Origin of the sequence: Streptomyces sp. NPDC006235, assembly GCF_040613735.1 — a bacterium.
Taxonomy (GTDB): Bacteria; Actinomycetota; Actinomycetes; order Streptomycetales; family Streptomycetaceae; genus Streptomyces.
Genome location: NZ_JBEXSR010000028.1, coordinates 1 through 56,423 on the forward strand (window position 1 = coordinate 1; position 56,423 = coordinate 56,423).

Here is a 56,423-nt window from a genome sequence, read left to right on the forward strand (position 1 = left end):
TAGATCTCGCAATCCACACCGAACCCAGAGGCCCTCGCCCCGTTCAAGGACCACTCAAGGCGTGTCGCCCGTCACCAACGTCCCCGGACAGCACAACTAGGGCCTGTCGTTTGGATCACGCCTCAGACGCGGGGTCTGGCACGCGCATCTGCGGCGTTGTCGTCGGTTGCCGATGCTCCGCATCGACGCCCTCTTCCGCCTTGCAGCTGCCCGCACCAGACCCCGCTCACCGGCGCTGATCAGCGCTGTCGGTTCCCTGCGACCTGATCCAAACGACAGGCCCTAGGTCAGAGGCGTCAGGCGTCCTGCGTGACGGCCTGCTCCATGAGCGCGACCGCGTCCGCCTCCGTGGTCGAGGGCGGCACCACCAGCAGGTCCCACCGGCCCCGGCCGGGCGTGAGCAGGCAGACCGTGTCCGGGGTGGCCGGCGCGTCCCTGCGGCCCACGTGGACCTCCCGGCCGGCGACGTCCAGCCGCTCCGGGCAGGGCAGCCAGGTGTCCCCGTGGACCAGGACGCTGCTGACCCGGCCCCAGGCGCGCGGCAGCACGGCCAGCAGCCCGGGCAGCTCGGCGGCCAGGTCGTACGAGCGGGGCCACCACGCCCCGTCGATACGGCGGGCCGTGCGGCCGAGGCGGGGCTGCGCCGCGAGTCTCAGCCGCACCTCGGAGGGTGTCGGGAGGGGCGGCGGGGGCGAGGAGGCGGACGTCATCAGGGCTCCTGCTGCTACGGGGGCGTGGCCAGGAGACCGTCGGCCACCGGTTCCGGCATACCCGCGGTTCTCTCCACCGTACCCCGGAGGGCGGCACGGGAGCGGGGGCCCGCCCGTACCGCCCGGCATGGGTCACAGGCCGTAGCGGCTCTTCAGATGGCGCCAGAAGTCCCGCAGCATCCACTGGTCGAACTCGGTGATCTGCGTGGCGCTGCCCGCCTTCATCAGGAAGCAGCACTGGCCGGTCGGCGACCAGTCGTAGAAGTCGTCGAGGCCGAAGGTGTGGCCGACCTCGTGCAGGTAGATGTGGATGTTCTCCTGGTTCAGGGCGCCGGTGAAGTACTCCTGGCCCATGCGCTGGCCCCAGTCACCGCCCGCGCCGCCGCCGAAGCCCTTGGTCAGCCACAGCGACTGGTCGTAGTGGCGGGCGGCGCCGCCCGGGCACTTCGAGTAGTCGCCGTCCTGGTGGAAGAAGCGGCCGCAGTCCGGGGCGCACTGCGGGGCGCCGCCGCTGTCGAGGACGCCGGTGTAGATGTCGACGGAGTTGTCGGTCCACTGCAGGGTGGAGCGGTTCTTCACCGCCCAGCCGACGATGTTGACGGAGACGTTCGTGTACGGCCAGGCGTTGTGGCCCTTGCCGTTCTCGGTCATGGCCGTCATCCACTTGGCGAACTGCTTCTTCAGCGCCGCGTGGATCCGGTCGCGCAGGGCGGCGCTGACGGGGGCGTCGGACTCCCAGCGGACGCAGTAGTTGACGCTGCCGCGGTTGGCCATGACCTGGTCCCAGCCGTAGTTGCGGAAGCCGTACAGGTTGCCGTAGGTCGACTCGACGTGGTTCCACACCTCGTTCAGGGGCCGGACGAGGTGGGCGGGCGGGTTCCACTCGTCGGCGGCCTGCGCCTTGCCGCTCGCCATGCCGGGGGTGGCGAGCGCCGCCGCCAGCACGGCGAGCACGGTGAGCAGCCGTGCGAGGTGTCTGCGCATGGTGATCTCCCTCGTGTGGGGGGCGGGGTATCACCGGCAGGTCGTCACAGCGCTCGCGAAGGTTGCCCGCGCCACCGGGGCAGATGGTCAGCCGTGGACATTGCGGGCGCTTTATCGCATTACGTCGGCGATAATCGGAGCATGACTACGGCAACGTATGAAGTGCTGGCGGCTTCGTCAGATCACGCGGTCGCCGTGACCATCGCCTTCGTCGGCGGGGCGATCATCGCCCTGGCGCTGATCTGGGCGGTGCTGGTCGGGATGCGCGTCATGGACAAGGACACGCACCACCCCGCCCCCGACGAGCAGCCGCACCTCCCGGACGGCGGGCCGGTCCGCGAGATGCGGGAGATGCGGGAGCCCGACGAGATGCCGGTCGTGACGCGCGACGGCGAGCGGCTCCTGCCCCATGAGCTGCACCATGCGAGCACCAGGACGGGCAAGGACCAAAAGCCCCGCCGCTGGCTGCCCGGATCCAGCGGCTCCTTCGGCGGCGGCGGCCTCGGCCACACATGAGGCCCATGAGACGCCTGGCGACGGCGACGGGCGGGGCGGTGCTGCCGCTCGCCCTGGCCGCCGTGCTCACGGGCTGCGGCGGCGACAGCCCCGGGGACGCCGCCCGCGAGGCGGAGTCGGCGGTCGAGTCGTTCGCCTCGCAGGCCTCCGAGGCGGTGGAGTCGGCCACGGCGGAGGCCGGACGCCGGCTGGACGACATCCGGGGCGGCATCGACGTCAAAGGCGATGTGAAGGCCGGCCGGGCCGTCGTCGGCTCCGACGGCCGGGCCCGGGCCGAGGTCACCGTCACCAACACTGACGACTCCGAACGGTCCTTCGCCGTCCAGGTCGACTTCACCGACGCCGGGGGCCGGCTGATCGACACGGTCATCGTCACGGTGGAGCACGTGCAGGCGGGCGACTCCGCCACGGCCACCGCCCGCGGCACCCACGACCTGTCCGGCGAGGTCAGGGCCGAGGTGGCCCGGGCCGTGCGCTACTGACCGGCGCCGCGTCCGCCACCGAGATGTCGATCTGCTCGCTCATCGCACTCACGCCGTTCAGCGTGGCGACCGCCTGGAGCCGGTTGGCGCCCGCCGGGAGCGCCCCCGGCGGCAGGCCCAGGTGCCGTCGGGGGCGACGGTGGTCGCGCAGGCCTCCCGGGCGTCCTTGTCGCGGACGGTGACCCGGGCGCCCGGGTGGGCCGTACCGGCGATCTGCGGCCGGACGTCCAGCGCCACGCCGGACAGCGGGCGGGTCAGCGTCGGCCCGGCCAGGCCCATGGTCACGGCACACCGGCCGGCCGCCCGCCGTACACCGGCCGCGTCGGTGATCCGCAGGACGCAGTCGCGCAGCCGCGTGCCGGGCACGGCGTCCGCGGGGACCGCGAGCACGAAGGGGAACGTACGGCCCTGCCACGACTGCGCGGCCGCCTCGCCACTGGCCGTGCAGGTCGCGCTGCGGCCGTCGTCGGCGACCCGTCCCAGGGTGCCGGGCGCGTCGAGCGGCGTGGCCGTCACACGGGTTCCCCGGGGCACGGTCAGCGTGGCGCCCGGCGCCGCTCCCTGGGCACTCGCGACATCGAGGATGCCCTCGCGGCCGGGCGCGATGTCGCGGCACCCCACAGCTCACCGTCCCGGGCCGCCGCCGACGGGCCGGGGCACGTGAGCACCCCGGCGACGACGGCCCCCGCCACGGCTGCTGTCTTCCTGGACCTGTACATGGCGGGCGGGGCTCCCTGGGCGGACGTCGACGGCACTCTGGTGGTACGGCCGCGGGGGCTTCCCAGGGGCCGGGGCGCGGACACCCTCAACGCCCGAGGACGCCCCTCAACACCCGAGGAGGCCCTTCACCGCCCGAGCCACACCGTCGTGTCCGGTCCGAGCCGGCCGTCCTCCAGTGGGGAGCTGCTCAGCAGCACCTCGCCCGCCGGCAGCGGGACCGCCGTGCCGGACAGGTTCGTCACGCAGCGCCAGCCCTCGCTGCGGTCGAACTGCAGGACGCCGTCCGGGGTGTCCTCCGCCCAGGTCAACTCCTCCCCGTCGAGCAGTTTGCGGCGCAGCTTCAGGGCCGTGCGGTACAGCTCCAGGGTCGAGCCCTCGACGCCGTCCTGCGCCTCGACGGCGTACGCGGCGAAGCCGGGCGGCTGCGGCAGCCAGGCGCCGCCCGGCCCGAAGCCGTACGACGGTCCGGTCGTCGTCCACGGCAGCGGCACCCGGCAGCCGTCGCGGCCCTTGCGGACGTGGCCCGTCTGCTCCCAGATCGGGTCCTGGAGCACCTCGGTCGGCAGGTCGGCGACCTCGGGCAGGCCGAGTTCCTCGCCCTGGTAGACGTACGCCGAACCCGGCAGCGCCAGCATCAACAGGGTGGCCGCCCGGGCCCGGCGCAGTCCGGCCGCCTCGTCGACGGCCGGGGCGTGGCCGCCGGAGAGCAGCCAGGCGTTGAGGTCGGTCCCGGGTGGCAGCATCAGGCGGGAGGCGTGGCGGATCACGTCGTGGTTGGACAGCACCCAGGTGGCCGAGGCACCGGCCGCGCGGGCGGTGGCGAGCGAGTCGGTGATGATCTGCCGCAGCTCGTCCGCGTCCCAGCCGGCCTCCAGGTACTCGAAGTTGAAGGCCTGGCCGAGCTCGTCCGGGCGGGCGTACAGCGCGCGCCGGGCGCCGGGCACCCACGCCTCGGCGATGGCCATGCGGGGCGGGCGGTAGGCGTCCAGGATCTTGCGCCAGTCGCGGTAGATCTCGTGCACGTCGTCGCGGTCGTAGAACGGGTGCGTGCCGGGCGGCATCGTGGTGAGGGCGTCCTCGCGGCTCAGCTCGGGCGCGCCGAGGTCGCGCAGCGGCTCGCTCAGGTCCTTGACGAGGGCGTGGGCGACGTCGACGCGGAAGCCGTCGACCCCGCGGTCGGACCAGAAGCGCAGGGTGGTGCGGTAGTCGGCGCGGACCTCCTGGTTCTCCCAGTTGAGGTCGGGCTGCTCGGGGGCGAAGAGGTGCAGGTACCACTGGCCGTCGGGCACCCGTTTCCAGGCGCTGCCGCCGAAGACGGACTGCCAGTCGGTGGGCGGGAGTTCGCCGTGCTCGCCGCGGCCGTCGCGGAAGACGTACCGGTCGCGGGCCGCCGAGCCGGGCCCGGAGCGCAGCGCCTCCTGGAACCAGACGTGCTGGTGCGAGGAGTGGTTGGGCACGATGTCGACGATGACCTTCAGACCGAGCCGGTGGGTCTCGGCGACCAGGGCGTCGAAGTCGTCGAGGGTGCCCAGGCGCGGATCGACGTCCCGGGGGTCGGCGACGTCGTAACCGCCGTCGGCCAGCTCGGACGGGTAGAACGGGCTCAGCCACAGGGCGTCCACACCCAGGGCGGCGAGATGGGTGAGGCGGCGGGTGATGCCGCGCAGGTCGCCGAGGCCGTCGCCGTCGGCGTCGGCGAAGCTGCGGGGATAGACCTGGTAGACGACGGCCTGGCGCCACCAGTCGGGGTCCCGGGACGACAGGTCGAGGGTGGAGCGATCAGTCACGCGGTCTCCTTCGCACGGCATACGGACGACAGCATCGACAGCATTGAATCTGTCCAGAATGCCGGAAAAAGGAACCATCGCGTTGATCGGAGCGATCCATTCCTGCTGTGATGAAAGTGTGATGGCTGCGCAACTTCCTTTGCATACCCGCAGGTTGACAGCCTGCTGCGGCACGGCCACGATGGGGGCGCACTGAGGCGCATGTGACCAATGAGCCCAGTGTTTCTTCGACCACTCACCCCACGGTGCGGCCCCGGCAGCCGTGCGCCGCGCGCTGCCCGCACGCCGCCACCCGGGTTCGGCACATGCCAAGAAACGGGATACCCATGTCCATAGCGAGACGTGTCACCGCACGCCGCCTGCTGGGGACGGGCGCCGCGGCCCTCGCCCTCTGCGCCGCCTCCGCCACCACCGCGTTCGCCACCGGTACGCCCGGTGGTGACGGCTGGTCGTCCGGAGGCACCTACAAGCCCGGGACCGGCGCGGGCACGGAGACCGGCACCGACCGCTGCCAGTTCTCGCTCGACGGCTCGAACTTCTTCGACTCGGTGAAGGTCGACGACCAGAACCTGAAGCCGACCGAGGACGGCAAGGTCCACATCAAGGTCCGCACGGCCGGCGACGCGACGACGTGCACGGCCTCCCTGGCCTCCTACCTCGCGCACGGCGCGACCTTCGAGACCTCCGGCGAGCAGGTGTTCGTCGACTTCGACACGGTGACGGTCAAGCCGGGCGGCACCGACTCGCTCGACATCGCCATCCCCGACAAGGACTGCTTCGGGCAGATCGACCTCTACCGCGGCGCGGTGAAGTTCGACGGCGAGCTCGACGCGAAGGACGGCTTCGAGCACGGCGAGCTGCCCATGGGTCCCGACCGCCCCGTCATCAAGGACAAGCTGATCGCGGCCTGGAACGGCGGCACGAAGGAGTGCACGCTCACGCCTCCGCCGGCGGAGTCGCAGCCCCCGTCCACCCCGCCCGCGAGCCCCTCGGAGCCGGCCGAGGAGACGACGCCCCCGGCGCCGTCGCAGCCGTCCGAGCCCTCGTCGCCCCCGGCCACGGAGACGGACACCCCCACCCCGTCCGCCTCCGAGTCGACGACGCCCCCGGCCCCCAAGCCGAACGGCGGCGGCGGCGACCTCGCGGAGACCGGCGCCAACAGCAGCACGGGCCCCATCGCCATCGGCGCGGGCGTCCTCCTCGCGGGCGGCGCGGCCATGGTGATCGTGACCCGCAGGAAGCGCGCGCGTTCCTGACACCGTGAAGGGCCCGGGACTTCGACAGTCCCGGGCCCTTTTGCTTTGCCGGTGCAAGGACCGGTCGCCAGGACCGGTGCTAGGCCCCTTCCACCGTCGTCAGCCACAGCTTCACGTACCGCTCCACGTCGACGCCCAGCGCCACGTCCACCAGGGGCTGGGCGCGGGATCCCTCGTGGATCTCGGACTCTCCGGGGACCGGCCGCCGGTCGACGATCGTCTGGCCGCGGGTGGGCCCGGGGGCCAGGGCGACCTCGACGGGCAGCCGCTCGGTGGTCAGGCCGCCAGGGTCGACCACGGCGCACACCGCGCCCGCGTCGCCGAGACCGCCCGTCGGGGTGGGGTCCCCGGAGGTGGCCGGGTCGCGGTGGGCGAGGAGGTCACCGGCCAGGCGGAGGCTGGGGTCCGTGCCCGCGCGCAGGCGCTGTACATCGCCCGCCGGGACCAGCACCTTCTTGAACACGTCCAGCCCGTACATCGTGATCGGCACCCCGGCCGTGAGCAGCACCGCCGCCGCCTCCGGGTCGTGCCACACGTTGAACTCCGCGACCGGCGTGGCGTTCCCGGTCGCCACCGCACCGCCCATGAACACGATCCGCTCGATGTTGCGGGTCACCTCGGGGTGCGTCCGCAGCAGCAGCGCGATGTTCGTCAGGGGCGCCATGGGGATCAGCGTGACCGGCCTCGGCGAGGCGAGGATCTCGCGCCGCAGCAGCGTCACCGCGTCCACGTCCACCGGCACACGGGTCGGCGCGGGCAGCCCCAGGTCCCCCATCCCGTCCTGCCCGTGCACGTGCCGTGCCGTCCGCACGGGTTCGATCAGCGGCCGCTCGGCGCCCCGGGCCACGGGAATGTCACCGGCACCGGCCACCTCCAGCACGGTCAGGGTGTTGCGGACCACGCCGTCCACGTCCGTGTTCCCGGCCACGCAGGTGATCGCCCGCACGTCGAGGCCCGGATGCCGTACGGCGAACAGCAGGGCGAGGGCGTCGTCGACGCCGGTGTCGCAGTCGATGATCACCGGAATACGCTGACCGTCGGTCACGGCGATGGCTCCTTCCACTGTTCTGGCACGGGGTTCCGCACGAGCGACCCTACGGGCCCGCGGCAACTGCGCATACCGGGAAAGCCGCTCCTACGCCGCCTCCCACAGCTCGGTGCCGCGCGCCGCCACCCGCTCCGCGACACCCCGCAGGAACGCGGCGGCGGGCAGGGCCCCCAGCCGTCGCCCGTCCCGCAGGCGCGGCGCCACCTGGTCCGCTTCGGCCTCCCGCCCGCCGATCACCGCCTGGTACGGGACCAGCCGGGACGCGCGGATGCGGGCGGCCAGGGTGCCCTGGTCGGGTCCGGAGACCTCGGCGCGCAGGCCGAGTTCCCTGGCGCGGCCCGCGAGTTCACGGGCACGGTCCGCCTGTTCGTCACCCACCGGGAGCACCACCAGTTGCACCGGGGCCAGCCAGGGCGGGAAGGCCCCGCCGTGGGCCTCGACGAGGTGGGCGACCGCGCGCTCCACACTGCCGATGATGCTGCGGTGCACCATGACCGGGCGGTGCTTGGCCCCGTCGGCGCCGATGTAGTGCAGGTCGAAGCGTTCGGGCTGGTGGAAGTCGATCTGGACGGTGGACAGGGTGGACTCCCGCCCGGCCGGGTCGGCGATCTGCACGTCGATCTTCGGGCCGTAGAAGGCCGCCTCGCCCTCGGCGGCCTCGTAGGGGATGCCGGAGCCGTCCAGGACCTCGCGCAGCAGGGCGGTGGCCCGCCGCCACAGGCCCGGGTCCGATACGTACTTGCCGCCCTCGCCGGGCAGGGAGAGACGGTGGCGGACCGCGCGGATGCCGAGGTCCGCGTAGGCCCGGCCGATCAGCTCCAGTGCGGAACGGGCCTCGTCGACGGCCTGCTCCAGGGTGCAGAAGATGTGCGCGTCGTTGAGGGTGATGGCCCGCACTCGGGTCAGACCGCCGAGCACGCCGGACAGCTCCGAGCGGTACATACCGCCCAACTCGGCCATGCGCAGGGGAAGTTCGCGGTAGCTGTGGGACCGGGAGCGGTAGATCAGCGCGTGGTGGGGGCACAGGCTCGGGCGCAGCAGGACCTGTTCCGAGCCGAGGTCCAGCGGCGGGAACATGTCCTCGCCGTAGTGGTCCCAGTGCCCGGAGATCTCGTACAGCTCGCGTTTGCCGAGCACGGGCGAGTACACGTGCCGGTAGCCGGCCCGCTGTTCCGCCTCGCGGACGTACTCCTCCAGGGTGTGCCGCACGATCGCGCCGTCGGGCAGCCAGTACGGCAGCCCCGCGCCCATCAGCGGGTCGGTGTCGAAGAGGTTCAGTTCACGGCCGAGCCGTCGGTGGTCGTGCATGGTGGGCTCCTCGGGTCGGAAGTGAGGCGAGCACCACGCGACAAAGCCCCGGGGCACTCGCCCCGGGGCTTGAAGACATCTGCGTCAGCTGTCAGCGCGCCGGGACACTCTCCGGCGTCGTCGTGAGAGACGGGAACGGCTGGGCGCGCTTCATGGGCGTGACCGTAACAGGGGCGTGGCGCGCGGGGCCACGGCTTTTTCACCTGGCCAGCAGTGCGTACTCCTCCTCACCCGAACAGCCCGTCGCACTGGTGTGCCGCCCGTCGCGGTGGTGCCGTAAGAGCACGTACCCGATCTTGGAGAGCCCGCCCCGCCGGGAGGCACCTCCATGAACTCCCGCAGGAGGCCCTCCGATGCCCCACCCTCCGGCCGGCCGACGTGGCCCAGGTGCCCGCGCCCTGCTCGCCTCCGCGCTGTCCGTGACCGCCCTGCTGGCCACGGCCGCCTGTTCCGTCCAGGACGAGCCGCGGCCACGGTGGTTCTCCGCCTCCCCGACCGACACCGGCGCGTCGCCCGCCGTCGAGCGGCCCGCGAGCTCCGGGGCCGGACTCACCGAGGCCCAGGCCCAGGCGGCGCTGATCACCAACGCCGATCTGGGCGAGCCGTGGGGGCCGACGCGCGGTGCCCGGACGTGGCGGGACGGGCTGCTCAAGGCGACCACGGAGGACGGCGACTGCCAGCGGCTGCTCGACGCCCTCTACACGGAGGAGCTCTTCGGCACTCCGGCCGGGCCGCGGGCGACGGCCGCGTTCGACGACGCCGAAACCGACGCGCAGGTGCGCTACCAGGTCGCCGCGCATCCCCCGGCGGACGTCGACCGCACCCTGGCCTGGCTGAAGTCGCTGCCGGGGAAGTGCGGCGAGTTCACGGCGGCGACCCCGCGCGGCGGCATCCAGACCGTCCAGGTCGGTGACATGCCGCTGCCCCCGGTGGGCGACGCCCGGCAGGCCCTGCGGGTCACCCTGGCCGGGGAGACGGAGGACGGGGAGCTGACGTACCTGACGATGGACCTCGCGGCCGTGCGCGTCGGGGAGGAGGCGATCACGCTCACCAACGCCGGACTCGACGAGGTGTACGAGGAGGTCACGCAGCAGACGGTGGAACTCGGGGCGCAGCGCCTGACCGAGATCACCAAGCAAGGCCGGGCGCGGATCTGAGCCCGGCAGCGGGTCGGCAGTGGGTCTACCGCTCGAAACGCCTGCGGTGGGCGATCACGTCCCGGGCCACGTCGACGGCCGTGCAGCCGCGCGCGAAGGCGTCCCCGCGCAGCCGCGCCAGCGCGTCGTCGGCGCCGACGCCGAGCTGCGCCATGATCATGCCGACGGCCTGGTAGACCTCGTCGTGGTCCGCGGCCAGCCCGCTCAGCCAGGGCTCCTCGTCCCGCGGCTCGGCCTCGGACTCGCGGGGCAGTGCCATCAGGGCCACCGTCATGACACCGGCCACCAGCCGGGCCACGTGCAGCTGGCGGTCGGTGAGCCCGCCGGGGCTGTCGCGGTACAGGTCGAGGGTGCCCACGCACACCGCGTCGCTGCCCAGCGGCACCGCGTACACCGCCCGGACCCCGGCCTCCGTCGCCTGCTGGGCGAAGACCGGCCAGCGGCCCGCGTCCCGGCCGGTCGTCAGATCGCAGGCGAGCACGGGCGCCCCCTCCTCCAGCACGCTCTGGCAGGGACCGTCGCCCAGCGTCGCCTGCAGCTGCGCCAAGCGCGCGGCCTGCTCGCTGCTGGCACTGAGCTGGACGGGCATGCCCTCGCTGCGCAGCGACACGCTCGCGCCGGTCACCGGCAGCAGCTCCACCGCCACCTCGCACAGCCGGCCCGGGACTTCTGAGGGCTCGACGCCGCGCACCCCCCTGGCGATCACATCGGCGGCCCGGATCCCGTCCAGGTCCAGGTCACCGCCCCCGGTGCGGCGCGGCCCGGGGTCACCGCCGGGAACTCCTCGGGGATCGTCCCTGGGCCGCACGACCACCGCCTCCTTCATCACCGGCCTTCACCATCGGCGCTCTTCCGGGGCGCCCTGCCGCGGACGCGGAGTGGGCCGGAGCACAACCACCCGCCCGGGACGACCCGCGGCACGACGGCCGCGCGGCCGGTCGCGTACGGCGACCGCCCGGTCAGCCGACTTCAGCGGCCGACCCGGTGCCGTGCCCGGTGCCTCGCGCGACCCGAGCCCGGCGCCCGCCCGGATCATGCACCGAGCCTTCCCGGAATCGTCGCCCGACTACCCGTCGGGGGTGGGGCGAAACCCGGGCGCCGGGCCGCCGCCCCTGCCTGACCCTCAGCGCTTGTCAGCGCTTCTCGTACGGGTTGTCCGGCTGCCGTACCCGCTGTACGGAGGTGGCGTCGAGGGCCGGCGGCCAGGCGGCGTCCGAGCCGGGCTCGCCCTCCGGGTGCCAGGTGCCGGTGACCGTGACCCAGGTGTCGACGGGCGGGGCGGCGGCGCCGCGCACCTCGGCCCTGGCCGAGCTGGCGTCGGCGGCGCAGCAGGAGACGAGGAGGCGGGTGACGTACCAGGTGCCGTCGGCGTCTCGGGTGACGAAGCCGGTGAGCCGAACCGTGCGCCCCGCCAGGGAACGGTCGCTGTCGTAGACCGCCCGGGAGCCGAACTCCCCGAGGGTGAGGTCGACCGGGTTCCCGGCCGGCAGCGCCGGGAAGGTGCCGACGCCCCGCTCCGCACGCCGGTCGGCCTCACGCTCCGCGCTGTAGGAACCGAGGGCAGGCGGCGGGAACAGCAGCAGGGCCAGGGCGGGGAGGGTGAGGAACCAGGCGACGCGGGGGCCGGCGGGGCCGTGGGTGTGCCCGGCGGTGGCGTGGGTGTCCCCGCCTGGGGCCCCGAGGTCGTCCTCCTGCACCTCCCCGTCCTCGGCAGTCCGCACCAGCACAGCCACCGCCACGCCCAGCAGCACCAGCACCACGCCCGACACCACCAGATACGGCCGCAACGCGGGCTGCACGTACCGCAGGTACAGGTCACTGAAGAGCGACACCCGCAGGATCGCCGCGCCGACGAGCGCGAGCAGGACGGCCGGTCCGTAACGCCTCACAGCAGCCACCACCCCACCAGAGCGCTGCTGGCGACGGCGACCAGCCAGGTCGCGGAGGAGAACCGCAGCGCGAAGGACCGGCCGAACGTGCCGGTCTGGAGCGCGATCAGCTTCAGGTCGACCATCGGCCCGACCACCATGAACGCCAGCCGCGCGGTGGGCGAGAAGCCGCTCAGCGACGCCGCCACGAACGCGTCGGCCTCACTGCACACGCACAACACGACCGCCAGGACGGCCAGCAGCAGCACCGACAGCCAGGCCGACCCGGTGAACACCTCCAGCAGCGAGCTCGGCACGACGATGGCGAAGGTCGCCGCGGCCGCCGCGCCGACCACGAGGAAGCCGCCCGCGTGCAGGAAGTCGTGCTGGAGACCGGAGGCGAAGGCCCGCGGCCCGCCCTCCGGCCCGTGCGCGGTGTCCCGCTTCGCCGGCCGCAGCCACTCCTCCCGTCCGAACCGCGCCCACAGCCAGCCCATCACCACGGCCGTGCCGAGCGAGGCGGCCAGCCGGCCGAGGACCATCTCGGGCTGCCCCGGGAAGGCGATGGAGGTCGCCACCAGGACGACGGGGTTGATCGCGGGCGCGGACAGCAGGAAGGCGAGGGCCGCCGCCGGGGCGACACCCCGCCGCATCAGGCTGCCCGCCACCGGCACGGACGCGCACTCGCACCCGGGCAGGACGACCCCGGCCGCGCCCGCGACCGGCACGGCGAGCGCCGTACGGCGGGGCAGCAGCCGCTGGAAGACCCGCTGGGGCACGAACGCGCCGATCGCCGCCGACACGACCGTGCCCAGCAGCAGGAAGGGCACGGCCTGGACGGTGATCGCGGTGAACACCGTCCACCAGGCCGCGACCGGCGGGGTGTAGAGATCGAGGGCGAGCATCGGCCCGAGCACCGATGCCACCGTCACGATGGCGATCAGCGCGGCGCCGCCGAGGACGGTGGACACGAGGGCCCGCAGGCCCAGCCGTATGCCGTCGGCCACTGTCCGTTGGTTCTCCACGTGCCCCGCCCCGGTCGTTCGCGTCCCGGGAGGAGGCTAACCCGCACGAGCGTGCGAAGCGCCTGCGCCCTCACAGAGGAGGCTGTGCGGGCGCCGGCCCGAGGGTCGTCGTGCCGGGCGCCGTACGGTGCCCGAGGCCCGTCCGGTAGGCGTCCAGCGCGGCCTCCACCCGCCCGGTGCGGCGCAGCAGGTCGCCCAGCAGACGGCACAGGTCGGCCAGGTCACCCGCGGCGCCGGCCCGCTCCAGCAGGCTCAGGGCGCGGACGTAGTGCTCCTCGGCGTCCTCGGTGCGGCGGGCGTCCTCGGCGATGATGCCGAGGAGGCGGTGCGCGGCGGCGGAGTGGACGGCGCCGCGCTCGGGGGACAGGTCGTCGAGGACGCCGTGCAGCAGGGCCGCGGCCTCGCCGGACTTGCCGCGCCGGTGCAGTACGTCGGCCAGCTCGACGGCGACCTGACTGCTGTAGAGGGCGGCGCGCTTGGCCGACAGCATGCCGAGGGCCTCCCGCAACTCGCTCTCCGCCCGCTCGAGTTGGCCGTCCTGCGCGTAGACGTAACCGCGCATCCAGTGGCAGTTGGCGAGTTCGGTGCGGATCTGCAGGCCCCGGTACAGCTCGGCGGCCTTGGCCAGCGAGGCGTCGGCCTCGGCGAGACGACCCTCGGCGACCAGGGTGCGGGCGACCGACCGGTGCATACGGGCGACCAGGGCCGGGTCACCGGACTGTGGGGCGAGCGCCAGGGCGAACTCGGCGGCCTGGGCGGCGCGGGCGTGCGCGCCCATGTCCATGTAGGGCCCGATGGCGCTGGCGTACAGCAGCAGGAGCGCGTCGGGGTCGTGCAGCCCGCCGCGATTCAGCTCGTCGAGGGTGCTCTCCAGCAGGTAGACGGCGTACCGGAGCTCACCGGCGAGGTAGTGCGCGACGGCCCGCCCGCGCAGGGCCGGGACCCGGGCGGGCAGCGGCCCGCCGGCGAGACAGGCCTCGGCCCGCTCGAAGTACTGCCGCCCCGCCACGAGCTCGCCCGTCTCCAGGGCGCACTCGCCGAGCCCGAGCAGCGCGGCGGCCTGTTCCCCGGCCAGTCCCTGCGTCTCGGCCTCGACGAGCAGCTCGGCGTACTGCTCCGCCGCCGCCTCGGCCTCACCGACGGCGAGGACGCGCTGGGCCTCGGTCAGCCGCAGCCGCAGCTCGGTCACACGCCGGGCCGAACCGCCGGTGGCGAGTTCGTCGAAGGCGACGCCGAGCCGTCCGGCGAGATGCCGCAGGGCGTCGTCGGAGGGCCGCACCCGGCCCGACTCCAGGGTGGAGATGTAGGCGGGGGTGTACACGGGTTCCGCCAACTGCCGCTGGGTCAGCCCCTGCTCGACACGCAAGCGCTGCACCCGGCGCCCGATGGTCCCCGGATCGTCACGCTCCCCCACGCCAACTCCCCCTGCCCCTCTTGCCGTTCGGCTCGGACAGCCCCTAGGTTAAACCGAGAGTTAAACGCGCTTAACACGCTGCTGTCATAGCCACCGCCCCAGTTGCGAGGTCGCCGTGCTCGAACGCACACGCACCGCCGAGCGGTACGCCAGAGGTTTCGCCGCGGCCGTCGTCGCTGTCGCGACCCTACTGCTGGCGGCGAACGCGGGGCCGGCGAGAGCCGAGGAGCCCCCGCAGGGCCCGCGGACGGTCGCGGACAGCCGCTGACGCGACGGTGCCGTCACGCCCCAACTGCCCCTTCAGGCCAACGCCTTGAAATCCGGTTCCCGTGTGTCAGTGGGGTGCTCTAGCCTGCACGGGCTGATCACGTCTTCCTGTTGATCACTTTCGTTCCGGGGGGTTCGAAAACCGTGCACAGACGCACTCTCTCGACCGCGACGGCGCTCGCGGTTCTCTTAGGCTCGGTCACGCTCGTCGCGGCGGGCGCCGGGTCGGCGGCGGCCGACTCCAGCGCGCTCCTGCCCGTGAAGTCGACCGGCGACATCGTCGTCGACGGGGTCCACCAGCGCGTCTTCATCAGCGATCCGACGGCCGGCCGGGTCGTCGTCACCGACTACGCGGGCAAGGTCGTCGCCACCGTGGGCTCGCTGCCCGGCGTCCAGGGCCTGGAGCTGTCACCCGACTCGGGCACGCTGTACGCGGCCCTGCACGACGGGGACGCGGTCGTCGCGATCGACACGGCGAAGGCCACCGAGACCCGCCGCTGGTCCACGGGCCAGGGCGGCGGCCCGGCGTACGTGGCCCTGGCGGGCGGCAGACTGTGGTTCAGCTACGGCGACGGCGGCGAGGGCAACATCGGCTCGCTCGACCCGAGCGCGGCCGACTCGGGCGTCACCCTGGGCCAGGACACCGACCGCACCTTCTACGAGGCCCCGATCCTGGACGCCTCCCAGGGCGCCCCGGGCACGCTCGTCGCCGGTTCACCGGGCCAGAGCCCGGTCGAACTCGCCGTGTACGACGTCTCCTCCGGCACGGCGACCCGTACCGCGTACGCACGCGACCCGGGCGACACGGGCGGCGGCAACCTCCAGGACCTGGCGGTCACGCCGGACGGCAAGGACGTCGTCACGGCCAGCGGCGCCCCGTACTACCAGCCGGTCTACAAGCTCACGGACCTGTCCGCGGACGGCAAGTACGTCACCAACACGTACCCGAACGCGGTGGACATCGCCCCGAGCGGCGACGTCGCGGCGGGCACGTTCTCCTGGTACGACCCGGACGTCCACGTCTTCAAGCCGGGCACGTCGCTGCCGCTGAAGCAGTACGACTTCCCCAACACCGGCACCAGCAGCGGCGCCGACACCCTGGCGTCGGCGGGCCTGGCCTGGGCGCCCGACGCGAGCAAGCTGTTCGCGATCTCGCAGAACGACGACAACGTCTACTCGCTGCGGGTCCTCGACGCCCCCACCAAGGCCTCCACCACCCTGACGGCGACCGCCCCCGCCACGGCCACGCGCGCCAAGTCCCTCACGCTCACCGGCACCCTGTCCTCGCCGGCGGCGTTCCCGGCGGGCACGAAGGTCTCCGTCACCCGCACCGACGACGAGTCCCCGTCCGGCAAGCCGCTGGGCACGGCGACGGTCGCCGCCGACGGCTCGTACTCCTTCACGGACAAGCCGCCGGCCGGGGGCAAGGTGGCGTACACGGTCACGTATGCGGGCGACGCGAGCCGCGCGGGCGCCACGGCCTCGGCGTCGACGACCGTGGCGAAGACGGCGACCACGCTGACGCTGGACAACGACGGCAAGGTGTACGACTACGGCCGTGACGTCACCTTCACGGCGCACCTCGGCACGACGTACAAGAACCGCACGGTCGAGATCTGGGCCGACCCGTACGGTTCCGACAAGCCGAGCACGCTCGTGAAGAAGGGCAAGGTGAACTCGGCCGGCGACCTCTCGGCGACACTCGACCTGACCCGTGACACGAAGGTCAGCGCGAAGTTCACGGGCGACACGCGGTACGCGCCAAGGACGGTCACCAACTCCGCCTACACCAAGGTCAAGATCTCGACGTCCCTGAGCGGCCACTACAAGTCGGCGACCGCCTGGAAGCAGAAGTACTTCTACTTCCGGAAGTCGAAGGACCCGGTCCACGACACGACGATGTCGATGTACCCGGGCCGCAAGCACCAGCTCCGGGTCCAGCAGTACTCGGACGGCGCGTGGCGCACCATGACCACGGACTACTTCGACCTGGACCGCTACGGCAAGGACGCGGTGACGCTCGACGGCACGCCGCCCGTCGGCCCTCGTTTCCGCATCCGCTCGTCCTACATCGACACGAAGTCGGGCGACAACGTCAACACGACGACGTACGGCGCGTGGAAGTACTTCGTCTTCACGCGCTGACACAATTCGGTGGGTAAATTCGGTGGGTGAATTCGGTGGGTGAATTCGGTGAGTTGATGCAGCGGGCCGATTCACCCACCGAATTAAGCTACTGCGAATTCTCGCGGGAGCGCATATAACGCCAGCCGAAATAACACACCCCGACGGCTCCACCGGCGGCGCCGACCGCACAGACCGCCGTCGCCCACGCGGCCATGTCCTGCGTGATCCACAACAGGCTCACCCCGACCAGCGCCATGGAGAACAGCAGGCGTTCTCCATAGCCCGGGCCACGACGGCCGGTCAGTCCCCGGTAGCCGTGCACTTGTACGTCACGCCCTTCATCCTGATGTCGCGGTACCCCGCCTTCACGGTCGGGTCGGCGGGGGCGACATCCGTGCCGCCGCCACCGCCGCTGTCCTTCTTGCGGCAGTAGTAGCCGAGCGCATCGAGCTTCTCGATGTCGCTCATGGCCTGGTACTTCTTGTAGGAGGCGATCATGGCGGCCCGCCTCTCCGCGGGCGTGGCCTCCTTCGCCTTCGTGTACGCGTAACAGCCGACGCTGGCGCCGATCCCCACCACCGAAGCGCCCTTGGCCAGCGCCTTGGTGAGGCCCGCCGCGCCACTGCCGATCCCCAGGACCGCGCAGATCTCGTCCGCGCCGGCACGGACTTCCGGCTGCGCCGGTGCCGCCTGTGCCGCCTGCGCTCCGGCACCACACAGCGCGCCGGTCATGGCGAAGGTGATGACAGCAGAAATTCCCTTGCTTCGTATGCTCACGAAGTCCATCCCCGTTTCCCCGATTTGCGAATTGCATGGTCAGTGCGAAAACGACGCTACCCACGGGGGAACACGTAAGCAATGGAGGAAATGTGAACATCACCGGGAGGATATTCGACCGGACAAAATCTCTCTCAACGCCTCGTCAAGGCTTTTCGCGACCTCCGCGTCACCCGGCCGGCTTCCGCCCGGCCCTTTCGGCGGGCCGTACAGGGCGTCGAGTTCGGTGGTGATGGTGTGGGTCACCGCTCCGTAGAGCGGAGTGCGGGGGCGGTGTACCGCCTCGCGCAGGGCCGGGAGCAGGATGTCGCGGGAGTAGCTGGTGCCGTCGGCCATCCCGGTCGGGGACCAGGCGCGCGGTGTTCTCGCCGCCGCCGGGCGACGCCGAGGGGCCCTCGGCAGGGCTCTGACATCGTCCACGGTCCCGCCGGCGCCCAGCCGGACGCGCACGCCCAAGACAGCCACTTCGTCCCCCTCTGCCATCCCGACGTCATGACACCGGGTCAGGCCTCGGCGGCAGACCTGTGACGCGACCTGGGCAAGCGATGACACGCCCCCTTCACGCCAGGCGCACACGGCGCACGCGTGTTCAGGCCGGGGTCTGCAACTGCCGTAGCTGGCGCTGCACATGATCGAGCGCCCCCTCGCGGCGCCCGGGGACCCGGCCGCGCAACTCGGCGAGGGCCGCGCCCAGTTCGCGGGCGCGGACGGCGTCGCGGATCTGGCCCCACTGGTGGTGGGCCCGGTCGACGGCGGCCTCGACGGCGGGCGCGTCCGGCGCCTGACCGGCGTTCAGGCGGACGGTGGCCACCGTCAGCCAGGTGTGGCAGCTGCGGCCCGCGTCCCCGGCGAACATCGCCAGGTCGGCCCGGACCTCGGCCCAGTGCAAGGCCTCTTCGGAGGCGGGCCCGTGCACGGCGACGGCCGCCTGCTCGTGCCGGGCGGCGAGCGCGTCGGCGTCCGCGTGGCGGCCGGACTGGACGGCGGCGGTGATGGCGGCGTGCGGGTCACCGGCCGCAGGCCCCGGGGTGCTCAGCACGAGGTCCGTGCCCGCGCTCTCCGGCGCGATCCGGGCCAGCGCCTGCTGGTGCAACTGCTCCAGCGGCGGCCGGAACCCGCTGCGCAGGATCGTCGCGACGGCCTTCATGTACGCCGGTGCCGCGACCGTGCGTCTGGACGGCGGGGGCGCGATGCGGCCGTGCACGGCGTTGCCGCGGCCCGAGTCCAGCGGGGTGCCGCGCAGCAGCTCCCAGGTCTCGCCGTCCGCGTGCAGGTCGAGCAGGAGGGTCGTCGCGCCGGCCGGCCTGAGGCGCAGTTCGTCCCGGAACCAGTGCCAGGGGAAGGCGGTGTAGCGGGCGGTGGACGCGGTGGTGCGGGCCAGCGCCAGGTGGGGCAGGCGCTGGCGGCGGTCGAGCTGCAGCTGGCCGGTGACGTACACGGTCAGCGGGCCGGGGGCCGCCGCGGCGGCGCGCAGCCGGGTGAGGACGGCCTGCGGCTCCAGCGGGTCGGCGAGTTCGACGACGTTCGCGGTGTCCGTGCCGGCCAGCACGCCGGGCGGTACGGCGGCCAGGACGGGAAGCACGGACGCGGCGTCGACCAGGCGCCCCTTGCCCACCGGCGAGGCCGCCAGCAGCAGCACGGTTCCGGGCATCTCGTCCCTCCCCCTGTCGATCACGTACGTCAGCACCGTAACCGCTGCGGCTGCAAAGGGGGGCCCCAGCACCGCAAACGTCCGCCTTCGGGGGCTTCGCCCCCTCCTCGGCGACGGTGGGGGTCACCGGCGAGCACGGTCACGTCACCTCCTCCGCGAGCCGGCGGAACGCCCCGGCGCCGTCCCGGGCCGGACGTCGCCAGTGGTGTCGTGGCCGCCCACCACGCCGGCGACGAGCACCGGCAGCGGCCCGGGCCACGCCGCGGCCCCACACCCGCTCCTGCCACCGCACGCCGTCCCGGCAGTACCGGCCGAGCCGGACCGCGGTGCCCAGGTGGCGCCTCACGCCCCGGCGAAGCACGGGGCCGCCCGCACCGCGTCCGGTCCGGGCAGCGCATCGCGTCCGCCGACTTGCCACGCGTGCCGTCCCGCACGAGGCGGCGAGGCGGGCCGGACCGGCGGTGCGGGGTCGAGCCGGCCGTGCTCTCCGGGTGGCGCCTCACGGCCCCGGCGAAGCACGGGGCCGCACGCGCCGCGTCCAGTCCGGGCAGCGCGTCGCGTCCGCCGACTTGCCAGCCCGTTCCCGGCGGTGTGCTCTGGGAGGCAGGGGCAGGGAGAGAGGAGTGCTCTCATGGCTCATGCGGCACCCGCCTCACGCAAGGTGGCCAGGCGACGCCGTACACCCGACCTCTTCAGCCCGCGCACCCACGCGATGGCGAAGGTCGCGGTGCCCGTCGTCCTCGGGCTCGTCTACGGCTACTGGGCCGCGGCCAACCGGCGCGACGCCGGGCCCATCACCGGCTGGAACCTGCTGTTCGGCTTCGTCACCGCGCTCGTGTTCGCCGTGCTGTTCGCCGCCGTGTGGGAGATCGCCCCGCGGCTGCGGCGCGAAGCGCACGCGCTGCTCTGGTTCGCCTTCACCGGCTGCGCGATCGGCTTCCTCTACAGCCAGACCGGCGGGTCCGTGCTGAAGTCCACCGGGATGGGGGTGGTGGTCGGAGCGGGCGTCTTCGTGACGATGTTCTACCGCTACTACACACACGAGGACGCCGCCGGGCGGCGTATCGACTGACCCGGTACCTGACCGGGCACCAGCACGACCCGTTCGGATGGCCATGCGGGGCCGATTGCCGTCACGCCGGTCGCGCGCCGGGCCCGTGGGCCCTTGCCTGGAAGCGTGTCCGAGCGAGACCGGGCGCGCGTGCCGGAGCAGGCGCCCCTGAGACCACGGAACGCCCTGTCGGCCGTTCTGCTGGCCCTCGCGTGCCTGCTCGTGCCGTTCGCGACGCTCGCCTCCTGGGCGGCGCACGGGCTGACCGACACCGGCCGCTACGTCCGTACGATGGCGCCGCTCGCCGCCGACCCGGACGTGCGGCGCGCGGTCGCGGACGCCCTCGGGGACGGCATCATGCGGGAGGCCGGGCGCGAGTTCGACACCGGTCTGCCGCGCGGCACGATCAGCTCCTTCGTGCATGACGCGGCCCGCTCCTTCACCCGCACCGAGGCGTTCCACACGGGGTGGGACGCGGCGAACCGGGCCGTCCACGACGCCGTGCTGCGCGCCCTGCGCGACGACGCCACCCGGACCTCCGCCGTCACCGTCGACGTCGCGCCGGTCGTCGCCCGGGTCAAACACCGGCTCACCGCCGACCACGTGCCGTTCGCCCACCGCATCCCGGTCCGGCACACCCGGGTCCCGGTGCTCCCGGCCGACGACGCGGACCGACTCCGCAGGGGATACCACGTGCTGGACACCGCCGCCTTCTGGCTGCCGCTCGCCGCCGCCGTGTGCGCCGTGGCCGGGACTGCCCTCGCCGCGTGCCGCCGCCGCGCGGTCACCGCGCTCGGCCTCGGCACGGCCCTGGGCGGCGGACTGCTCCTCCTGGCCGTCGCGATCGGCCGCCGCCTCACCCTCGCCGACCTGCCCGACACGCGCCACCGCCCGGCCGCCGGCGCGGTCTACGACGCCCTGACGGCCACCCTGTCGACGATGTCCTGGCTGCTGCTCGCCTTCGGCCTGAGCGTGGCGCTCGGCTCGTGGCTCACGGGCCGCTACGGTCCCCGGCTCGCCGCGCGGCGACGTGCGCGAGCGTCCGCAGCGCCCGCCGCAGAACCGGCTCCGGAACCGACCCGAGCCCGAGCCTGACCGCGTCGGGCGTGTGGCCGGGGGCGACGGCGAAGGCGGGGCCGGGCGTGACGGCGATGCCGTGCGCGGCGGCGGCCGCCGTGAAGGTGTCCGCGCGCCACGGGGCGGGCAGCTCCCACCAGGCGAAGTAGGCGCCCGGCTCGGACCGTACGGCGAAGCCCGCGAGTTCCTCGGCGAGGATCCGCTGCCTGCGCGCCGCGTCCGCCCGCTTGGCCGCCACCAACCGCGTCACGATCCCCTCCCCGGCCCACCGCACGGCCGCCTCCAGCGCGAACCGCCCCGCACTCCACCCACCCGACCGCACGGCCTCGGCCACGGCCCCGACCCGGTGCGGCGGCACGACGAGGAAACCGGCGGTGAGCCCCGGCGCGACCCGCTTGGAGAGACCGTCGACGACATGCGTGAGGGCGGGCGCGTGAGCGGCCAGCGGATCCCCCGGCTCGCGCAGGAAGGACCAGATGCGGTCCTCCACCACCGGCAGGTCCAGGTCGTGGACCAGCCGGGCGAGCTGCAGCAGGCGAGGGCGGCTCGTCGTCAGGGACGTCGGGTTGTGCAGCGTCGGCTGCACGTACAGGGCGGACAGCGGCGCCGAACGGTGCGCGGCGGCGACGGCCTCCGGCAGCAGCCCGGCCGCGTCACCGGCCAGCGGGACCAGGGAGATGCCGAGCCGGGCCGCGATCTCCTTGACCAGCGGATACGTCAGCTGCTCCACGCCGACCCGGCCGCCCGGCCGGACCAGGGAGGCCAGCGCGGCGGCGATGGCCTGCCGCGCGTTGCCGGTGAACAGCAGCCGGTCCGGGGCGGGGCGCCAGCCGGGCGTGGCGAGGAGCGTGGCCACGGCCTCCCGGGCGGACTCGGTACCGGTGGCGGCGGCCGGCAGCAGCGCCTCGGCCAGCACGTCGGGGCGCAGCAGCGGCGCGAGGACGGGGGCGAGGAGCTCCGGCTGGCCGGGCGCGGTCGGGTAGTTGAGCTCCAGGTTGACCGGGGCGTCGCCCGGGCCGGGCTCGGCGAGCGCCCGCCCCGCCGGCCCGTCCGGCGCGGCCCGTACGAAGGTGCCGCGCCCCACCTCGCCGACGACCAGCCCGCGCCGTACGAGTTCGCCGTACACCCGCCCGGCCGTCGACGAGGCGATCCCCCGGCGCCGGGCGAAGGCCCGCTGCGGCGGCAGGCGCTGACCGGGCTTCAGCCGCCCGCTGGCGATGTCGTCGGCGATCCTGTCCGCGATACGGCGGTAGTCACCCATCGGTCTCCCCATCGGTCTCCCCCATCGGTCTCCCCCTTGGATTGCACCGAGAGCAAAGATCTTATTGCACCGAGCAGTTGGAGCTGCCTAGGGTCGTCCCATGGCACCCTTCCTCGCATACGAGGACAAAGGCCCCGCATCTCCTCGGCAGCCCCTTGTCCCCCTGGTCCCCCTGGTTCTCGTCCACGGCCACCCCTTCGACCGCACGATGTGGGCCCCGCAGCTGAGCACCTTCTCCACGGCCCGCCGCGTCATCGCCCCCGACCTGCGCGGCTACGGCGCATCCCCGACCGCCCCGGCCCTGACGGACTTCGCGCAGTTCGCCCGGGACCTCGAGGCCCTGCTGGACGAGCTGGGCGTGGAGTCCTTCGTCCTCGCCGGGCTGTCCATGGGCGGGCAGATCGCGATGGACTGCTACCGGCAGTTCCCCGGCCGCATCCGCGGCCTCGTCCTCGCGGACACCTTCCCGGCGGCGGAGACCCCGGAGGGCGTCCGCACCCGCGACGCCATGGCGGACCGCCTCCTGCGGGAAGGCATGCGCGGCTACGCCGACGAGGTCCTGGAGCGGATGGTCGCCCCCCGCGCCCCCGCCGAGGTCAAGGCCCACGTCCACCGCATGATGACGGCCACCTCGCCCGAGGGCGCCGCCGCGGCCCTGCGCGCCCGCGCCCGGCGCCCCGACTACACCGCCCTGCTGACCCAGGTCGGTGTCCCGGCGCTGGTCGTCGTCGGAGCCGACGACACCTACACCCCCGTCTCCGACGCCCGCGCCCTGCACGCGGCCCTCCCGGACGCGTCCCTGCACGTGATCGAGGGCGCGGCCCACATGCCGAACCTCGAACGCCCCGCGGAGTTCGACCAGGCACTCGGGAACTTCCTGGCCCGCGTCGACGCCCGGCAACCTTCCCCCGCCCCACCCCGTCTCTGAGGGAGGATGCGGGCATCCTTGAGGGAGGATGCGGGCATCCCACCCCGCGAACGGAAGGCCGGGCCTTGGACACCGCCGCTGCCGAGTGGACCGCCACCGACGGGCCGGGCCGGCGTCCGCCCCGACGCCGGGCCGGCGCCTGGTGCGCCGCCCTGCTGTTCGCCGGGGTCAGCGTGGCCGTCGGCTTCCGGACCGCCGACAGCGACGGCATCACGCCCGTCCCGCAGCTCCTCGCCTTCCTCCCCTGGCTGCTCGCCCCCACCGGCCTGGCACTGCTGCTCGCCCTGCTGTCCCGGTGGTGGCTCGGGACGGTCTGGGGCGTCCTCCTGCTCGGCCTGCTGGCCTGGTTCATCGAGCCGTACGGCAAGGTCGGCGACCCCGCCGGCCGCCCGGTCGCCGACCTGCGCGTGCTGACCTCGAACGTCGAGTTCGGGCAGGGCACGGGACCTCTGGTCGCCTCTGTCCGCCGCGAGAAACCGGACCTCGTCTTCGTACAGGAATGCGAGTACACGTGCGACGCGCGCCTGAAGGAAGAGCTGGCGCAGGACTATCCGCACCGCCGGGCCGTCGAGGGCGGCGGCTCCGAGGGCTCCGTCATCCTCAGCCGCTTCCCGCTGCGGCCCACCGACGGCGTCCCCGGCACCATGGGCATGCCCGGGGCGGTCGCCGACGTCGACGGCCATCCCGTACGCCTCCAGCTCGCCCACCCGATGCCCCCGCTGCCCGGCCAGCTGGACCTGTGGCGCGCGGAGCTGGACGCCCTGCGCGACGCGGCCGCCGCCGACCCCGGCACGCCCCTCGTCCTGGCCGGCGACTTCAACGCCTCCCAGGACCACGCCGCCTTCCGCCGCATCCTCGACACCGGCCTGAGCGATGCCGCCCGCCTGGACGACGCCGACCGCACGGCCACCTGGCCGGCCCGGACCGCGCCGACGTTCGGCACGCAGATCGACCACGTCCTGGTGTCGAAGGACTTCGCGGCCGACCGCACGCGCGTCCTGGACCTGGCCGACACGGACCACCGGGCGGTGGTGACGGACCTGACGCTGCACAAAGGCAGGTAGAGGGCGCCCGTCGGGCGTCCCCTACCTGCTGCTGTCGTGGCTCGGTCAGACGCCGATGTCGCAGCCGTCCGCACGCCACACGGCCACGACCGCCGGCCGGACGTACGTCCCGGGCCCGTCGGGCCAGGTGCTGGCCGGCTTCTCCACGGACGCGCCGTCGATCTCGCCCGGGTGCTGCACGGCGACCAGGACCCGCCGGTCCTGGATGATCGGACCGCAGGTCTCGGCACCCTTCGGCACGGTCAGGAACTGCTTCAGCTCACCGCGCCGCTCACCCCGGGTCGCCACGCCGAACAGGCCGTCGTGCGAGCCGAGCTGGGCGCCGTCGGTGGAGATCCACAGGTTGCCGTAGGGGTCGAAGGCGACGTTGTCCGGGCAGGAGATCGGGCTGACGCCGTCCTTCGGGAACCCGGCGAAGTAGGTCGCCGGGTCGTCCGGGTCACCCGCGACGAGGAACAGCGACCACGCGAACCTCGTGCTCTCGGGCCGGTTCCACCGCTCGGTGAGCTCCAGGACGTGCCCGTGCTTGTTGGCGTTGCGCGGATTGGCCTCGTCCGCCTTGGCGTTGGAGCCGACACCACGGTTGGAGTTGTTCGTCAGGGCGACGTACACCTTGCCGGTGACGGGGTTGGGCTCGATGTCCTCGGGCCGGTCCATCTTCGTGGCGCCCACCTTGTCACCGGCGAGACGGGTGAAGACGAACACCTCCTCGGCGCTCATCCCCTCCACGTGCGAGACCGCACCGTCGGCCGTGGCGGTGGCCAGCGGAATCCACTCGCCGCTCCCGTCGAACTCGCCGTCACCGGGCAGCTTGCCCGTGCCGTCGATCTCGAGGGCGGGGGAGTCGCCGGTGAGCTTGGCGACGTACAGCGTCCCCTCGTCGAGAAGCGACAGGTTGTGCTCACGCACGGCCCGGCTGCTGCCGTGCCGCATCCGCTTGCTGCCGACGAACTTGTAGAAGTAGTCGAACCGCTCGTCGTCACCCGTGTACACGACGGGCCGCCCGTCCGCCGTCATCCTGATGTTCGCGGCCTCGTGCTTGAACCGCCCGAGAGCGGTGTGCTTGCGCGGCGTTGAACTCGGGTCGTACGGATCGAACTCCACCACGTACCCGAACCGATGCACCTCGTTCGGCTCCCGGGCGACGTCGAACCGCTTGTCGAACCGCTCCCACTTGCGCTCGCTGGCCCCGGTCCCGATGCCGTACCGCTTGTCGGTCGCCCGGCTGCTGTTGGCGAAGTACTGGTTGAAGTTCTCCTCGCCGTGCAGGGTCGTGCCCCACGGCGTCACGCCGCCCGAGCAGTTGTTGAGGGTGCCGAGCACCTTCGTGCCGCTCGGGTCGGCGGAGGTCTTCACGAGGTCGGACCCGGCGACGGGCCCGGTGAGCCGGAACTCGGTGGTGGCGGTGACGCGCCGGTTGAGCTGGTGCCGCGGAACGGCGGTCAGCTTCCCGGTCTTCCGGTCCCCCTCGACGACAACGGCGGACAGCCCGTGCGCGGCCCAGGCGATCTCCACCTGCTCCCGGGTCGGATCGGCGGCGTCGTACCCCCGGAACATGAGCACCTCGTCGGTGTACTCATGATTGGCGACGAGCAGCTGCCGGCCACGCTCACCGGGCAGCGGAAGCAGCGCGAGAAAGTCGCAGTTGTACCCGAACTGCCCGGCCTGGGCCTTGGCGGTCTGCTTCTCCGGATCGAAGGCGGGCGCACCGCGCAGGATGGGCTCGCCCCAGCGGATGACGACGTTCTGCCGGTACCCCTCCGGCACGGTCACGGCGTCGGCGGTGTTGGGCGCGACGGGCGCGAACCGCAGCCCGCGCGCGCCCTTGCTCTTCCGCCGGGCGCCCTCGGCGGCGGCACCGGCCGCGCTCGCGTCGGCCGCAGCGGCGCCGGCCTGCGGAGCCTGCGCGACACCCACGGCCCCCGCGCCCGCCGCGGCCACGGTCACCACGGCCGCGGCCCGCATCATCGACCGCCGGCTGAGCGCACCGGCGATGACATCTCCGACGTACTCGTTGGAGCTGGTGTTGGGCACCTCGTGGAAGCAGGCGTCACCACACCGGAAACGACAGGTCAGGGCGGACCGGCCGCCAGGGTGTGATCCGGACGGCGTTCCGATCAACGGCAGCAGCTTGCGCACTTTGCTCTCTCCTTGGATGCCCTTGGTGTCAGCGTGACCGTAGGGGCACATATGTGCGGCAGCCGGGCGCCCGGGTGAACAGCGGGTGAACCTGCGGCACCCTTACGGCAGTTACGGCGATTCAGCACGGCGACACCTTCGCAGGCCGGATGTCCCTCTTGACAGCGCGTACCGCCCACTCCCGACCCTGCCCAAGATCACCCAGGAGGGCCGCTAACCTTACGTGTCCGTCCTGGCCAGGGATTGACGGGCTTCAACTCACGCGAAGGGTTGCGCGCACATGGGCATTCTCACTCTCTTGCGGAACGCGTTCGGACGGTCACGCAAGTCACGGACCGCCGAGGCGGAGGGTGCGGCGCAGACCACGACGACGCCCGAAACCCCGACGCCCCCCGCGACGGACCCGAAGGTCCCGTCCCCCTCCCCGGAACCCACGCCCGGCCCGACGGCAGGCGTCCCCGAACCCCGAGACGAACACGACCTCGTCTCCTTGGCCTTCGACCGCGTGTCGGTCCCCAGGCCCGCGCGGTCTGGGGACGGGGAAGAGGGGGCTGTTGCGGAGCCGGCGGTTGCGGAAGAGCCGGGGGCTGTTGAGAAGCCGGCGGCGGAGAAGCCGCAGGTTGTAGAGGAGCCGGCGGTCGCGGAGAAGCCTGCGGCGGTGGCCAAGGAGCCGGAGGCAGAGGCGGAGGCTGATGCCGAGTCGGCGGTCGAGGAGCCGACGGCGACGGAAGAGGCCACGGCGGAGAAGCCGGTCACCGAGGAGCCGACGGCATCGGAAGCGCCCGAGGGCGCCTCGGAGACCCAGGCACAGGCGGAGCCGGCGGCAGCGGCCGAGGCCAGCGCACCTTCACAGCCGTCGGCCACCGACCCGAAGCCGGACGCCGAGCCCGAGGCACGGCCCGAGACGCCCGCGGTTCCGAAGCCCGACTCCGAGCCGACTGCCGAGAGCAAGCCCACGGCTGAAGCCGACCCCACGGCCGAGTCAGAGCCAACGGCAGCCCCCCAGGCGACGCCCGCTCCGGAGCCCGCTCCCAAGTCGGCGCCCGACACCAAGCCCGAGGCGACCTCCGACGGCAAGCCGCCGACAAAGGCAGACACGCCGACCGAGCTGACCCCGACGGCGGAGACAGCCCCGACGGCCAAGCCGGACGTCCCGGCGAAGGCACAGCCGGACGTCCCGGCGAAGGCAAAGCCGACGGCCAAGGCGAAGGCGGAGCCAAAGGCCGAAGCGGACGCACCGGCCAAGGCAAAGCCGGAGGCCGAGACAAAGCCGGAGGCGGAGCCGACGGCCGATGCCGACGCGCCGGCCGAGACGGAGGCGCCCGCCGAGACCGAGCCGCCCGCCGAGACGGACGCACCGGCCAAGGCAAAGCGCACGGCCAAGACGAAGCCGCAAGCCGAGGCGAAGCCTGCTACCAAGACGAAGCCTGCGGCCAAGGCACAGCCTGCGGCCGAGGCACAGCCTGCGGCCGAGGCCGTGGAAGCTCCCGCAGCCGCCGACGGCGATTCCGCCCCACAGGGGCCACCCGCACCCGACAACGAAAGCAGCACGGGTGGTGCGGGTGGGAACGACACGGCCGAAGCCGAAGGCGAGGCCGAGCCGGACGTCACCACCCCCGCCGTCCCCCTCACCCACCTCAAGACCCGCGCCCCAGGCCTCACCACCGCCTACAAGGCCGCCACCACCACCCTCAAGCAGCACAACCTCACCGGCACCCGAGCCAAGGTCTACCTCGTCCTCGACCGCTCCGCCTCCATGCGCCCGTACTACAAGGACGGCTCAGCCCAGGCCCTCGCCGAGCAGACCCTCGCCCTCGCCGCCCACCTCGACCCCGAGGCCACCGTCCCGGTCATCTTCTTCTCCACCGAACTCGACGGCACCGGCGAAATCACCCTCACCGACCACGAGAACAAGATCGACGACCTGCACGCGGGCCTCGGCCGCATGGGCCGCACCAGCTACCACGCAGCCGTCGAAGCCGTCCTCGCCCACCACGACAAGCAAGCCACCCCCGGCACTCCCGGCACTCCCGCCCTGGTGATCTTCCAGACGGACGGCGCCCCCGACGCCAAGACCCCCGCCACCCAGTCCCTCACCGAGGCCGCCAAGACGCACCCCACCGTCTTCTTCTCCTTCGTCGCCTTCGGCGACCCGGAGAACAAGGCCTTCGACTACCTCCGCAAGCTCAAGACCCCCAACACGTCCCACTTCCTCGCCGGCGAAACCCCCCGCGAGCTCACGGACAAGGAGCTCTACGAGGGCGTACTGGCGAACTGGCGCCCGTAGCACCCACCCGCACAACCCCCCGGGGGGTGGACAGAGGCACAGAGCCCCCTGTCCACCCCCCGAAACACGTGTGAGTCGATCTTCAGCGGACCAGTAGGATTTCGACCATGGCGGCCACTGGATCCGAGAAGCAGGGGGCGAAGGCGTACTACGTCTCGACCCCCATCTACTACGTCAACGACGCTCCTCACCTGGGCCACGCCTATACGACCGTCGCAGGCGACGTGCTCACCCGCTGGCACCGCCAGCGCGGCGAGAAGGTGTGGTACCTCACCGGCACGGACGAGCACGGTCAGAAGATCATGCGCACGGCCGAGGCCAACGGGGTCACCCCCCAGGCGTGGGCCGACAAACTCGTCACCGAAGCGTGGAAGCCTCTCTGGGAGCACCTGGAGATCGCGAACGACGACTTCATCCGCACCACGCAGCAGCGGCACACGGACCGCGTCCAGGAGTTCGTCCAGGACCTGTACGACAAGGGCGAGATCTACAAGGGCGGCTACGAGGGCCCGTACTGCGTCGGCTGCGAGGAGTACAAGCTCCCGGGTGAGCTCCTCGACGGCGAGGGCGACTTCGCAGGACAGAAGCTCTGCCCCATCCACAAGAAGCCGGTCGAGATCCTCAGCGAGGAGAACTACTTCTTCAAGCTGAGCGAGTACGGGGAGAAGCTCCTCGCCCACTACGAGGCCAACCCCGGCTTCATCCAGCCCGAGTCCGCGCGCAACGAGGTCGTGAACTTCGTACGCCAGGGCCTGCAGGACCTCTCCATCTCCCGCTCGACCTTCGACTGGGGCGTCCCGGTCCCGTGGGACGACAAGCACGTGATCTACGTGTGGGTCGACGCCCTGCTGAACTACGCCACGGCGGTCGGCTACAACGAGAACCAGGCCAAGTTCGAGGAGACCTTCCCGGCCGACGTCCACCTCGTCGGCAAGGACATCCTCCGCTTCCACGCGGTGATCTGGCCCGCGATGCTGATGGCTCAGGGCCTTCCCCTCCCCGGCAAGATCGCGGCCAACGGCTGGCTGATGGTCGGCGGCGAGAAGATGTCGAAGTCGAACCTGACCGGCATCAAGCCGCAGGACCTGACCTCGCACTTCGGCGTGGACGCGTACCGCTGGTACTTCCTGCGCGCGATCGCCTTCGGCCAGGACGGCTCCTTCTCCTGGGAGGACTTCTCCGCCCGCTACACCAGCGAGCTGGCGAACGACTACGGCAACCTCGCGTCCCGCGTCGCGGCGATGGTCGGCAAGTACTTCGGCGGCGAGCTGCCGGCGTCGGCGGCCGGCGGCGAGGCGGAGCAGGCGATCCACGAGGGCCTGGCGAAGGCCGTCGCGGAGGCGGACCGCCGGATCGGCGAGGAGCTGGACTTCCAGGGCGGCATCCTGGCGGTCTTCGACTTCGTCAAGCAGGTCAACGGCTACATCACCGAGCAAGAGCCCTGGAAGGTCGCGAAAGACACCTCCGACGAGGGCAAGGCCCGCCTCGCCACGATCCTCTACACGGCCGCGGAGTCCCTCCGCGCGGTGGCGGTCCTGTTGAACCCGGTCATGCCGGACACCTCCCAGAAGCTCTGGGACTCGCTCGGCGCGGAGGCCTCCCTCGGCGCCCTCGCGGACCAGAAGATCGGCGAGGCCGGCGAGTGGGGCAGGCTCCCGGCCGGCACGACGGTCACGAAGGGCGCGGTCCTCTTCCCGCGCCTGGAGGAAAAGCCGACGGCGTAACCGTCGTAACACGCTCGCTACAGCACGGGTCCGGGAGAACGAGAACCTTCTCCCGGGGCCCGTGCTTTGCGAAGATCGCGGGAGACCGGCCACCCGGCCGCCATCACACCGGGGGACTCCCATGGCACTGTTCGGCAACGCACACACCATCGACCCGGCATCGGCCCAGCACGACTACGCCCGCCTCCTCGGCCACGGCGAACAGGTCCACGCCGCGTTCCTCCTCATCCGCGACACCATCCTCTTCACCGACCGCCGCCTGATCCTGATCGACAAGCAGGGCATCACCGGCAAGAAGGTCGAGTACCACTCGGTCCCGTACCGCAGCATCACCCACTTCGCGGTGGAAACGGCCGGCACCTTCGACCTGGACGCCGAACTCAAGATCTGGATCTCCGGCACCCCGGCCCCCATCGAGAAGACCTTCACCAAGGGTGTCGACATCTACGAGGTCCAGGCGATCCTGACCCAGTTCGTGGCGAGGTAGCAGCACTCCAAGAGGGGAACGCTTTTGCCGCTCTCGAAAGAGTGCACGCAACCTCGTTCGCCGAGTACGCCGCCCCCTGATGGTCCTCGCTTGCGCGCATGTGCCCGGGAACCGGCGATGGCCACGTTCTCGGCCATCGTGCACAGCGAAAGCGAGGCCGAGTCCATCCTGAGCGTGCTGAAGAAGCGCGGCATCCCCGTCCCCGAGGCCACCCGCGACCGCATCACCTCCTGCACCGACCTCGACACCCTCACCCTCTGGTTCGACCGCTCCCTGACGGCCACGGCGGTGGAGGATCTGTTCGCCGAGGAGTGATGACCTCCCGACGAGGCCGGGGCCCGCTCCCATGACAAGGAGCGGGCCCCGGTCCGGAGTCGGCTCGGGTCAGCTCACGGCCGTCTTCCCCGTCACCGCCGCACGATCCCCGGCGCCCGCCTGCGGCCCCCTGTGGGTGTGCCGTACGAACGCTACGCCCACCACCGCCAGGATCGACGCCGCCGACAGCGTGTACAGACCCCCGTTCGTGCTGCCCGTCGTGTCCTTGAGGTAGCCGAAGAGGGTCGGGGACACGAAACCGCCCAGGTTTCCGATGGAGTTGACCAGTGCCAGGCCCGGCGCGGCGATCTTCAGGTCGAGGCCCGACTGGGCCATCGGCCAGAACAGTGTGGCCGCGCACTTGCCGCCCACCGCGGCCAGGGTGAGGGCGGCCAGGCCGAACCAGGGCGAACCGAGCGTGGCGAGGAACGTGCCGGTGGCCGAGAGGACCAGGGCGATCGCCAGGTAAGGGCGACGGTCGGGGGCGCGGTCCGTGAAGTGGGCCATCGTGTACATCGCGATCACCGCGCAGATCCAGGGGATCGCCGACAGCAGACCGATCTGGAAGGAGGACAGTCCGCCGATCTCCTCCACCAGGCTCGGCAGCCAGAACGTGATCGCGTAGCCGGTGAGCGCCATCGCGAAGAAGACCGCGGTCAGGACGGCGACCTGGGGGTGGAAGATCAGCTTCATACGTGACACCGACGGCGCTCGGTCACGGGCCTCCTTGTCCCGCGCCACCGCCTCGGTCAGCGCGTCCTTCTCCTCCTGCGTCAGCCACTTCGCGTCCTGGATCCGGGAGACGAGGAAGAACCCGGCGATGAAGCCGACCAGGATCGAGAAGGCACCCTCCAGGGCGAACATCCACCGCCAGCCCGCGACACCGCCCGCCCCGTGCAGCTCCAGCAGCGCGCCGGTGATCGGGCCGGTGACGATGTACGCCGTGGCCGATCCGCCCAGGAAGATCGCACTGGCCCGGCCCCGGCTGGAGTCCGGCAGCCACTGGGTGAAGTAGAGGAGCACACCGGGGAAGAAGCCGGCCTCCGCGACACCGAGCAGGAAGCGCAGGCCGTAGAACATCCACACGTTGTGGATGAAGCACATCGCCACGATCACCGCACCCCAGGTGATCATGATCCTGGTCAGCCAGACCCGGGCCCCGAACCGCTCCAGGAGCATGTTGCTCGGCACCTCGAACAGGGCGTATCCGATGAAGAACAGGCCCGCGCCGAGCCCGTAGGCCGTGGCGCTGACCCCGACATCGGCCCGCAGTTCGTTCTGGACGAATCCCACGTTCGTCCGGTCCATCTGGTTGACCAGCAGCATCAGGACCAGGATCGGAAGCATGCGGCGCAGGAATTTGCCGACCGCACGCTGCTCGGCCTCGGGTATGGCTGTTGCGGCGTCTGACATCGTTGTCTCCCTCGACGTGCACATACATGAACAGCAGTCACGTACGCGTTCCCGAAGGGACTTTATGGAGGCTTAACTTCCGGGTCAACGGGTTGAGCAGAAGTCCATGTATGTGAATGTGGGCGGACGACCGTACACGTCCGCCCCACACACGTCCGTCAGACGTCCGTCAGCCCGTGGGGTCGACCCCTATGGTGAGGCCGGCGACCACACCCTTGGAGACGGCGTTCTTCCTGTACTGGACCTTCAGCAGCCCGCCCTGGGTGCCGTTGCCCGGGTAGATGGTGTCCTCGTCGAGGGTCGTGCGGGTCGTGGTGTTGGTCGAGTACGGCTCGACCTCGGCGGAGGCCAGCACGGACTCCTCGTCGAAGAAGAGCTGACCGGTGTGGCAGGTCGTGCCGCCCTCGTAACCGGCGTCGGTCCAGGTGCCGTTCACATGCACCTTGGTGTGGATGTGCACGCAGCGGCCCTGGTACCAGCCGGGGAAGACCGTACGGAACTCGACGAGCCCCCGCTTGTCCGTCCGCCAGGTGCCGCGCAGATAACGCTCGTCGTCGGTGGGCTCCTGGTGCCCGCCGCCACCGCCACCGTCCGGGGGCGCACCCGTGGGCGTGCCGGTCGGCGTACTTGTCGGCGCACCCGAGGGCGGCGTGCCGCCCCCGCCGCCCCCGTTGCTCATCGACTCGTACCCCGAGTAGACCCCCAGCGCGTTGCAGTGCCAGATGTCGACGGCGGCGTTCGCGAGGGGCTTGCAGGTCTCGGAGTCGATCACCTTGAGGCGCAGAGTGAGCGGGATGCCCTCCTGGTCCTCGGTGACGTCCCGGCGGAGCTTGTCCGCATCGATGTAGTAGGGGCCTTCGGTGGTTTCGGAGGTCAGCTCGTAGCAGACCTCACCCGCACTCCCGCTGGCCTTGACCGGAGCGGCCTCCGTCCCCTCCCCGGCGAACGCGCCCGCCGCGAACGTACCGCCGACGCCCGCCGCCACCACCGCGCCGGCGCCCGCGGCAACGACCTTGCGGCGTGTCAGATCCCTTTTGTGCTTCGGCCCTTGGGCCGCTTCCTGTCCCGTCATGAGAAGGGAAGCTAGGGAGCCCGTCTGTCAGGAGCCTGGGTAAGGACTGAGCAAGAGCTGGGCAAGAGCCCCGGTTACGAAAATGGCCCGGAACCGACGCCGGTTCCGAGCCACTCCCTCCAGAACGCCTACTTCGGCTGCGGCTTGCGCACCGACAGGTGCAGCTCCTTCAGCCGTGCCTCCTCCAGCTCCGTCGGCGCGCCCATCATCAGGTCCTGGGCGTTGCCGTTGAGCGGGAAGGCGATGGTCTCGCGGATGTTGGGCTCGTCGGCGAGCAGCATCACGATGCGGTCGACGCCCGGGGCGATGCCGCCGTGCGGCGGGGCGCCGAAGCGGAAGGCGCGCAGCATGCCGGCGAACTTCTCCTCGACGGTCTCGCGGTCATACCCGGCGATCTCGAAGGCCTTGAGCATGATCTCCGGCTCGTGGTTCCGGATCGCGCCGGAGGAGAGCTCGACGCCGTTGCAGACGATGTCGTACTGCCAGCCGAGGATGTCCAGCGGGTCCTGGGTCTCCAGGGCCTCCAGGCCGCCCTGCGGCATGGAGAACGGGTTGTGCGAGAAGTCGATCGCGCCGGTCTCCTCGTCCTTCTCGTACATCGGGAAGTCGACGATCCAGCAGAAGCGGAAGACGTTCTCCTCGAAGTGCCCGGCACGCTTGGCGGCTTCCACCCGCACCGCGCCCATGATCTTGGAGACCTCGTCGAACTCGCCCGCGCCGAAGAAGACCGCGTGCCCGGCGGCCAGGGAGAGCCGCTTGGTGAGCTCCGCGACGTTGTCCTCCGTCAGGAACTTCGCGATCGGGCCCGACAGCGAACCGTCCTCGGCGACGCGGACCCAGGCCAGGCCCTTGGCGCCCTGCGAGACGGCGTAGTCGCCGAGCTGGTCGAAGAACTTGCGGGGCTGCGCGGAGACGTCCGGCACCGGCAGGGCGCGGACGTGCTTGCCGGCGAAGGCCTTGAACTCCGAGCCCTCGAAGATGTCGGTGATGTCGACGAGTTCGAGCTGGGCGCGCAGGTCGGGCTTGTCGGAGCCGTACTTCAGCATCGCCTCGCGGAACGGGATCCGCGGGAACGGCGAGGTGACGTGACGGCCGCCGCCGAACTCCTCGAACAGCTCGGTCATCAGCTTCTCGACGGGCTGGAAGACGTCCTCCTGCTCGACGAAGCTCATCTCGATGTCGAGCTGGTAGAACTCGCCCGGCGAGCGGTCGGCGCGCGCGTCCTCGTCGCGGAAGCAGGGCGCGATCTGGAAGTAGCGGTCGAACCCGGAGATCATGAGCAGCTGCTTGAACTGCTGGGGCGCCTGGGGGAGGGCGTAGAACTTGCCGGGGTGCAAGCGGGACGGGACGACGAAGTCGCGGGCGCCCTCGGGGGAGGTCGCGGACAGGATCGGCGTCGCCATCTCGTTGAAGCCGAGGGCCGTCATCTTGTGGCGGATCGCCGAGATGACCGCCGTGCGCAGCATGATGTTGCGGTGCATGCGCTCGCGGCGCAGGTCCAGGAAGCGGTACTCCAGGCGCCGCTCCTCGTTGACCCCGTCCTCGGTGTTGATCGTGAACGGCAACGGGGCGGCCGCCCCGAGCAGCTCGACCTCGCCGACCTCGACCTCGATCTCACCGGTCGGCAGGTCGGGGTTGATGTTCTCGGCGCCGCGGGAGACGACCTTGCCGTCGACCCGGACGGTCGATTCCTTCGACAGCTTGTCGAGGGCCTCGTAGGCGGGGGTGCCGGGACGGGCCACGAGCTGCGTGATGCCGTAGTGATCGCGCAGATCGATGAAGAGGATGCCGCCCAGGTCGCGCCGATTGTGCAGCCAGCCACTCAGCCGGACGTCGGTGCCGACGTCAGAGGAGCGGAGCTCGCCGCAGGTGTGGGACCTGTACCGATGCATCGTCGTTCATCCAGTCTTCGCTGATCGGGGTCTGTGTTTCACGTGAAACTGGTCCCCAGCGTACCGGCCAGGCGAAGATCGACTCTCCTCAGTTAACGATCGAGCACACTTCACTCTTCGGTGGCAGCGTTCGAGCGCGTCTTCATAAAGTAGGTCAATGCGCACTGGCGAGCCCCTGCCCGCCGTGGGGGAGGCTCTCGCAGCCCTCGCGACCGGCCTCTGGCACTGGGACACCGCCACCGGGCTGGTCACGGTCGACGCCGAGGCGGCACGGTTGCTCGGGCTGCCCGCCGAGCAGGTCAGCCTTACGGAGGCCCAGGCCCGGGCCCGGCTGCACCCGGTCGACTGGAACGAGATCACCGGTGTGATCCAGCTCGCCGTCGCCGAGGGCACCCTCGCCGAGGTACGGGTCAGGGTCATGGACGAGCAGGGCCGTATCGTCCGGGTCGTCCGCAGCCGCTCCAAGCCGTCCTTCGACCGGGCCCGCAAGGCGTACCGGCTGATCGGCACCCTCCAGGAAGTCACCGAGCCGACGCCGGGCACGGCGGCCGGGCGCAGCGCGGTCACCGGTGACTGGCGGCGCTCGCGGGAGGCGTTCCTGCTGGACGCGGGCCGGGCGCTGGCCGAGGCGCGCTCCACGCAGGAGGTCCTGCGGGTCACGGCCAATCTGTCGATGCCCGGGTTCTCGCCGGACGGGCTGGCGGTGTTCGGTGTGGAGGGCGACCGGCTGACGATCATCGGGCACCACGGGCAGCAGCAGGGCGACGACAGCCCGTTCTCCGACATGGCGCTGGACACGGACTACCCGGCCGCCGAGGTGGTGCGCACCGGCCGTGCGGTGTACCTGTCCTCCCCCGAGCAGTACAAGGCCCGCTACCCGCTGACCTGGCCGCTCGCCCAGCGCTTCGGCCGCCGGTCCTGGGCGTTCCTGCCGCTGACCGTGGCCGGCCGCACGATGGGCGCGTGGATGGCGGCGTTCACCTATCCGGTCGCCTTCACACCGGACGAGCGGTCCGTGCTGGCGACCGTGGCGCGGATGCTGGCCCAGGCGCTGACCCGGGCGGGCGTGGCCGAGAGCGAGCGGGCGCTGACCGACGGGCTCCAGCGCACGATGCTGCCGAGGCTGGGCCCGCAGCGCATCCCGGGCATGAGTGTCGCCGCCCGCTACGTCCCCACCGGCGGCGGTCTCCAGGTCGGCGGCGACTGGTACGACGTGATCCCGCTGCCGAGCGGACGGTTCGCGCTGGTCATCGGTGACGTCCAGGGACATGACGTGCGGGCGGCGGGCCTGATGGGCCAGCTCCGCATCGCCCTGCGCGCCTACGCCTCCGAGGGGCACCGCCCCGACGCCGTCCTCTCCCGCGCCTCCCGTTTCCTGCACGGCATCAGCGACGAGGACCCCACCGACCCGCGCTTCGCGACCTGTGTGTACGTCGAGGTCGATCCGGCGAACGGCGTGCTGGACATCGCCCGGGCCGGGCATCCGGACCCGGCGATCCGGATGTCCGACGGCACGGTGCTGACGCGGCCGACGTCGGGCGGCCTGCCGCTGGGCATCGACCCGGACGCCGACTACCCCACGACCCGGCTCGTCCTGGAGTCCGGCGAGACCATGCTGATCTGCACGGACGGCCTGATCGAGACCGGCGGCCACGACCTGGACTCCGGCTGGCGGCGGCTGCGCGAGATCCTGGAGGACCACAAGGGTGATCTGGAGGAACTCGCCGACACCCTGGTGCAGGCCGTGCACGGGCCGTCGTCGCACCACACCACCGGCCCGCTGATCGACCGCCGTGAGGACGACATCGCGCTGCTGCTGCTGGGCCGGGAGGACGAAGGGTGCGGCTGCGGCGACACCGTGCTCGTGCGGGCCCCCGTGCGGCGCACGATGCTCACGGTCGCGCAGGCCGAGCCGGAGCGGATCGCGGTGGCCCGGCAGCAGCTGCGCGAGCTGCTGCACGACTGGACCTCCCCCGACCAGCTCGACTCGGCGGTGCTGCTGCTGTCGGAGCTGCTGACGAACGTCCTCGTGCACACCGACTCCGACGCGCTGCTCGTCGCGGAGATCACCGGCGAGGTGGGTGAGCGGCGGCTGCGGATCGAGGTCACCGACACCGGCGACGATCTGCCGCACAAGCGCAGACCCGGGGAGCTGGCGTCCTCCGGCCGCGGCCTGGTGCTGATGGAACTCCTCGCGCACGCCTGGGGGGTGGATCCGCGCGGCGAGGGCAAGAGCATCTGGTTCGAGCTCTACGAGTCAGTGGACGGCTCGGGCGACGGCTCCTGGTCGCCGTAGCGGATCACGACGTCCCGGACGCCGACGGCTCCTGGCTCTCGTAGCGGCTGCGGAGCTCCTGGAAGACGCCGAAGGCGGCCGCGGTGAGCGGTACGGCGAGCAGCATGCCGAGCACTCCGGCGACCGACGCCCCGGCCGTGATCGCCACCATCACCACCGCCGGGTGCATCTGCACGGTCCGGCTCTGGATCAACGGCTGGAGCACGTGCCCTTCCAGCACCTGCACCGCGAGCACCACGCCGAGCACCCACAGTGCGATGACGAACCCCCGGTCGGCGAGCGCGACCAGCACGGCCACGGCTCCCGAGATGAAGGCGCCGAGGTAGGGGATGTAGGCCCCGACGAAGACCAGCGCCCCCAGCCCGGCCGCCCCGGGCACGTCGAGGACGAGCAGTCCGACGGTGATGCAGAGCGCGTCGATGAGCGCGATGAAGGTGGTGCCGCGCATGAAGCCCTCGACGGCGTGGAAGGCCCGCCTGGCCATGGCCTCCAGGGTGTCGGCCGAGTCACGCGGGGACAGGGCCCGCAGCGTCCCGGCGGCCTTGTCGGAGTCGCGCAGGAAGAAGAAGACGAGCAGCAGCGCGAGCACGGCCATGGCGATGGCCTCGCCGACCACGCTGACCCCGCTGATCACGCCGGAGGCGGCGGAGCCGCCGAACTTGCCGAGCAGTTCCCGGGCGTTGGAGGCCAGGTCGTCCAGCGAGGTCCCGGCCGCCCCGAAGCGCTCGGAGATACCCCGGGCGGCCTGTTTGAGGGAGGCGACGATCTCGTCGCCCGTGTCGATGAGCGCGGCGACCACGATGTACACGGCCCCGCCGACCACGGCGACGACGGCGACACAGGTGAGCCCGGCCGCGACCGACCGCTGCACGCCGGCCTTCACCAGCCGCCGGTGCAGCGGCCCGAGCAGCGCCGTCCCGAGCAGCGCGAGCAGCACGGGCACGACGGCGGTCCGGAACTCGTCGCACAGCCGGATCCCGACGTAGACGACCCCGGACACGAGCAGCAGCAGCGCGCACCAGGCGGCGAGCCGCCGGAGGGGATCCGGGAGGAGCGGCCTGAGCCCGGACGGGTCGGGACCGGAAGGGGCTGGGTCGGAGTCCTGCACACCTCCACCCGACCACGCCGGGGGCGGGCCGTCCCGTCAGGACGACCCGCCCGGGTGACAGTCCGTCAGTCCTGCGGTCCGCTCGCGGTCATGCCGTGCACCGCCGGGACCGTCCCCAGCCGGCCCTTCTGGAAGTCCTCGAAGGCCTGCATGAGTTCTTCCTTGGTGTTCATCACGAACGGGCCGTAGTGGGCCATCGGCTCGCGGATCGGCTGCCCGCCGAGCAGGACGACCTCCAGGTCCGGCGTGTGGGAGTCCTGCTTCTCGTCCGCGCGCACGGTCAGCGAGGAACCGGCGCCGAAGACGGCGGTCTGGCCCATGTGGACCGGGCGCCGCTCCGTGCCCACGCTGCCGCGTCCGGCCAGGACGTACGCCAGGCCGTTGAAGTCCTCGCGCCACGGCAGGGTGAGCTCCGCACCCGGGGCGAGGGTCGCGTGGATCATCGTGATCGGGGTGTGGGTGATGCCGGGGCCCGCGTGCCCGTCCAGCTCACCGGCGATGACCCGCAGCAGCGCGCCGCCGTCGGGGGTGCTGAGCAGCTGGACCGAGCCGCCGCGGATGTCCTGGTAGCGCGGGGCCATCATCTTGTCCCTGGCCGGGAGGTTCACCCACAGCTGGAGGCCGTGGAAGAGCCCGCCGGACATGACGAGATGCTCCGGTGGCGCCTCGATGTGCAGCAGACCCGAGCCCGCGGTCATCCACTGGGTGTCCCCGTTGGTGATGGTGCCGCCACCGCCGTTGGAGTCCTGGTGGTCGAAGATCCCGTCGATGATGTACGTGACGGTCTCGAAGCCGCGGTGCGGGTGCCACGGCGTGCCCTTGGGCTCGCCCGGCGCGTACTCCACCTCGCCCATCTGGTCCATCATGATGAACGGGTCGAGATGGCGGTAGTTGATCCCCGCGAACGCCCGGCGCACCGGGAAGCCCTCACCCTCGAAACCGCTCGGGGCGGTCGTGACAGCGAGCACGGGACGTGCCACGGCATCGGTCGGCGCGGTCACGCGGGGCAGCGTCAACGGGTTCTCGACGGTCACAGCAGGCATGTCGGTTCCTCCTCGTGTACACCCAGTTTAGTTGAGCGTTGAACTTTCTGCCACCCCTAACGGAGAAAACCGGGTGGGCATTCCCGGGCGACGGCGCAGCGAACCACGGGACAGGGGCATGACGAAAGACCGGCTCCCCGCAGGGGGCGCCGGCCCTTGTCACGACCCGTGTCAGGCGACCAGCTCGGGCTTCTCGCTCCCGGCCGGAGCGGGCTCGGCCTTGCGGTCCCGCATCACCACCGTGGCCACGACGGCTGCGGCCAGGACACCGATCGCGCTGATCGTGAAGGTCGTCGACATCGAGGCCGTGAAGGCCTCCCGGGCCGCCCGCACCAGACCCGGGTCGCCGCCCGAGACCGCCAGGGCCCCGCCGATGGACTCCCTGGCCTGCCCGGGAGCACCGGCCGGCATCTCGTCCGTGTAGCCACCGGAGAGCAGCGAGCCGAGGATCGCGATGCCGAGGGCGGTGCCGGACTGCTGGATGGTGTCGTTGAGGGCCGAGCCGACGCCGGCCTTCTCCTCCGGGATGGTGCTCATCAGGGCGGCGACCGCGGCCGGCATCGCCAGACCGGCTCCCAGGCCCAGGATCCCGAGGGCCACGGCCGGGACCGTGAAGCCGCTGTCGGCGGTGAGCGTGGTCAGCAGCCCGAAGGAGGCGGTCATCAGCAGCATCCCGGCGAGGATGACGAACCGGTTGCCCACCTTCACCGCGAACTGCGCCCCGGCCGCGTTGCCGGCCAGCGCGGCCACCGCCAGCGGCAGGAAGGCCAGGCCCGCCTTGACCGCGGACCAGCCGAGCACGAACTGGAGGTACTGGGTCAGGACCAGCAGCAGACCGGCGTTGCCGATCTGGACGAGCGCCAGGGAGAGCGATCCTCCGCTGAAGTTGCGGTGCTTGAAGAGGACCAGCGGGACCATCGGCGAGCGTGTGACGTTCTCCCAGACCACGAAACCGGCCAGGGCGGCCACCGCGGCGGCCAGGACGAGGAGGGAGCGGCCGCCGAACGCGCCGTGCTGCGGGATCTCGATGATCCACCAGACCAGGGCCGTCATCCCCACCGCCGACAGCACCGCGCCCAGCGGGTCCGGCTTGTGCCAGGGCGCCTTCGACTCCGGCATCAGCAGCACACCGGCCAGCAGCGCGAGAGCGACGATCGGCACGTTGATCAGGAAGATCGCCTGCCAGGCGAAGTGGTCGATCAGCACACCGCCGAGGACCGGGCTGCCGACCAGACCCAGCATCGACACCGAGCCCCATGCCGCCATCGCCTTGGGCCGCTCGTCCTCGTCGAAGACGGTGATCAGGATCGACAGCGTCGACGGCATGATCAGCGCCCCGCCGACCCCCATCGCGATCCGCACCGCGATCAGCTCACCCGGGGTGGAACAGAACACCGCCCCCAGTGAGGCCGCACCGAACAGCAGCAGGCCGATCAGCATCACCTTCCGGCGCCCGAACCGGTCCCCGAGGCTCCCCGAGGTCAGCAGCAGCCCGGCGAAGACCAGCGTGTAGGAGTCGAGGATCCACTGCATGTCCTGGGCGCTCGCCCCGATGTCCTCGGTCAGCGCGGGCACCGCGACCGTGAGCGCCATGTTGTCGACGACCAGCACGAGCGTGCTCAGGCACAGCACGATCAGGATCCACCAGCGCCGTGGGTTGCGAGCGTCCATTCCGTTTCCCCTCCTGCGAACACCGTTCCTTCGGTGCGAACACTGTACGCACAACGGAACAGTGTGCGCAATGCTGGAGTCCCGTACGCTGATTGCGCACGCCGTTCGCGCGAAGGTGCCGCAGGTCCCCGCAGGAGGAGCAGATGAGCCGCAGCAAGACGACGGACAAGAACCCGATCCCGTCCGTATGGGCCCGCGAGCAGCGCCGCGCCGACCAGCCCGCGCTGAGCCGGGACGCGATCGTGCGGGAGGCGATCGCGATGCTCGACGCGGACGGCATCGAGGCGCTCAGCATGCGCAAGCTCGGCGCCCGCCTGAACGCCGGCGCGACCTCGCTGTACCGGCACGTCGCCACGAAGGACGAGCTGATGGAACTCGCGGTGGACGAGGTCGCCGCCGAGATCCACGTCCCGCCGGCCGACAGCCCCGACTGGCGCGCGGCCGTGACAGCGGCGGCGGAGTCCTTCCGTACGACGGCCCTACGGCACCCCTGGCTGACCCTGGTCCTGGGCCAGGCCGGGCTCGCCTACCTCGGGCCCAACTACATGAGCTTCTCCGAGCGCCTCGCGGCCCTGTTCACCGCGGCGGGGTTCCCCGAGCCGAGCCGGGCGATCGAGACCGTCTTCTCGTACGTCATGGGCATGAGCAACGCGGAGGCCGCCTGGCTCACCACGGTCGCCCGGTCCGGGGAGACCGAGGCCGACTTCATCGCCCGCCTCATGCCCGCGGCTCAGCGGGCCGCGGCCGACCACACCCACCTGGCCATTCCGCACACGGAGGTCGAGGAAGCCACCACCGACCCCGTCGCCCTGCGCGACACGAAATTCGCCTACGGCCTGGAGGTCGTCCTGGACGGCCTGGCCCTGCGCCTGCCGAAGTCCGAGCAGGGGAACCAGCCGTCTGCCGGCGTCTAGCCGTCTGCGAAGCAATGGCGTCTAGCCATACATCCGGCGCATCGCGAACTCGACCATCTGCTCGACGGCCTTCGCGTCGAACACCATGCGGTGCTCGCCCTCCATGTCCAGCACGAAGCCGTAGCCCGTCGGCAGCAGGTCCAGGACCTCGGCGCCGGTGATCACGAAGTACTTGGACTCCTTGCCCGCGTACCGGCGCAGCTCCTTGAGCGTGCTGAACATCGGGATCACCGGCTGCTGGGTGTTGTGCAGGGCGAGGAAGCCCGGGTTGTCACCGCGCGGGCAGTAGACCTTCGACGTCGCGAAGACCTGCTGGAAGTCCTCGGCGGACATCTGGCCGGTCGTGAACGCGCGCACCGCGTCCGTCAGGGAGGGCGGGGACGGCTCGGGGTACAGCGGCGGCTGCTGTCCGTACCCGCCGGACATCGGCTGCTGCGGAGGGGCGTACTGCCCTTGCGGGCCCGCTGTCTGGTCGTAGCCGTACATGAGCGCAAGAGTACCGAGCGCGGCCGGGCGATCGGGCCGGTACGGCAGGCCCGGAAAACCGACAGCGAGTTGACAGCGCCGGCGCTGTGGATCGCCGCGCCCGGCGCTCGTAGCGTCGGACCATGAACGGACCCCATGACGAAGGCCCCCACGAGCACGACAGGGGCCTGTCCTACGACCTGCCCGTCCTCGCCCGCCGCCGCATGATCCGGCTGATGGCGGGCGTGAGCCTGGTGCCACTGGTGGGCTGTACGGCGGACGAGAAGACCACCGCGTCCCCCTCCGCTTCCTCCCCCTCTTCCTCGTCCGCCGCGTGTGCGGAGATCCCCGAGGAGACGGCCGGGCCCTTCCCGGGTGACGGCTCGAACGGCGTGAACGTGCTGAAGGAAAGCGGTGTCGTCCGCAGCGACATCACGAAGAGCTTCGGCGACTCCGCGGGCGGCACCGCCGAGGGCGTCCCCCTGACGATCACGCTGACGGTGGTGGACGCGGCCTCCGGCTGCGGCACACCGAAGCAGGGCGCCGCCGTCTACGTCTGGCACTGCGACCGGGAGGGCGCCTACTCCCTGTACTCCGAGGGCGTCACCGACGAGAACTACCTGCGGGGCGTCCAGGAGACGGACGAGAAGGGCCAGGTCACCTTCACGAGCATCTTCCCCGGCTGCTATCCGGGCCGCTGGCCGCACGTCCACTTCGAGGTCTACGGCAGCCTGGCGGACGCCACCGCGGCCACGTCGATCACGAACACCTCGCAGCTCGCCTTCCCGAAGGACGTCTGCGACGCGGTGTACGCCACGGACGGCTACGGCGAGAGCGTGCGGAACCTGAGCAGCCTCTCCCTGGAGGACGACGGCATCTTCAGCGACGGTCACGAGCGGCAGCTGGCGGCGATGAAGGGCAGTGCGGGCGACGGCTACACCGCCGCCCTGACCGTTCCGGTGTGACCTGTCACAGATGACCGGAAGGGGTTGCGTCTTATTACTGGCGGGTAGCATCATCGTAGCTACTTGTTGGTACGTGAACTAGCGCGAGGAGCCAGTGCCTCGCCGATCTCTCTAGGGAGCCGGGAGCCGTCGCCATGGGGCACTACAAGTCGAATCTCCGCGACATCGAGTTCAACCTCTTCGAAGTACTCGGGCGCGACAAGGTGTACGGCACCGGCCCGTTCGAGGAGATGGACGTCGAGACCGCGAAGAGCATCCTGGAGGAGCTGACCCGTCTCTCGGAGAACGAGCTGGCCGAGTCCTTCGCCGACGCCGACCGCAACCCGCCGGTCTTCGACCCGGAGACCCACACCGCGCCGGTCCCTGCCTCCTTCAAGAAGAGCTACCAGGCCTTCATGGACTCCGAGTACTGGCGTCTCGGCCTGCCCGAGGAGATCGGCGGCACCACCGCGCCCCGCTCCCTGATCTGGGCGTACGCCGAGCTCATCCTGGGCGCCAACCCGGCCGTGTGGATGTACTCCTCGGGCCCCGCCTTCGCCGGCATCCTCTTCGAGGAGGGCAACGAGGTCCAGAAGCACATAGCCAAGATCGCCACGGAGAAGCAGTGGGGCTCCACGATGGTGCTCACCGAGCCCGACGCGGGCTCCGACGTGGGCGCCGGCCGCACCAAGGCCGTGCAGCAGGAGGACGGCTCCTGGCACATCGAGGGCGTGAAGCGGTTCATCACGTCCGGTGAGCACGACATGTCGGAGAACATCCTCCACTACGTGCTGGCCCGCCCCGAGGGCGCCGGCCCCGGCACCAAGGGCCTGTCCCTCTTCCTCGTCCCGAAGTACCTCTTCGACTTCGAGACCGGCGAGCTGGGCGAGCGCAACGGCGTCTACGCCACGAACGTCGAGCACAAGATGGGCCTGAAGGCCTCCAACACCTGCGAGATGACCTTCGGCGACCAGCGCCCCGCCAAGGGCTGGCTGATCGGCGACAAGCACGACGGCATCCGCCAGATGTTCCGCATCATCGAGTTCGCCCGCATGATGGTCGGCACGAAGGCGATCTCCACGCTGTCCACGGGCTACCTGAACGCGCTGGAGTACGCCAAGGAGCGCGTCCAGGGCCCGGACCTCGCCAACTTCATGGACAAGACCGCGCCCAAGGTCACCATCACGCACCACCCGGACGTGCGCCGCTCGCTGATGACGCAGAAGGCGTACGCGGAGGGCATGCGCGCCCTGGTGATGTACACCGCCTCGATCCAGGACGCCATCCAGATCAAGGAGGCCGCGGGCGAGGACGCCTCGACCGAGCACGCGCTGAACGACCTGCTCCTGCCGATCGTCAAGGGCTACGGCTCGGAGAAGGGCTACGAGCAGCTCGCCCAGTCGCTGCAGACCTTCGGCGGCTCCGGCTTCCTGCAGGAGTACCCGATCGAGCAGTACATCCGGGACTCCAAGATCGACACCCTCTACGAGGGCACCACGGCGATCCAGGGCCAGGACTTCTTCTTCCGGAAGATCGTCCGCAACCAGGGCGCCGCGCTGAACTCCCTCGCCGAGGACATCAAGAAGTTCCTGGCCCTCGGCACGGGCGGCGAGGAACTGGCCGGGGCCCGCGAGCACCTCGCCAAGGCCGCGGTCGAGCTGGAGGCCATCGTCGGCCTGATGCTCACGGACCTCGCGGCCACCGAGCAGGACGTCAAGAACATCTACAAGGTCGGGCTGAACACGACCCGCCTGCTGATGGCCTCCGGTGACGTCGTCGTCGGCTACCTGCTGCTCAAGGGCGCCGCGATCGCCGCCGAGAAGCTGGAGACCGCCTCCGCCAAGGACAAGGCCTTCTACACCGGCAAGATCGCCGCGGCGAAGTTCTTCGCGGCCAACGTCCTGCCGGGCGTCACCCTGGCCCGCAAGGTCGCCGAGGGCGTCGAGCTGGACCTGATGGAGCTGGACGAGGCCGCGTTCTGATCCTCACGTCCTCCGTTCGAGGGCCTGTTCCCTTCCAGGGGAGCGGGCCCTCGTCCGTCGTTAAGGTGAACCCATGACCGAACCAGCCCGCTTCGACCGCGGCCACACCGACGACCTCATGACCTTCCTGGCGGCGAGCCCCTCGCCGTACCACGCCGTGGCCACAGCTGCCGAGCGGCTGGAGAAGGCCGGCTTCAGGCAGGTCGCCGAGACGGACGCCTGGGACGGGACGAGCGGCGGCAAGTACGTGCTGCGCGGCGGCGCGATCGTCGCCTGGTACGTGCCCGAGGGCGCCGCGCCGCACACGCCGTTCCGGATCGTGGGCGCCCACACCGACTCCCCCAACCTGCGCGTCAAGCCGCTCCCCGACAGCGGGGCGCACGGCTGGCGCCAGGTGGCCGTGGAGATCTACGGCGGACCGCTGCTCAACTCCTGGCTGGACCGCGACCTGGGCCTCGCGGGCCGGCTGACCCTGCGCGACGGCTCGACGCGCCTGGTCAACGTCGACCGGCCGCTGCTGCGCGTCCCGCAGCTCGCCATCCACCTGGACCGCTCGGTGACGGCGGACGGCCTCAAGCTGGACAAGCAGCGGCACATGCAGCCGGTCTGGGGCCTGGGCAACGACGTGCGCGACGGCGACCTGATCGCTTTCCTGGAGGAGACCGCCGGAATCCCGGCCGGCGAGGTCACCGGCTGGGACCTGATGACGCACTCCGTGGAACCGCCCGCCTACCTGGGCCGCGACCGCGAACTGCTGGCCGGCCCGCGCATGGACAACCTGCTGTCGGTGCACGCCGGCACGGCCGCGCTCGCCGCCGTCGCCTCGTCGTCCTCGCAGCCGGCGTCCATCCCGGTCCTGGCCGCCTTCGACCACGAGGAGAACGGCTCCCAGTCGGACACGGGCGCGGACGGGCCGCTGCTCGGCAACGTGCTGGAACGCTCGGTGTTCGCGCGCGGCGGCTCCTACGAGGACCGGGCCCGCGCCTTCGCCGGCACGGTCTGCCTGTCCTCCGACACGGGTCACGCCGTCCACCCCAACTACGCGGAGCGTCACGACCCGACGCACCACCCGCGCGTCAACGGCGGCCCGATCCTCAAGGTCAACGTCAACAACCGCTACGCCACGGACGGTTCGGGCCGCGCGGAGTTCACGGCGGCCTGCGAGGCGGCCGACGTGCCCTTCCAGTCCTTCGTCTCCAACAACTCCATGCCCTGCGGCACCACGATCGGCCCGATCACCGCCGCCCGGCACGGCATCAGGACCGTCGACATCGGCGTGGCCATCCTGTCGATGCACAGCGCGCGCGAACTGTGCGGCGCCGACGACCCGTTCCTGCTCGCGAACGCGTTGACGGCGTTCCTCGAGAGGTAGAACAGGCCGTCACCGCATGGGTGTTCCCCTCGGGGGTACCCGGTGTGCGGACCGGAACGACCGGACCGTACAGGGAGGCGACACTCATGGGCCTCGGCGGATGCATCATCCTCATCGCCGTGGGAGCCATCCTCACGTTCGCGACCGATTGGGACATGCAGGGGGTCAACCTCGACCTCGTCGGCATCATCCTGATGATCGTCGGACTGATCGGCGTCACGACGTTCAGCAGCATCGCCAGGCGGCGGCGCGTGGTGGTGCCGCCCACGACGTCGGTCGTGGAGGACCCGGCAGCCCACCATCACCGCCGCGACGGCTACAGCGACGGATACGGGGTCTAGCTGCGAAGCAGATGGACGCGAGGCGTTGGGGCGCTCACGGGGCGGGCTGACCAGCAAGGTCCACCTGCTCTCCGACGACCGGGCCCGCCCGCTGCACTGGCTGACTCGTCCGGTCAGCGGGGTGTCAGCCCGACGTTCGCCGCGGTGCTGGACGGCTTACGCATCCGGCGCCGCGGCACGGGCCGTCCGCGCAACCGACCAGCGGCTCCACCGCATCTCGCTGTCCGTTCGGGCGAGCACCCACGGCATGTCCGGGGCGTGCTCGCCCGATGGTCGTCCGGTCGCGCGGAGAACACTCCAGCGGCGCAACATAGACGAGTCGACACACTCCAAGTGTCCTGTAACGGATTCGCGTCCGGTGACGCAGAAGAAAACAGCGCGTCTACAAAGCAGAGAAGAAACTGGTGCGAGTCGCACTAAAGCAGCACAAGCCGCTATTGCAACTGGCTCATCTTTCTGCCTTTGTCGTAAAAGTCACCAAGAAGAGCGAGATACTCGCACTCAATCTTTCCGGCCCTGAAATCACGGCAAGATCATTTCGCTTGCCCGCCTGCCACCCTCATGATATTTTCCTCACTCCGCACAAAAGCCGGACACGGCTTTGCGTGCATCGGAAATCACAGCAGGGGGTACAAATGAAGAGATTTGGCCGGAAGAGTGGCATAGCCGCGGCATGTGCCGGCGCCGCCCTCCTTGGAGGGTTGGTGACCGCCATTCCGGCGATGGCGGCACCGAGCGGATGCGCTGAGCCGTCCGTCAAGTTCAATGTCGTCACCGGGAGCACCCTGTGGGGGCAGTCCAAGGCGTCTTGCAATTCTGCCAAGTCGAGCACGCTGACCACTGAGATCAAGTGGGACAAGAACCTCCTTCCTGACCCGCTCACGGCGAAGAACGCGATGACGGACACGCGGAAGGACTGGACGGTCGGGGTGTCCAGTTGCGACAACGGCAACAAGCGTGGTTACTACGCGCGGGGATACTGGAAGGGCGGCACCTACCACGACACGTCTCCCCGCGACGTCCGAGCCTGCTGACGCCTGAGAACCATTAGAACGTAGGAAGGCTGGGGCGTGGCAACGGTTGTAGCCGATGGAATGGTGCAGCGACGCGGAAAGCGTACGGTTCTGCGGGGTGTTACTTTTTCGCTGGACAGTGGCGTGACCGCCCTTCTCGGGCCGAATGGCGCGGGAAAGACGACTCTGCTGGAAACGGTCGTCACGCTCCTGCCCCCTGCCGGTGGCGGCATTCAGGTTTTTGGGGAGGATTACAGCGACAAGAAGGCCCGGGAGCGAGCGCGGCAGCGAATTGGATATTTGCCGCAGAATTTCGGATACGTCGCGTCGTTCAGCGTGGAGGACTTCGTCTCGTACGTGGCGTGGACCAAGGGGATGAAAGGTGTGTCCGCCACACAGGCCGTGCGCGAGGCCGTCGCCGCTGTGGGGCTGACGGACAGTGCCTCGGTACGCATGGCGAAGCTGTCCGGTGGCATGCGGCAACGGGCGGGGATCGCAGCGGCGATGGTCCACCGTCCCGATTTCCTCGTCCTCGACGAGCCCACCGTCGGTCTGGACCCGCGTCAGCGTTCGGACTTCCGCAAGATGGTGCGCGGCCTCGCCGACACCACGCCCGTGCTGCTCAGCACCCACCTCACTGACGACGTGTCCGCGATGTGCGACGACGTGCTGGTCCTCGAAGACGGGGACATCGTCTTCCAGGGCACTGTGCGCGAACTGGCTGCGGCCGGGGTGTCGTCCGAGGAGGGGGACACGGAGCTGGAGCGGGGCTACCACACGGTCGTCGGCCGCCAGGGACACGGCTCCGACGCCCAGGGCGGTGCGCGATGAGCGGTTCACGGACCGGCATCCTGAGGGGTGCCGCACTGGAGACGCGTACCCGCTGGCACCTCTGGGCCGTCCTCGTCCTGATCTTCGTCAGTGTGTGGAACGCCTTCGGCAACCTCACTCCGGGCGTGGGTTTCTGGCCCAACGCCGTCCACTCCGTGGTGCTCTCCGGTGTCCTGAGCAGCTGTGGAATGGCCGGACTCGCGGCACTCGCGGGGGGCCGGGAGCAACAGCGCGGACTCTCCTACCTGACCGGGATGAGTTCGGTTCCCGCCTGGTGGCTGCCTGGTGCCCAGCTGCTCGCCATGGTCGCCTGGGCGTCCCTGGCGTACGGCTTCGTCGCCGTGGCGGTCGTGGTCAGGGTGCTGTTGGAAGCACCCGCAGGCGAGATCGGGATCAGCGGGTGGCTCGCGGGTTGGTGTGCCGTGGTGGCCTGGACGGTGCTCGGATACTCTGTCGGCCGACTGTGGCCCAGTCGCTTCACCGCACCCCTCGCTGCCGTGGCGCCCTTCGCCGTCTACGTGGTGCACTACGACCTGGTCGGGCACACCGGTTACCTTCTCTTCCCCTTCCTGGACGAACTTGTCACGCCGTACGATCTGCCGCACGACGGCCTCTACGCAGGCCAGGCCGTCTGGCTCGCCGGGGTGGCGGTGGCCGGGGCCGGTGTGTGCCTCGCCCGCCTGTTGTCGCGGCGGGCGATCATCGGGGTCGCAGTGGCCTCACTGGCCCTGGTGGTCACCGGTGTCGCGGTGCTCAGCCCTCTGCACGGGCGCTTCCACCAGCCCGCCCTCAGCACAGCCGAGTCCGCGCGGTTGTCGACGGTGTGCACCACCTCCCGCGGCCTGGCGATTTGTGTGCACCCGGCGTTCGAGAGTGCGCTGCCCGAGTTGCGGGACACCTTCACGGACACGGCCGCTCGGCTGGCGCACACCCCGCAGCGTATGACCCGGCTCGTCCAGCAGGAGCGCAGCAGCACCCCTGCTCCGGGCACCGCGCCGCTGTACCTCGACGATCTGCGTCCCGGCCGGGTCGAAGAAGCGCGAGAGGACCTGATCAGCTCCTTGACGGACTTCAAGGCCTGCAACCTGACACAGGACAACCCGCGGATCGCAGCCCTGACCGAACTCGTGCAGCAGTGGCTGGCGCACGGCCGCGCGGACGCCTCGGCCGTGCCCGGACTCCCCGCGCCGACCACCGAACTGCGCACAGCACAGCAGACGATCAACAAGTGGTCCAGCGGACAGGGCAGCACCTGGCTGAGCGACCACTGGGGCGCGTTCCGGACGTGCACGCTCTCGGGCCAGGACTTCCGGTGAGCCCGCGCGAAGCCGGCGGTGTCCGTGGGGCCCGCGGGCCTGTCCTGTACTGCCGCAGTCGCCGGGTAGCCGTCTCCGTCCTGCTCCTGGCGGCCGTCGCCGTCACCTCCCTTGTCCTCAACGGCGCGCTGGTGAAGGTCGGTTACTCCTCGGACCAGAACACACCTGTCACCCTGATCCTGCTCCCCGCGGTCTGCGCGGTGATCCTCTCGGCCACCGCTCACGGTTCGATGCAGCCCTGGGACGGCCTTGGCGGGCCGGTGATCCGTCGCGCCAGGCTGGCCCACACCGGGCTGGTCTCCCTCGGGGCCGCGCTGGCTGCCTGGGCCCTGCTGCCGACCGACATCCTGGACGACCGTGGAGGCGCGGCCGTCGCACGGAACGTCCTCGCCCTGTGCGGCCTGGCCCTGCTGGCCGTGCGCGTCATCGGGAGCTCCCTCGCCTGGTGCGTCCCGTTGCTGCTCGCAGTGGTGACCCTGACGTTGGGCATCGAGCCGCAGGTCTCCTGGCTGTGGTCCTGGCTGCTGGCAGCGAACGCGGATATGAGCGCCGGGGTGACGGCCGCGGCCCTGTGGCTCACAAGCATGGGGGTCTTCGCGCAGCAGGGGGAACGCCGGTCCACCCCCCTGTGACCCGGGGAAAGGAGTGACCGTCCCGGCAAACCTCCGCACACGCAGGTCGACTGCAGCGACGGGTACGGGGCGAGACCCCCGCCCGGATCAGGTGTCCATCCCGGCCAGCACCAGGGGAAGCCGGTCCGTCCCGGCCTCGGTGAGGCGGACGGGGACGCCCCAGTCCTGCTGGTGGACGTGACACGCCGGGTACTCGTTGGCGGGGTCGTCGTCGCAGGAGGCTGCCATCGCGGAGACGTGCAGCACGCCCTCCGGCACGGAGGGGTCGAGTTCGAGGGCGCGGGAGAGGTCACTCCCCGCGCCCTCGCCGCTGCGCAGCAGCTCCGGCGGAGTGGAGGAGACCAGCAGACGCGTGGAGGGGCCGTACCGGGTGTCGAGCTTCTGGCCCGCCGGGGCCTGGAAGATCACCTCCAGCCGGAGCCGCCCGGGGGTGACTTCGGTCGCCTCGCGCTGCGTGCGGTGGGCGGCCTCGGGCACCTTCACCGCCTCCTCCGGCAGCCGCAGCCGGGTCAGCCTGTGCCGGGCCGACTCCACGACCACGATGTCGTCGCCGGCGAGCACCGCGTCGCTGGGCTCGCGCAGGTCCGTGGCCAGGGTGGTGACCTCGCCGGTCGCGGGGTCGTAGCGCCGCAGGGCGTGGTTGTAGGTGTCGCTGACCGCGATCGAGCCGTCCGGCAGGGCCGTGACGCCCAGCGGGTGCTGGAGCAGGGCCTGTCCGGCGGGGCCGTCGCGGTGGCCGAAGTCGAACAGGCCGGTGCCGACGGCGGTGTGGACGGAGCCGTCCGGGTCCACCCAGCGCAGGGCGGACGTCTCGGAGTCGGCGAGCCAGAGGCGCTCGGGCGTGGCGGCGAGGCCGGAGGGCTGCGCGAACCAGGCCTCGGCTCCCGGGCCGTCCACCAGCCCCTCGTTCGTCGTCCCGGCCGCGACCGCGACCGTGCCGTCGACCGGGTCGTACGCCCACAGCTGGTGGACGCCGGCCATGGCGATCCAGACCTTGCCCTGCCAGAGGGCGACGTCCCAGGGGGAGGACAGGTCGATCTCGCGGGCGGGACCGGAGGTGGGTGAGCCCTGCCACCACTGCCTGCCCGTACCGGCGAGGGTGGTGACGTCACCGGTGGTGAGGTCCAGCCGTCGCAGGGCGTGGTTGACGGTGTCGGCGACGGCCACCGACCCGTCGTCGAGCAGGGCGAGCCCCTGCGGCTCGTTGAAGGCGGCCGTGTCCGCCGGTCCGTCGGTGAACCCGCGCGTGCCGGACCCGATCCGGCGAACGACGCTCTCCCCGTCCTCGGCGAGTTCCACCAGCTGGTGCCGGGTCGTGTCGCTCACCAGGAAGTTCCCGGACGGCAGCAGCAGCGCCTTGCCCGGGAACCGCAGCACCGTCGGCTCCGGCTCCGGCGGCACGTACGGCCCGTCTCCCCGTCGCAGCGTCCCCCTGGCCTCGTGCTCGGCCTCCAGCTCCGCCACCAGCCGCTCGATGGCGTGCACATGCCCCTCACCGGCGTGCTGGGCTACGACGTACCCCTCGGGGTCGATCACGACGAGCGTCGGCCAGGCGCGCACGGCGTACTGCTTCCATGTGGCCAGCTCCGGGTCGTCGAGCACCGGGTGCTCCACCCCGTACCGCTCGACTGCGTCCACCACCGCCTGATGCTCGGCCTCGTGCACGAACTTCGGCGAGTGCACCCCGATCACCACGACCGTGTCCCGGTGCTTCTCCTCCAGCTCGCGCAGTTCGTCCAGGACATGCAGGCAGTTGATGCAGCAGAACGTCCAGAAATCCAGGACGACGATGCGTCCTCGCAGGTCGGCGAGGGTGTACTGCTGCCCGCCCGTGTTCAGCCAGCCGCCCTTGCCGGTCAGCTCGGGGGCGCGGACACGGGCCCGTCGGGGTGCGGAGTCGTTCATGCGTCCAGGGTGTCATCCGGCACTGACAGCCGGTCCAGCGCGTGGCCGGTCGTGGCGTCCACGTGCTCGGGCACGTCGTCGTGGCGGTCGCCGACCGTGAGGGTGCCGGTGGGCTCGAACATGAGGATCGCGGTCGGGACGGGGGCGTACGGCTTGTGGTCGGTGCCGCGCGGGACAGTGAAGACGCTGCCCCTGGGCAGGACGACCGTGCGCTCACCGGCCGGTTCGCGCAGGCCGATGTGGAGTTCGCCGTCGAGGACGAGGAAGAACTCGTCGGTGTGGTCGTGGACGTGCCAGACGTGCTCGCCCTCGACCTTGGCGACGCGGACGTCGTAGTCGTTGACGGCGGTGACGATGCGCGGGCTCCACTGCTCGGAGAAGGAGGCCAGCGCGTGGGCGAGGGAGACGGGTTCCTGGGTCATGGAGTGATCTTCAGGGCTGCCGTGGGTCTCGCACGAGTGCTAGAAATCGCACATGCCGCAAGGATCCTCGCACCGGGTCGTCCTGATGGTGGACGAGAACTCGAACCCGTTCGAGATGAGCTGCGCCATCGAGATCTTCGGGCTGCGCAGGCCGGAGCTCGGGAGGGAGCTGTACGACTTCCGGCTGTGCGCCGCCGCACCGCACACGCGTATGCGGGACGGCTTCTTCACGCTCACGGGAGTGGCCGGGCTGGAGGCCGCCGAGGAGGCGGACACCCTGATCGTGCCGAACCGGCCCGACACCGGCACCCCCCGAGCGCCGCGCGTCCTGGACGCCGTACGCCGGGCACACGCGCGTGGTGCGCGGCTGGTCGGGTTCTGCTCGGGTGCCTTCACGATGGCGGAGGCCGGGCTCCTGGACGGGCGGCGGGCGGCCTGCCACTGGATGTGGGCGGAGTCCTTCAGGACGAGGTTCCCCGACGTACGGCTGGAGCCCGACGTGTTGTTCGTGGACGACGGCGACGTCCTGACCGCCTCCGGCAGCGCCTCGGCGCTGGACCTGGGCCTGCACGTCGTACGGCGTGACCACGGCGCCGAGATCGCCAACCACGTCTCCCGGCGGCTGGTGTTCGCGTCGCACCGGGACGGCGGGCAGCGGCAGTTCGTCGAGCGGCCGGTCCCGGACGTACGGGACGAGTCTCTGGCACCCCTGCTGCAATGGGCGCAGGAGCGGCTGGGCGAGCCGCTGACGGTGGCGGACCTGGCCGCACGCGCGCGTGTCAGCCCCGCCACGCTCCACCGGCGCTTCCGCGCCCAGCTCGGGACGACACCGCTCGCATGGCTGACCGGGGAGCGCGTGGCGCTGGCCTGCCGGCTGATCGAGCGGGGCGAGGAGCGCCTGGACGTCGTGGCGGCCCGCAGCGGGCTCGGCACGGCCGCCAACCTGCGCAACCGGCTGCGGCGGGTGACCGGGCTCAGCCCGTCGGCCTATCGGCGGCGTTTCGGCAGCGGCGCCGGGGAAGCCCTGGTGTCATGAGATTCCTCGTGTACGACCGGCTCCTCGGCTTCGGTGACGACTACTGGATCGAGGACGACCGCGGCTCCAAGGTGTTCCTCGTCGACGGCAAGGCCCTGCGCCTGCGGGACACCTGGGAGCTGAAGGACACCCAGGGGCGCGTCCTCGTCGACATCCACCAGAAGATGCTCGCCCTGCGCGACACGATGGTGCTCCAGCGGGGCGGCGAACCGCTGGCGACGATCCGCCGCAAACGGCTGTCACTGCTGCGCAACCACTACCGGGTCTCCCTGGCCGACGGCAGCGAGCTGGACGTCAGCGGCAAGATCCTCGACCGGGAGTTCGCCGTCGAGTACGACGGGGAGCTGCTGGCGGTCGTCTCCCGACGGTGGCTGACCGTACGGGACACTTACGGTGTGGACGTCGTCCGCGAGGACGCGGATCCGGCGCTGCTGATCGCGGTGGCCGTGTGTGTGATCCACCTGGCGGAGAAGGAGCGGGAGGGCTGACGGCGCGCCCTCAGGGCCTGCGAGGAGGCTGGAGCCCCAGCACCCGGTCCTTCAGCGCCGGGAACTGCTCACGGGTGGTGGCGACCTTGCCGGGGTCGAAGTCCACCGTGAGGACCTCCTCTTCGGCACCCGCCTCGGCCAGCACCTCGCCCCACGGGTCGACCACGATCGAGTGACCGGCCTGGGGAACCCCGGCGTGCGTCCCGGCCGTTCCACACGCGACGACGAACGACTGGTTCTCGACCGCCCGCGCCTGAGCCAGCAGCGTCCAGTGGGACCGGCGGCGCTCCGGCCAGCCCGCCGGCACCACGAGCGTCTCGGCACCGGCGTCGACGAGACCGCGGAAGAGTTCGGGGAAGCGGAGGTCGTAACAGGTGCCGAGGCCCAGGGTGGTCGACGGCAGACGGACCGTCACCAACTCGGCGCCCGCGCCCATCAGCACGGCCTCGCCCTTGTCGAAGCCGAAGCGGTGGATCTTGCGGTAGACGGCGGCGAGGTCGCCGGAGGGGGAGAAGACGAGGGAGGTGTTGTAGAGGGGACCGTCCGGATCACGCTCGGGAATCGACCCCGCGTGCAGCCACACGCCGGCGTCGCTCGCGGCCTTCGCCATCGCCTCGTACGTCGGCCCTTCGAGCGGCTCGGCCTCCTGCCCGAACTCCTCGTAGGCGAAGGCACCCGTGGTCCACAGCTCCGGCAGGACGACGAGATCGGCCCCGGCCTGCTCCCGGACCATCGAGGCCACCCGCCGACGGCGTGATTCGACCGATTCGTCCTCGTCTACGGCGATCTGGATCACAGAGGCGCGCACACTACCACCGTCCTGGCATTCGACCCGTC

Annotated in this window: 51 protein-coding genes; 26 read left to right on the forward strand and 25 right to left on the reverse strand. The window is 71.4% G+C overall.

The features are described 5' to 3' along the window. Positions 1–296: 296 nt before the first annotated feature. The gene (locus ABZ192_RS27715) at positions 297–710 is read right to left on the reverse strand and encodes a DUF5994 family protein (protein WP_356927187.1); all 414 of its coding nucleotides are present in this window, start codon (positions 708–710) and stop codon (positions 297–299) included. A gap of 132 nt (positions 711–842) precedes the next feature. Beyond that, positions 843–1,694, reverse strand: coding sequence for a hypothetical protein (locus ABZ192_RS27720; RefSeq protein WP_356927188.1), 852 nt, complete (start codon positions 1,692–1,694; stop codon positions 843–845). Positions 1,695–1,835: 141 nt separating this feature from the next. Here ABZ192_RS27720 and ABZ192_RS27725 point away from each other — a divergent pair, with 141 nt between their 5' ends. Both ABZ192_RS27725 and ABZ192_RS27730 read left to right on the forward strand, forming a co-directional pair. Next, positions 1,836–2,210 carry a DUF6479 family protein gene (locus ABZ192_RS27725; RefSeq protein ID WP_356927189.1) on the forward strand — a complete coding sequence of 125 codons (375 nt, stop codon included), beginning with the start codon at positions 1,836–1,838 and terminating at the stop codon, positions 2,208–2,210. A gap of 5 nt (positions 2,211–2,215) precedes the next feature. Then, positions 2,216–2,692 (forward strand): hypothetical protein, encoded by a 477-nt coding sequence (locus tag ABZ192_RS27730; protein WP_356927190.1) that lies wholly within the window; start codon positions 2,216–2,218, stop codon positions 2,690–2,692. A 57-nt stretch (positions 2,693–2,749) separates the two neighbouring features. On the opposite strand, the gene ABZ192_RS27735 is transcribed toward ABZ192_RS27730, so the two are convergent. Then, positions 2,750–3,208, reverse strand: a complete 459-nt coding sequence (locus ABZ192_RS27735; RefSeq protein WP_356927191.1) for a hypothetical protein — start codon at positions 3,206–3,208, stop codon at positions 2,750–2,752. A gap of 329 nt (positions 3,209–3,537) precedes the next feature. Next, positions 3,538–5,199, reverse strand: a complete 1,662-nt coding sequence (locus ABZ192_RS27740) for a glycoside hydrolase family 13 protein (RefSeq protein ID WP_356927192.1) — start codon at positions 5,197–5,199, stop codon at positions 3,538–3,540. Positions 5,200–5,525: 326 nt separating this feature from the next. Between ABZ192_RS27740 and ABZ192_RS27745 the strand changes: the two genes are divergently transcribed. Continuing rightward, positions 5,526–6,455 carry an LAETG motif-containing sortase-dependent surface protein gene (locus tag ABZ192_RS27745; RefSeq protein WP_356927193.1) on the forward strand — a complete coding sequence of 310 codons (930 nt, stop codon included), beginning with the start codon at positions 5,526–5,528 and terminating at the stop codon, positions 6,453–6,455. A 79-nt stretch (positions 6,456–6,534) separates the two neighbouring features. On the opposite strand, the gene ABZ192_RS27750 is transcribed toward ABZ192_RS27745, so the two are convergent. Then, entirely contained in the window at positions 6,535–7,500 is a 966-nt protein-coding gene (locus ABZ192_RS27750; RefSeq protein ID WP_356927194.1) for a nucleoside hydrolase, read from the reverse strand. 90 nt (positions 7,501–7,590) lie between these two features. Next, positions 7,591–8,868 carry a threonine--tRNA ligase gene (thrS, locus tag ABZ192_RS27755; RefSeq protein WP_356927195.1) on the reverse strand — a complete coding sequence of 426 codons (1,278 nt, stop codon included), beginning with the start codon at positions 8,866–8,868 and terminating at the stop codon, positions 7,591–7,593. A 296-nt stretch (positions 8,869–9,164) separates the two neighbouring features. Here thrS and ABZ192_RS27760 point away from each other — a divergent pair, with 296 nt between their 5' ends. Then, complete coding sequence (locus ABZ192_RS27760) at positions 9,165–9,968, forward strand: hypothetical protein (protein ID WP_356927196.1); 804 nt, start codon at positions 9,165–9,167, stop codon at positions 9,966–9,968. Positions 9,969–9,993: 25 nt separating this feature from the next. On the opposite strand, the gene ABZ192_RS27765 is transcribed toward ABZ192_RS27760, so the two are convergent. The 4 genes from ABZ192_RS27765 to ABZ192_RS27780 all read right to left on the reverse strand — a co-directional run bounded on the left by ABZ192_RS27765 (position 9,994) and on the right by ABZ192_RS27780 (position 14,275). Further along, complete coding sequence (locus tag ABZ192_RS27765) at positions 9,994–10,794, reverse strand: GAF and ANTAR domain-containing protein (RefSeq protein ID WP_356927197.1); 801 nt, start codon at positions 10,792–10,794, stop codon at positions 9,994–9,996. Positions 10,795–11,101: 307 nt separating this feature from the next. Continuing rightward, positions 11,102–11,857, reverse strand: a complete 756-nt coding sequence (locus ABZ192_RS27770; protein ID WP_356927285.1) for a TIGR03943 family protein — start codon at positions 11,855–11,857, stop codon at positions 11,102–11,104. Then, positions 11,854–12,843 (reverse strand): permease, encoded by a 990-nt coding sequence (locus ABZ192_RS27775; protein WP_356927198.1) that lies wholly within the window; start codon positions 12,841–12,843, stop codon positions 11,854–11,856. Before ABZ192_RS27775 ends, ABZ192_RS27770 begins: the two co-directional genes overlap by 4 nt. An 88-nt stretch (positions 12,844–12,931) precedes the next feature. Then, positions 12,932–14,275, reverse strand: a complete 1,344-nt coding sequence (locus ABZ192_RS27780) for a helix-turn-helix domain-containing protein (RefSeq protein ID WP_356927199.1) — start codon at positions 14,273–14,275, stop codon at positions 12,932–12,934. Between the two features lie 115 nt (positions 14,276–14,390). Here ABZ192_RS27780 and ABZ192_RS27785 point away from each other — a divergent pair, with 115 nt between their 5' ends. Together ABZ192_RS27785 and ABZ192_RS27790 are read left to right on the forward strand one after the other, a co-directional pair. Beyond that, positions 14,391–14,543: a hypothetical protein gene (locus ABZ192_RS27785; RefSeq protein ID WP_356927200.1), complete on the forward strand. Its 153-nt coding sequence runs from the start codon at positions 14,391–14,393 to the stop codon at positions 14,541–14,543. A 143-nt stretch (positions 14,544–14,686) separates the two neighbouring features. Then, entirely contained in the window at positions 14,687–16,687 is a 2,001-nt protein-coding gene (locus ABZ192_RS27790) for an Ig-like domain repeat protein (RefSeq protein WP_356927201.1), read from the forward strand. A 282-nt stretch (positions 16,688–16,969) separates the two neighbouring features. Here ABZ192_RS27790 and ABZ192_RS27795 read toward each other — a convergent pair whose 3' ends face one another. From ABZ192_RS27795 to ABZ192_RS27805, 3 genes are all read right to left on the reverse strand, one after another. Continuing rightward, entirely contained in the window at positions 16,970–17,455 is a 486-nt protein-coding gene (locus ABZ192_RS27795; RefSeq protein WP_356927202.1) for a hypothetical protein, read from the reverse strand. Positions 17,456–17,545: 90 nt separating this feature from the next. Next, positions 17,546–17,782: a hypothetical protein gene (locus ABZ192_RS27800; protein ID WP_356927203.1), complete on the reverse strand. Its 237-nt coding sequence runs from the start codon at positions 17,780–17,782 to the stop codon at positions 17,546–17,548. Between the two features lie 253 nt (positions 17,783–18,035). Continuing rightward, entirely contained in the window at positions 18,036–19,097 is a 1,062-nt protein-coding gene (locus tag ABZ192_RS27805) for a hypothetical protein (protein WP_356927204.1), read from the reverse strand. 631 nt (positions 19,098–19,728) lie between these two features. On the opposite strand from ABZ192_RS27805, the gene ABZ192_RS27810 reads away from it, so the two are divergent. Continuing rightward, a complete protein-coding gene (locus ABZ192_RS27810; RefSeq protein WP_356927205.1) occupies positions 19,729–20,169 on the forward strand; it encodes a hypothetical protein in 441 nt (146 codons plus the stop codon). A 105-nt stretch (positions 20,170–20,274) separates the two neighbouring features. Further along, complete coding sequence (locus ABZ192_RS27815) at positions 20,275–21,243, forward strand: hypothetical protein (protein WP_356927206.1); 969 nt, start codon at positions 20,275–20,277, stop codon at positions 21,241–21,243. Here ABZ192_RS27815 and ABZ192_RS27820 read toward each other — a convergent pair. Beyond that, entirely contained in the window at positions 21,140–22,486 is a 1,347-nt protein-coding gene (locus tag ABZ192_RS27820) for a PLP-dependent aminotransferase family protein (protein WP_356927207.1), read from the reverse strand. The two genes, ABZ192_RS27815 and ABZ192_RS27820, sit on opposite strands and share 104 nt — an antisense overlap. A gap of 100 nt (positions 22,487–22,586) precedes the next feature. Here ABZ192_RS27820 and ABZ192_RS27825 point away from each other — a divergent pair, with 100 nt between their 5' ends. Together ABZ192_RS27825 and ABZ192_RS27830 are read left to right on the forward strand one after the other, a co-directional pair. Continuing rightward, the gene (locus ABZ192_RS27825; RefSeq protein WP_356927208.1) at positions 22,587–23,414 is read left to right on the forward strand and encodes an alpha/beta hydrolase; all 828 of its coding nucleotides are present in this window, start codon (positions 22,587–22,589) and stop codon (positions 23,412–23,414) included. A gap of 65 nt (positions 23,415–23,479) precedes the next feature. Continuing rightward, positions 23,480–24,478, forward strand: coding sequence for an endonuclease/exonuclease/phosphatase family protein (locus ABZ192_RS27830; RefSeq protein ID WP_356927209.1), 999 nt, complete (start codon positions 23,480–23,482; stop codon positions 24,476–24,478). 45 nt (positions 24,479–24,523) lie between these two features. On the opposite strand, the gene ABZ192_RS27835 is transcribed toward ABZ192_RS27830, so the two are convergent. Further along, complete coding sequence (locus tag ABZ192_RS27835) at positions 24,524–26,617, reverse strand: PhoX family protein (protein ID WP_356927210.1); 2,094 nt, start codon at positions 26,615–26,617, stop codon at positions 24,524–24,526. Positions 26,618–26,897: 280 nt separating this feature from the next. On the opposite strand from ABZ192_RS27835, the gene ABZ192_RS27840 reads away from it, so the two are divergent. The 4 genes from ABZ192_RS27840 (at position 26,898) to ABZ192_RS27855 (ending at position 31,430) form a co-directional block, all read left to right on the forward strand. Then, positions 26,898–28,904, forward strand: coding sequence for a VWA domain-containing protein (locus ABZ192_RS27840; RefSeq protein ID WP_356927211.1), 2,007 nt, complete (start codon positions 26,898–26,900; stop codon positions 28,902–28,904). Between the two features lie 107 nt (positions 28,905–29,011). Then, positions 29,012–30,628: a methionine--tRNA ligase gene (gene metG, locus ABZ192_RS27845; protein WP_356927212.1), complete on the forward strand. Its 1,617-nt coding sequence runs from the start codon at positions 29,012–29,014 to the stop codon at positions 30,626–30,628. 121 nt (positions 30,629–30,749) lie between these two features. Next, complete coding sequence (locus tag ABZ192_RS27850) at positions 30,750–31,115, forward strand: PH domain-containing protein (protein ID WP_356927213.1); 366 nt, start codon at positions 30,750–30,752, stop codon at positions 31,113–31,115. 117 nt (positions 31,116–31,232) lie between these two features. After that, the gene (locus ABZ192_RS27855; RefSeq protein ID WP_356927214.1) at positions 31,233–31,430 is read left to right on the forward strand and encodes a hypothetical protein; all 198 of its coding nucleotides are present in this window, start codon (positions 31,233–31,235) and stop codon (positions 31,428–31,430) included. A gap of 69 nt (positions 31,431–31,499) precedes the next feature. Here the strand turns inward: ABZ192_RS27855 and ABZ192_RS27860 are convergent, their stop codons facing one another. The 3 genes from ABZ192_RS27860 to aspS form a co-directional block, all read right to left on the reverse strand. Continuing rightward, the gene (locus ABZ192_RS27860) at positions 31,500–32,843 is read right to left on the reverse strand and encodes an MFS transporter (protein WP_356927215.1); all 1,344 of its coding nucleotides are present in this window, start codon (positions 32,841–32,843) and stop codon (positions 31,500–31,502) included. A gap of 169 nt (positions 32,844–33,012) precedes the next feature. Next, positions 33,013–33,915: an intradiol ring-cleavage dioxygenase gene (locus tag ABZ192_RS27865; RefSeq protein WP_356927216.1), complete on the reverse strand. Its 903-nt coding sequence runs from the start codon at positions 33,913–33,915 to the stop codon at positions 33,013–33,015. Between the two features lie 128 nt (positions 33,916–34,043). Further along, entirely contained in the window at positions 34,044–35,807 is a 1,764-nt protein-coding gene (aspS, locus tag ABZ192_RS27870) for an aspartate--tRNA ligase (protein WP_356927217.1), read from the reverse strand. Between the two features lie 157 nt (positions 35,808–35,964). Between aspS and ABZ192_RS27875 the strand changes: the two genes are divergently transcribed. Further along, positions 35,965–38,103 carry a SpoIIE family protein phosphatase gene (locus ABZ192_RS27875; protein WP_356927218.1) on the forward strand — a complete coding sequence of 713 codons (2,139 nt, stop codon included), beginning with the start codon at positions 35,965–35,967 and terminating at the stop codon, positions 38,101–38,103. Between the two features lie 4 nt (positions 38,104–38,107). Here ABZ192_RS27875 and ABZ192_RS27880 read toward each other — a convergent pair whose 3' ends face one another. The 3 genes from ABZ192_RS27880 to ABZ192_RS27890 all read right to left on the reverse strand — a co-directional run bounded on the left by ABZ192_RS27880 (position 38,108) and on the right by ABZ192_RS27890 (position 41,925). Next, a complete protein-coding gene (locus ABZ192_RS27880; protein WP_356927219.1) occupies positions 38,108–39,211 on the reverse strand; it encodes an AI-2E family transporter in 1,104 nt (367 codons plus the stop codon). A 65-nt stretch (positions 39,212–39,276) separates the two neighbouring features. Further along, a complete protein-coding gene (locus ABZ192_RS27885) occupies positions 39,277–40,254 on the reverse strand; it encodes a pirin family protein (protein ID WP_356927220.1) in 978 nt (325 codons plus the stop codon). 171 nt (positions 40,255–40,425) lie between these two features. Next, on the reverse strand, positions 40,426–41,925 hold the full coding sequence (locus ABZ192_RS27890) for an MFS transporter (RefSeq protein ID WP_356927221.1): 1,500 nt from the start codon (positions 41,923–41,925) through the stop codon (positions 40,426–40,428). Between the two features lie 143 nt (positions 41,926–42,068). Here ABZ192_RS27890 and ABZ192_RS27895 point away from each other — a divergent pair, with 143 nt between their 5' ends. Continuing rightward, positions 42,069–42,839, forward strand: a complete 771-nt coding sequence (locus ABZ192_RS27895) for a TetR/AcrR family transcriptional regulator C-terminal domain-containing protein (RefSeq protein ID WP_356927222.1) — start codon at positions 42,069–42,071, stop codon at positions 42,837–42,839. Positions 42,840–42,860: 21 nt separating this feature from the next. On the opposite strand, the gene ABZ192_RS27900 is transcribed toward ABZ192_RS27895, so the two are convergent. Next, positions 42,861–43,325 carry an SseB family protein gene (locus ABZ192_RS27900; RefSeq protein WP_086560757.1) on the reverse strand — a complete coding sequence of 155 codons (465 nt, stop codon included), beginning with the start codon at positions 43,323–43,325 and terminating at the stop codon, positions 42,861–42,863. A gap of 122 nt (positions 43,326–43,447) precedes the next feature. Between ABZ192_RS27900 and ABZ192_RS27905 the strand changes: the two genes are divergently transcribed. From ABZ192_RS27905 to ABZ192_RS27940, 8 genes are all read left to right on the forward strand, one after another. After that, positions 43,448–44,269: an intradiol ring-cleavage dioxygenase gene (locus ABZ192_RS27905; RefSeq protein WP_356927223.1), complete on the forward strand. Its 822-nt coding sequence runs from the start codon at positions 43,448–43,450 to the stop codon at positions 44,267–44,269. A gap of 134 nt (positions 44,270–44,403) precedes the next feature. Further along, a complete protein-coding gene (locus ABZ192_RS27910; protein ID WP_356927224.1) occupies positions 44,404–46,230 on the forward strand; it encodes an acyl-CoA dehydrogenase in 1,827 nt (608 codons plus the stop codon). Between the two features lie 73 nt (positions 46,231–46,303). Beyond that, the gene (locus tag ABZ192_RS27915) at positions 46,304–47,602 is read left to right on the forward strand and encodes a M18 family aminopeptidase (protein WP_356927225.1); all 1,299 of its coding nucleotides are present in this window, start codon (positions 46,304–46,306) and stop codon (positions 47,600–47,602) included. Positions 47,603–47,688: 86 nt separating this feature from the next. Beyond that, positions 47,689–47,943 carry a DUF6458 family protein gene (locus tag ABZ192_RS27920; RefSeq protein WP_356927226.1) on the forward strand — a complete coding sequence of 85 codons (255 nt, stop codon included), beginning with the start codon at positions 47,689–47,691 and terminating at the stop codon, positions 47,941–47,943. A gap of 404 nt (positions 47,944–48,347) precedes the next feature. Further along, positions 48,348–48,977 carry a hypothetical protein gene (locus ABZ192_RS27925; protein ID WP_356927227.1) on the forward strand — a complete coding sequence of 210 codons (630 nt, stop codon included), beginning with the start codon at positions 48,348–48,350 and terminating at the stop codon, positions 48,975–48,977. 60 nt (positions 48,978–49,037) lie between these two features. Further along, positions 49,038–49,787, forward strand: coding sequence for an ATP-binding cassette domain-containing protein (locus ABZ192_RS27930; RefSeq protein WP_356927286.1), 750 nt, complete (start codon positions 49,038–49,040; stop codon positions 49,785–49,787). Next, a complete protein-coding gene (locus ABZ192_RS27935) occupies positions 49,784–51,103 on the forward strand; it encodes a hypothetical protein (RefSeq protein WP_356927228.1) in 1,320 nt (439 codons plus the stop codon). The genes ABZ192_RS27930 and ABZ192_RS27935 overlap by 4 nt, the downstream gene beginning before the upstream one ends. Continuing rightward, positions 51,100–51,735: a hypothetical protein gene (locus ABZ192_RS27940; protein WP_356927229.1), complete on the forward strand. Its 636-nt coding sequence runs from the start codon at positions 51,100–51,102 to the stop codon at positions 51,733–51,735. The genes ABZ192_RS27935 and ABZ192_RS27940 overlap by 4 nt, the downstream gene beginning before the upstream one ends. Positions 51,736–51,822: 87 nt before the next feature. On the opposite strand, the gene ABZ192_RS27945 is transcribed toward ABZ192_RS27940, so the two are convergent. Together ABZ192_RS27945 and ABZ192_RS27950 are read right to left on the reverse strand one after the other, a co-directional pair. After that, positions 51,823–53,640, reverse strand: a complete 1,818-nt coding sequence (locus tag ABZ192_RS27945) for a thioredoxin-like domain-containing protein (protein WP_356927230.1) — start codon at positions 53,638–53,640, stop codon at positions 51,823–51,825. Beyond that, positions 53,637–54,062 (reverse strand): cupin domain-containing protein, encoded by a 426-nt coding sequence (locus ABZ192_RS27950; RefSeq protein ID WP_356927231.1) that lies wholly within the window; start codon positions 54,060–54,062, stop codon positions 53,637–53,639. Before ABZ192_RS27950 ends, ABZ192_RS27945 begins: the two co-directional genes overlap by 4 nt. A gap of 52 nt (positions 54,063–54,114) precedes the next feature. Here ABZ192_RS27950 and ABZ192_RS27955 point away from each other — a divergent pair, with 52 nt between their 5' ends. After that, entirely contained in the window at positions 54,115–55,098 is a 984-nt protein-coding gene (locus ABZ192_RS27955; RefSeq protein ID WP_356927232.1) for a helix-turn-helix domain-containing protein, read from the forward strand. Further along, positions 55,095–55,586: an LURP-one-related family protein gene (locus ABZ192_RS27960; RefSeq protein ID WP_356927233.1), complete on the forward strand. Its 492-nt coding sequence runs from the start codon at positions 55,095–55,097 to the stop codon at positions 55,584–55,586. The genes ABZ192_RS27955 and ABZ192_RS27960 overlap by 4 nt, the downstream gene beginning before the upstream one ends. A gap of 10 nt (positions 55,587–55,596) precedes the next feature. Here ABZ192_RS27960 and ABZ192_RS27965 read toward each other — a convergent pair whose 3' ends face one another. Then, entirely contained in the window at positions 55,597–56,394 is a 798-nt protein-coding gene (locus tag ABZ192_RS27965) for a carbon-nitrogen family hydrolase (RefSeq protein ID WP_356927234.1), read from the reverse strand. Positions 56,395–56,423: the final 29 nt, after the last annotated feature.

What these genes read in the sequence shown, in the direction of transcription:
- ABZ192_RS27915 (WP_356927225.1), top strand. Translation starts at nt 46,304, where the DNA reads ATGACCGAACCAGCCCGCTTCGACCGCGGCCACACCGACGACCTCATG.
- ABZ192_RS27820 (WP_356927207.1), bottom strand. Translation starts at nt 22,486, where the DNA reads ATGGGTGACTACCGCCGTATCGCGGACAGGATCGCCGACGACATCGCC.
- ABZ192_RS27850 (WP_356927213.1), top strand. Translation starts at nt 30,750, where the DNA reads ATGGCACTGTTCGGCAACGCACACACCATCGACCCGGCATCGGCCCAG.
- aspS (WP_356927217.1), bottom strand. Translation starts at nt 35,807, where the DNA reads ATGCATCGGTACAGGTCCCACACCTGCGGCGAGCTCCGCTCCTCTGAC.
- ABZ192_RS27825 (WP_356927208.1), top strand. Translation starts at nt 22,587, where the DNA reads ATGGCACCCTTCCTCGCATACGAGGACAAAGGCCCCGCATCTCCTCGG.
- ABZ192_RS27760 (WP_356927196.1), top strand. Translation starts at nt 9,165, where the DNA reads ATGCCCCACCCTCCGGCCGGCCGACGTGGCCCAGGTGCCCGCGCCCTG.
- ABZ192_RS27860 (WP_356927215.1), bottom strand. Translation starts at nt 32,843, where the DNA reads ATGTCAGACGCCGCAACAGCCATACCCGAGGCCGAGCAGCGTGCGGTC.
- ABZ192_RS27900 (WP_086560757.1), bottom strand. Translation starts at nt 43,325, where the DNA reads ATGTACGGCTACGACCAGACAGCGGGCCCGCAAGGGCAGTACGCCCCT.
- ABZ192_RS27765 (WP_356927197.1), bottom strand. Translation starts at nt 10,794, where the DNA reads ATGAAGGAGGCGGTGGTCGTGCGGCCCAGGGACGATCCCCGAGGAGTT.
- ABZ192_RS27855 (WP_356927214.1), top strand. Translation starts at nt 31,233, where the DNA reads ATGGCCACGTTCTCGGCCATCGTGCACAGCGAAAGCGAGGCCGAGTCC.
- ABZ192_RS27905 (WP_356927223.1), top strand. Translation starts at nt 43,448, where the DNA reads ATGAACGGACCCCATGACGAAGGCCCCCACGAGCACGACAGGGGCCTG.
- ABZ192_RS27805 (WP_356927204.1), bottom strand. Translation starts at nt 19,097, where the DNA reads ATGCCCGGAACCGTGCTGCTGCTGGCGGCCTCGCCGGTGGGCAAGGGG.
- ABZ192_RS27720 (WP_356927188.1), bottom strand. Translation starts at nt 1,694, where the DNA reads ATGCGCAGACACCTCGCACGGCTGCTCACCGTGCTCGCCGTGCTGGCG.
- ABZ192_RS27745 (WP_356927193.1), top strand. Translation starts at nt 5,526, where the DNA reads ATGTCCATAGCGAGACGTGTCACCGCACGCCGCCTGCTGGGGACGGGC.
- ABZ192_RS27840 (WP_356927211.1), top strand. Translation starts at nt 26,898, where the DNA reads ATGGGCATTCTCACTCTCTTGCGGAACGCGTTCGGACGGTCACGCAAG.
- metG (WP_356927212.1), top strand. Translation starts at nt 29,012, where the DNA reads ATGGCGGCCACTGGATCCGAGAAGCAGGGGGCGAAGGCGTACTACGTC.
- ABZ192_RS27865 (WP_356927216.1), bottom strand. Translation starts at nt 33,915, where the DNA reads ATGACGGGACAGGAAGCGGCCCAAGGGCCGAAGCACAAAAGGGATCTG.
- ABZ192_RS27935 (WP_356927228.1), top strand. Translation starts at nt 49,784, where the DNA reads ATGAGCGGTTCACGGACCGGCATCCTGAGGGGTGCCGCACTGGAGACG.
- ABZ192_RS27955 (WP_356927232.1), top strand. Translation starts at nt 54,115, where the DNA reads ATGCCGCAAGGATCCTCGCACCGGGTCGTCCTGATGGTGGACGAGAAC.
- ABZ192_RS27920 (WP_356927226.1), top strand. Translation starts at nt 47,689, where the DNA reads ATGGGCCTCGGCGGATGCATCATCCTCATCGCCGTGGGAGCCATCCTC.
- ABZ192_RS27890 (WP_356927221.1), bottom strand. Translation starts at nt 41,925, where the DNA reads ATGGACGCTCGCAACCCACGGCGCTGGTGGATCCTGATCGTGCTGTGC.
- ABZ192_RS27950 (WP_356927231.1), bottom strand. Translation starts at nt 54,062, where the DNA reads ATGACCCAGGAACCCGTCTCCCTCGCCCACGCGCTGGCCTCCTTCTCC.
- ABZ192_RS27930 (WP_356927286.1), top strand. Translation starts at nt 49,038, where the DNA reads ATGGTGCAGCGACGCGGAAAGCGTACGGTTCTGCGGGGTGTTACTTTT.
- ABZ192_RS27810 (WP_356927205.1), top strand. Translation starts at nt 19,729, where the DNA reads ATGGCTCATGCGGCACCCGCCTCACGCAAGGTGGCCAGGCGACGCCGT.
- ABZ192_RS27875 (WP_356927218.1), top strand. Translation starts at nt 35,965, where the DNA reads ATGCGCACTGGCGAGCCCCTGCCCGCCGTGGGGGAGGCTCTCGCAGCC.
- ABZ192_RS27895 (WP_356927222.1), top strand. Translation starts at nt 42,069, where the DNA reads ATGAGCCGCAGCAAGACGACGGACAAGAACCCGATCCCGTCCGTATGG.
- ABZ192_RS27730 (WP_356927190.1), top strand. Translation starts at nt 2,216, where the DNA reads ATGAGACGCCTGGCGACGGCGACGGGCGGGGCGGTGCTGCCGCTCGCC.
- ABZ192_RS27910 (WP_356927224.1), top strand. Translation starts at nt 44,404, where the DNA reads ATGGGGCACTACAAGTCGAATCTCCGCGACATCGAGTTCAACCTCTTC.
- ABZ192_RS27715 (WP_356927187.1), bottom strand. Translation starts at nt 710, where the DNA reads ATGACGTCCGCCTCCTCGCCCCCGCCGCCCCTCCCGACACCCTCCGAG.
- ABZ192_RS27945 (WP_356927230.1), bottom strand. Translation starts at nt 53,640, where the DNA reads ATGAACGACTCCGCACCCCGACGGGCCCGTGTCCGCGCCCCCGAGCTG.
- ABZ192_RS27795 (WP_356927202.1), bottom strand. Translation starts at nt 17,455, where the DNA reads ATGGACTTCGTGAGCATACGAAGCAAGGGAATTTCTGCTGTCATCACC.
- ABZ192_RS27960 (WP_356927233.1), top strand. Translation starts at nt 55,095, where the DNA reads ATGAGATTCCTCGTGTACGACCGGCTCCTCGGCTTCGGTGACGACTAC.
- ABZ192_RS27800 (WP_356927203.1), bottom strand. Translation starts at nt 17,782, where the DNA reads ATGGCCGACGGCACCAGCTACTCCCGCGACATCCTGCTCCCGGCCCTG.
- ABZ192_RS27885 (WP_356927220.1), bottom strand. Translation starts at nt 40,254, where the DNA reads ATGCCTGCTGTGACCGTCGAGAACCCGTTGACGCTGCCCCGCGTGACC.
- ABZ192_RS27725 (WP_356927189.1), top strand. Translation starts at nt 1,836, where the DNA reads ATGACTACGGCAACGTATGAAGTGCTGGCGGCTTCGTCAGATCACGCG.